32 protein-coding genes (2 of these 32 cut by a window edge) are annotated in these 57,671 nt (G+C 33.4%); 5 read left to right on the top strand and 27 right to left on the bottom strand.

All coding sequences use genetic code 11. The features are described from left to right. The 27 genes from ACH5TW_RS14385 to ACH5TW_RS14255 all read right to left on the bottom strand — a co-directional run. A protein-coding gene (locus ACH5TW_RS14385) for an MGH1-like glycoside hydrolase domain-containing protein (RefSeq protein ID WP_439337201.1) crosses the window boundary here: on the bottom strand, positions 1-1,198 show its 5' portion. Its footprint begins 347 nt before the window's first position; the window shows 1,198 of its 1,545 coding nt (coding positions 1-1,198); the start codon lies at positions 1,196-1,198; its stop codon lies beyond the left edge, outside the window. A gap of 19 nt (positions 1,199-1,217) precedes the next feature. Beyond that, the gene (locus ACH5TW_RS14380) at positions 1,218-3,680 is read right to left on the bottom strand and encodes a glycoside hydrolase family 95 protein (protein ID WP_439337200.1); all 2,463 of its coding nucleotides are present in this window, start codon (positions 3,678-3,680) and stop codon (positions 1,218-1,220) included. Then, positions 3,667-5,082, bottom strand: coding sequence for an acetylxylan esterase (locus ACH5TW_RS14375; protein WP_439337199.1), 1,416 nt, complete (start codon positions 5,080-5,082; stop codon positions 3,667-3,669). The genes ACH5TW_RS14380 and ACH5TW_RS14375 overlap by 14 nt, the downstream gene beginning before the upstream one ends. Position 5,083: 1 nt before the next feature. Continuing rightward, positions 5,084-6,946 carry an exo-alpha-sialidase gene (locus ACH5TW_RS14370; protein WP_439337198.1) on the bottom strand — a complete coding sequence of 621 codons (1,863 nt, stop codon included), beginning with the start codon at positions 6,944-6,946 and terminating at the stop codon, positions 5,084-5,086. Then, positions 6,946-7,866, bottom strand: coding sequence for a glycoside hydrolase family 43 protein (locus ACH5TW_RS14365; RefSeq protein WP_439337197.1), 921 nt, complete (start codon positions 7,864-7,866; stop codon positions 6,946-6,948). The genes ACH5TW_RS14370 and ACH5TW_RS14365 overlap by 1 nt, the downstream gene beginning before the upstream one ends. Before the next feature lie 14 nt (positions 7,867-7,880). Beyond that, a complete protein-coding gene (locus ACH5TW_RS14360; RefSeq protein ID WP_439337196.1) occupies positions 7,881-9,455 on the bottom strand; it encodes a glycoside hydrolase family 28 protein in 1,575 nt (524 codons plus the stop codon). A 7-nt stretch (positions 9,456-9,462) separates the two neighbouring features. Next, positions 9,463-10,878: a glycoside hydrolase family 140 protein gene (locus ACH5TW_RS14355; protein WP_439337195.1), complete on the bottom strand. Its 1,416-nt coding sequence runs from the start codon at positions 10,876-10,878 to the stop codon at positions 9,463-9,465. An 8-nt stretch (positions 10,879-10,886) separates the two neighbouring features. Next, positions 10,887-14,051, bottom strand: a complete 3,165-nt coding sequence (locus ACH5TW_RS14350; RefSeq protein WP_439337194.1) for a DUF6298 domain-containing protein — start codon at positions 14,049-14,051, stop codon at positions 10,887-10,889. Positions 14,052-14,081: 30 nt separating this feature from the next. Then, positions 14,082-15,767 carry a polysaccharide lyase gene (locus ACH5TW_RS14345; protein ID WP_439337193.1) on the bottom strand — a complete coding sequence of 562 codons (1,686 nt, stop codon included), beginning with the start codon at positions 15,765-15,767 and terminating at the stop codon, positions 14,082-14,084. A gap of 32 nt (positions 15,768-15,799) precedes the next feature. Next, complete coding sequence (locus ACH5TW_RS14340; RefSeq protein ID WP_439337192.1) at positions 15,800-16,462, bottom strand: DUF3826 domain-containing protein; 663 nt, start codon at positions 16,460-16,462, stop codon at positions 15,800-15,802. A 23-nt stretch (positions 16,463-16,485) separates the two neighbouring features. Next, the gene (locus ACH5TW_RS14335; RefSeq protein ID WP_439337191.1) at positions 16,486-18,189 is read right to left on the bottom strand and encodes a polysaccharide lyase; all 1,704 of its coding nucleotides are present in this window, start codon (positions 18,187-18,189) and stop codon (positions 16,486-16,488) included. A 190-nt stretch (positions 18,190-18,379) separates the two neighbouring features. Then, positions 18,380-20,341 carry a RagB/SusD family nutrient uptake outer membrane protein gene (locus ACH5TW_RS14330; protein ID WP_439337190.1) on the bottom strand — a complete coding sequence of 654 codons (1,962 nt, stop codon included), beginning with the start codon at positions 20,339-20,341 and terminating at the stop codon, positions 18,380-18,382. A gap of 24 nt (positions 20,342-20,365) precedes the next feature. Beyond that, positions 20,366-23,734: a SusC/RagA family TonB-linked outer membrane protein gene (locus ACH5TW_RS14325; RefSeq protein WP_439337189.1), complete on the bottom strand. Its 3,369-nt coding sequence runs from the start codon at positions 23,732-23,734 to the stop codon at positions 20,366-20,368. A 143-nt stretch (positions 23,735-23,877) separates the two neighbouring features. After that, positions 23,878-25,896, bottom strand: coding sequence for an aceric acid hydrolase (locus ACH5TW_RS14320; protein ID WP_439337188.1), 2,019 nt, complete (start codon positions 25,894-25,896; stop codon positions 23,878-23,880). A 4-nt stretch (positions 25,897-25,900) separates the two neighbouring features. After that, entirely contained in the window at positions 25,901-28,372 is a 2,472-nt protein-coding gene (locus ACH5TW_RS14315) for a pectate lyase family protein (protein WP_439337187.1), read from the bottom strand. After that, on the bottom strand, positions 28,373-30,706 hold the full coding sequence (locus ACH5TW_RS14310) for a DUF5703 domain-containing protein (protein WP_439337186.1): 2,334 nt from the start codon (positions 30,704-30,706) through the stop codon (positions 28,373-28,375). An 11-nt stretch (positions 30,707-30,717) separates the two neighbouring features. Continuing rightward, positions 30,718-32,163: a sialate O-acetylesterase gene (locus ACH5TW_RS14305; protein ID WP_439337185.1), complete on the bottom strand. Its 1,446-nt coding sequence runs from the start codon at positions 32,161-32,163 to the stop codon at positions 30,718-30,720. A gap of 16 nt (positions 32,164-32,179) precedes the next feature. After that, the gene (locus ACH5TW_RS14300) at positions 32,180-35,473 is read right to left on the bottom strand and encodes a glycoside hydrolase family 2 TIM barrel-domain containing protein (RefSeq protein ID WP_439337184.1); all 3,294 of its coding nucleotides are present in this window, start codon (positions 35,471-35,473) and stop codon (positions 32,180-32,182) included. A 29-nt stretch (positions 35,474-35,502) separates the two neighbouring features. Further along, on the bottom strand, positions 35,503-37,137 hold the full coding sequence (locus ACH5TW_RS14295) for a hypothetical protein (protein ID WP_439337183.1): 1,635 nt from the start codon (positions 37,135-37,137) through the stop codon (positions 35,503-35,505). Positions 37,138-37,142: 5 nt separating this feature from the next. Beyond that, positions 37,143-39,272 (bottom strand): alpha-L-rhamnosidase-related protein, encoded by a 2,130-nt coding sequence (locus tag ACH5TW_RS14290; protein WP_439337182.1) that lies wholly within the window; start codon positions 39,270-39,272, stop codon positions 37,143-37,145. Positions 39,273-39,306: 34 nt separating this feature from the next. Beyond that, positions 39,307-40,680 (bottom strand): MFS transporter, encoded by a 1,374-nt coding sequence (locus ACH5TW_RS14285; RefSeq protein WP_439337181.1) that lies wholly within the window; start codon positions 40,678-40,680, stop codon positions 39,307-39,309. A gap of 175 nt (positions 40,681-40,855) precedes the next feature. Beyond that, positions 40,856-41,731, bottom strand: coding sequence for a hypothetical protein (locus ACH5TW_RS14280; RefSeq protein ID WP_439337180.1), 876 nt, complete (start codon positions 41,729-41,731; stop codon positions 40,856-40,858). Positions 41,732-41,744: 13 nt separating this feature from the next. Further along, positions 41,745-43,337 carry a sodium:solute symporter gene (locus ACH5TW_RS14275; protein ID WP_439337179.1) on the bottom strand — a complete coding sequence of 531 codons (1,593 nt, stop codon included), beginning with the start codon at positions 43,335-43,337 and terminating at the stop codon, positions 41,745-41,747. Between the two features lie 88 nt (positions 43,338-43,425). Further along, positions 43,426-44,175 (bottom strand): phytanoyl-CoA dioxygenase family protein, encoded by a 750-nt coding sequence (locus ACH5TW_RS14270; protein ID WP_439337178.1) that lies wholly within the window; start codon positions 44,173-44,175, stop codon positions 43,426-43,428. A gap of 39 nt (positions 44,176-44,214) precedes the next feature. Beyond that, on the bottom strand, positions 44,215-46,479 hold the full coding sequence (locus ACH5TW_RS14265) for a glycoside hydrolase family 31 protein (RefSeq protein WP_439337177.1): 2,265 nt from the start codon (positions 46,477-46,479) through the stop codon (positions 44,215-44,217). Between the two features lie 90 nt (positions 46,480-46,569). Beyond that, entirely contained in the window at positions 46,570-49,074 is a 2,505-nt protein-coding gene (locus ACH5TW_RS14260) for an L-rhamnose mutarotase (protein ID WP_439337176.1), read from the bottom strand. A 293-nt stretch (positions 49,075-49,367) separates the two neighbouring features. Beyond that, a complete protein-coding gene (locus tag ACH5TW_RS14255; protein ID WP_439337175.1) occupies positions 49,368-50,432 on the bottom strand; it encodes a Gfo/Idh/MocA family protein in 1,065 nt (354 codons plus the stop codon). Between the two features lie 249 nt (positions 50,433-50,681). On the opposite strand from ACH5TW_RS14255, the gene ACH5TW_RS14250 reads away from it, so the two are divergent. The 5 genes from ACH5TW_RS14250 to ACH5TW_RS14230 all read left to right on the top strand — a co-directional run. Continuing rightward, on the top strand, positions 50,682-51,611 hold the full coding sequence (locus ACH5TW_RS14250; RefSeq protein WP_439337174.1) for a helix-turn-helix domain-containing protein: 930 nt from the start codon (positions 50,682-50,684) through the stop codon (positions 51,609-51,611). Between the two features lie 375 nt (positions 51,612-51,986). Continuing rightward, the gene (locus tag ACH5TW_RS14245; protein WP_439337173.1) at positions 51,987-54,800 is read left to right on the top strand and encodes a M16 family metallopeptidase; all 2,814 of its coding nucleotides are present in this window, start codon (positions 51,987-51,989) and stop codon (positions 54,798-54,800) included. Positions 54,801-54,806: 6 nt separating this feature from the next. Next, complete coding sequence (locus ACH5TW_RS14240; RefSeq protein WP_439337172.1) at positions 54,807-55,253, top strand: protein-disulfide reductase DsbD domain-containing protein; 447 nt, start codon at positions 54,807-54,809, stop codon at positions 55,251-55,253. 17 nt (positions 55,254-55,270) lie between these two features. Continuing rightward, the gene (locus ACH5TW_RS14235; protein WP_439337171.1) at positions 55,271-57,292 is read left to right on the top strand and encodes a protein-disulfide reductase DsbD family protein; all 2,022 of its coding nucleotides are present in this window, start codon (positions 55,271-55,273) and stop codon (positions 57,290-57,292) included. Positions 57,293-57,298: 6 nt separating this feature from the next. Further along, a protein-coding gene (locus ACH5TW_RS14230; protein WP_439337170.1) for an aminotransferase class V-fold PLP-dependent enzyme crosses the window boundary here: on the top strand, positions 57,299-57,671 show its 5' end (the start). 1,142 nt of this gene lie beyond the right edge of the window; only the first 373 of its 1,515 coding nucleotides appear in the window; it begins with the start codon at positions 57,299-57,301; its stop codon lies off the right edge, out of view.

The raw sequence follows: 57,671 nt of genomic DNA, 5'->3' as shown, positions 1-57,671 counted from the left end.
CGCGATAATATTGAGACTCTACATACAAATTCATTTGTTTAAAATAATCAGCTTCGGAAACGACATCCTGATTATAATTATTTAACACATTTGCCATTGCTGTTAAGGTTTGTGATGTAGCAAAAGGCCAAACGGCTCCATCCCATTCACAAGTTCCTGTACCGTGACTTCTAAAACGCGGACTTCTACGTTCGGCAGTTGTTAAACCAAAAGGCGCAGCGAATCCTTTTTCATCTTTTACTTGTCCCCAAGCTTTTTCAAAACCTTTATTTTTTGTTGGTAAATTGAAATACCATGGAATAAAACCTATCGCTTCCCTAACATTAGACGAAGTATCTTTTTCGGTTAAGGTTTCAAAAAACTCAGCATTTTTATTCCATAACCTTGTTTCAACCAAACGTTTAAGCGTATCGGCTTTGGCTTCAAAATAGGTTGATCTATCAGTATCATTTTGCATATTAGCCATAGTTGCTAGGGCTTTTGCATTAGCATACATATAACTATTAATGGTTGGTCGCACGTTTTGCACATGACGCCCGCCACTTAAGGATTCTTCCATACCATCTTTAACATCAATTTGCCAAAACAATCCATCAGGTCTTTGTCTTTCATCTTCCCAAAGCGCATAATCGCTTACTAAATCTGGATACATGTCTAACAAATAAGAAGCGTCTTTATTTACTAAATAACGATTGTATAAAGCATCGGCTGTCCAACTACTAAACTTATGCAACCGTTCCATTGGTTTTGCATCATTTCCTCGATACCATAAATGTACGTTTTGCTCAATATATTCTGGATTATGCACCCATCTAAATTCATTTATATGGTGTCCTAAAGCACAGGCTATTAAATTGTATTTATCGGCATACGAACGATCTACCAAAAACTCAGTTATTGCAAATCCTTGTGGTGTATTGGTAATATGTTTGCGTAAACTCCACCATCTGAAATAATACATTTCTTCAAAGTTTTGTTGCGGGCAATCAAACAACGGGATGTTCGTTTTTATCCAAGACCAAGCACTATCATTAGGTACAGCCTTAGCAATATTCTCATCTTCCATCGTGTTGAAATAATCAACATAATGCTTATAATTTTCAACATCTAAAACATAACCTGCTTTTTCTGATGATGATTTTTCACAACCTGTAAAACTTGCTATAATAATTGCAACTAATACTATTCTAAATTTCATTTAGTCTACTTTTATATATTTAACACCCGTAAAAAACATATGTTTTTCCAGCTTTCATTTCCACATCGTATTCATAATACTTTGGAAGTTTTAGTTTTTCAATTTTTGCTTTATCAGAAATAATTGGTGCTTTTACTTCAACATCAAAAAACAAAGCATTTGAATTTTCACCTTTCGCTTTTTTAATATTACTTCCTTTTATTTTGCTTGCTAAACGCAATCTGCAATTACCATCTCTTTTTGCTGTTATTTTAAGCTCAGACACTTTATTGTTTTTCCACGTCATATCAATCTGAAAACCACCTCTTGCAACCAAACCTTTAATAGTTCCCGCTTTCCAAAAACTTGGTAAGGCTGGTAATAAATGAATGGCGCCTTCCTGACTTTGCATTAACATTTCTGCAATTCCCGCAGTACAACCAAAATTGCCATCTATTTGAAATGGTTGATGCGCATCTAACATATTTGGGTAAGTTCCGCCAACTTTTCGCTGTTTTGCTGTTACTAAATGTAATTGATCTTGCAATAATTTATAAGCATGATTGCCATCTAACAATCTAGCCCATAAATTAACTTTCCAACCCATAGACCAACCTGTAGATTCGTCGCCTCTGAATTTTAAAGAGTTTTTTGCTGCTTCAAATAACTTAGGTGTTTTAAATGGGGATATTTGGTTACTCGGAAACAAGCCATATAAATGCGATACATGTCTGTGATGATCTTCAGGATCGTCCCAATCTTTCATCCACTCTTGAAGCTGACCGTGTTTACCAATACGCATGGGCGACATTTTAGAAAGTGCCGTATTTAATTCTTCCGCGAAAGCGTTGTCTGTATTTAATAGTTTTGAAGCGTTCATGACATTGGTAAACAAATCGAAAACCAATTGATTATCCATGGTCGTACCTGCTGTAATAGTTGATTTCCCATCTTCACCAGCATGTGTGTTTTCTGGTGAATTTGAAGGCACTACGACTAAATACCCTGTTTCTGGTTCTGGAATCATGAAATCTAAAAAGAAGGTCGCAGCTCCTTTCATGATAGGGTAAATTTCTTTTAAATATGTTTCATCACCTGTATACAAATAACGTTCCCATAAATCTTGACATACCCATGCACCTCCTGTTGGCCACATTCCTGATGCAGCCATATCTATTGGGCCAGTAATACGCCAAATATCGGTATTATGATGCAATACCCAACCTCTAGCATTGTACATAATTTTAGCCGTTTCTTTTCCTGTTTCAGCCACCTCTTTTGCTAATTGAATAAAAGGCTCATGCATTTCAGAAAGATTGGTTAACTCTGCTGGCCAATAATTCATTTCGGCATTAATATTCATCGTGTATTTACTTTCCCATGGTGGAAATAACATATCGTTCCATATACCTTGAAGATTTGCTGGCTGCCCTCCTGGTTGCGAACAAGAAATAAGTAAATAACGTCCAAATTGAAAATACAAAGCCGCTAACTGTGGATCGAATTGCTGTGAATATTTTAAAATTCGTTGATCTGTCGTTTCTTTTGAAGCTTCTGTTGTACCTAAATCTAAAGACATACGCTTAAAGAAATTCTGATAATACACCACGTGATTTTTCTTTATCGTTTCAAAATCCTTCGGCATTGCCTTATCTAAAAAAGCTTTACTTTTCGCTACGTAATCTTCGGTAATGTCTTTATAATTTTTGAAGTTTGTTGCTATTGAAATATAAAGCGTGACTTCATCTGCTTTATTTATGCTTAAAATACCGTTACGTACTGAAAGATTTCCTCCTTGGTTTTTAGCAGCTAAACGTCCTTGAAACTTCACGCGTCCTTTTTGTCCTTCAATAGTACTTGTAACTCCAGAAAGCGTTACTTGGTTTTCTTCCGTAGTCGTCTTTGTTTTATCGAAAGGGCTATTCATAAACACATTACAAGTAATGCTTCCCGGTTTACTTGCTGTTAATTTTACGGCAATAACTTGATCTGAAAATGCGGTTAAAATTTCTCGAGTATATTCAACACCATCAACTGTATATTTTACTTTTGCTGTAGCATTTTCAATATTTAAGTCTCTGTAATAGTTACTGTAATTTTGATGCCCTGGAAATGACAGGTACACACTTCCAAAGGTTTGATACGGCATGCCATTATTAGTTTGCGAACGAATATCGGACGTTGCCAAATCTTGAGCTTCTTTATATTTTCCATCAAAAATAAGCTGACGCACCTTAGGCAATGCCTTTAAAGCTTTTCCATGTGCATTACTATTAGGCGAACCTGCCCAAATAGTTTCCTCATTTAATTGTAAACGCTCCACTGCAGGATCTCCAAAAACCATAGCGCCTAAACGCCCGTTTCCTATTGGCAATGCTTCATTCCAAATTTCTGCTGGTTCATCGTACCACAATTTTAATTCTGGTGAAGACTGTGCTACAACACTTTGTATTCCAAAGAATAAAAAAATAAAACTATAATATATGTTATTACCTAACTTCATATTCTTTATAGTTTTGTTCTCCAAATAATTCATATAACTTATCAATATCTTTTAATGCGTTTTTAGGTAAATTCTTTTCATCATTACCAAAAACATATAATTTCTCATAAGGCTCAATAGTACATGTAGATTCGTCTATGTCTCCTTTTATATTTTTCACTTTGCTTAAATCTAAGCTTAAATATTTCGCCATAAATGGATACATCGCCATACGTTTTGACACACCATAATTATGACCTTCTTCTGCAAAATGCTTATTTTCAGCCAAACTCTTTTCATCATAAAACCCATAGGTTCTTTGAATAAAAGGGAATTCTAATTCTGGTACTTCGTGTGTCCAATCTTTACCATCGGAAATAACTAACTGTGGCTTTGGTGCTGCCATTGCTGCGACCTCTGCATTATTAGTTCCGTTTCCACACAAATGAATACCTCGACCACTTTCGCATGGACAACCACCAGAATGATTAGCCGATACCATAACAACAGGCACAGATACTTTAACTCTATCGTCTAATGCTGCTAAAAACATAGTATGCGAACCGCCACCTGAGCCACCAGTAACACCTACTCTCGTGGCATCTGCATGTTTAAGTGTTAGTACATAATCTAGCAAACGCATACCGCTTAAAAGTTGCATGGTTGATGCTATACTATTTCTATGTGTGGTTGATGGAAATTGAAGTCGAGATTCTCCCCATGCAAATAAATCATAATTCACCACAATAGCGCCCATTTTAGCTAACATAGCACAGCGTATTTGTTCATTTTCGCGATAACGTCCGTCACCAAAATGCCCATTAGGCGACACAATTACAGCTGCTTTTTTTCTTAATGGATACGGTTTATAAATAGAACCTGTAGTATAAACACCCGGTAAAATTTCTAACGCAATATTTTCAACACTATAGCCTTTATACTTTCTTTTTTTTGTTAGAATAGGTTTAGAATTTGGTGATTTGGGTGCTTTATCAATTCCAAAAGCAGCAATCATGCAGGACTTCAATTCGGCTTTTCTAGCCTCCCATGTTGCTTTATCTTGATATAAATCTGATAAATAAGCTAATCGTTTTTCAGCCTTAGCTTCAGAAACTTTATGATATTTAAACTTTCTAATTTTATACGATCCGTCTTCTTGTTTAAAGGTTCTTAAGTTAAAAGGCGCCAATACATTTGCTAGCGATACTTCTAAATTCCCTTGTTCTATTCTCCAATCTGCATAATCTAAAACCTTCTCTTTTAATAGCCCTCTATCATCGTTTATTCGAACATTAAAAATAGTTTCTATTTTTTTTATTGTTTCAGATATAGGTGATTTAAAATTAGTATCAGATGTTTGAGCACTAACCATTATGGCTAGACAAAAACTAATACTTAGTAATATGGATTTTAAAAATTTCAACTTACAACTTTTTTGTAATGAGTGATTTAATATTAAAAACAGCTTCAGGAACAGATGCTCCTGTAAAAGGCACATCGTCATAATCTGGTGTATCAACTGGCGTGTCTACAGTTGGGTAATGACGTTGTTCTCCTGTACGGAACATAACGCGAGATATGCCTTCAACAGGTTGAAAAAGAATACCTCTAATGTCTTCACCTCCATTTACACTAAAGGTATAAGAACGCGATTTAGCATTTAATGACACCTTAATAGTATAAGTTTTTCCAGCTTCGTAACTCGTAATATTTCTTAATCGGTACCCAGCTTTATGTTTTAAATTCCCTTCCGAATCAAATATAAATCGAATAGCAGGCATGCCTTTTTGATTTTGAAATTCTACTTGTAGCATACCATGATTATTTTGTTCTGGAATCACTGTAAAACTGGCTTCCATTTTTTCTGCAAAAGGAATGATACGTTCTACTCGAGGATAATCAAACGGATCTTCATCACGAAGTGTTAAATATTTCTCACCAGATTTAGTTTCAATTTTAGCTGAAGCCCATGATAAATCATAGGTATTCCAAAGCTTTAATTCTTCTCCATTTGGAAGTGTATTAAAAACATCATTAACATCGTCATCAACCGTACTTGTTACAGGAACAGGAATTGAAGCCACCCACATGTCTTCTTTATTCATACTGTAAGTCACCCAAAGTTTTCCATCTGGAGGCGTACCATTACCTTCTACAATACCACGTACATATTGTGGACCGTGCGATTTATAAGCACCACCATAGCGTATTCTAGATATTTCGCCATGTACTAAAAATAAGTTGTTATAATTTAAACCATCTTCACTTGTAGAAACCGCCAAAGGCCAACGGAATTCTGAAGGATTATAAACGGTTGCAAAACGACCATCAGACGTTTTTTGTCCCCAAATTTTAGCATTATTATTTACAAAACCTGGTGCTCGTAACGGCTTATAATCCCATGTTAAGCCATTATCCTTACTTATTGATGTTAAAGCATATTTCCATAAACCAACAACATTGCCATTTGGTAAATGGTAATAACTAAAGGCTTTGAATTGTTTTTTAAGCGGAATTAAAGGATCGTCTCTATCGGCTTCTTCAACCCATTGTTGCATCATTAAAGGTTTAGCTAGTAGTTCTTTACATGCTTTTTTGAAACCTTTATCTTTAGATTTAGTATAAAACGGATATGCAGATTTTGAAGTATCCCATGTTTTATTATAACGAATAAAATAAATAGGTCCGAAACTACCATCTTTATAGATCTCTCTAATTACACGACCAACACCCATTCCATCATTTGGATGGTCTTTTAATTTCATAACAATACCATAGTATGCTAAAGCAAAAAACCTATTATCGGAAGATGTGAAGAAACTCATACGTTGATGCATAACTGCTGTTAAATTTTTGGCAACAGCATCAACACCTTCTTTTACATAACCATCTGGAATGTTATAAATAGGAAAAACAACTTCTGGAAACGTCCAGTTGTCTCCATTTGGTGATGTTTGTAAAAACGATTGACTTGGTGGAATATGCTCTCCCACAGGGTCGCTTAAATATTGAACAAAAAAGGTGTTATTCCAATATGCTATGTTTGGTGCATGGTTATATGTCCAACCGAAACCATCAGCTTTTTCAGGATGTTCTCTACTTGCTCGCATAATTTGAGTGGCATGAACACCTACTGCTGGACTTAATTGTCCGTGATGATAATCTATATTAGAGAGTGTTTTTCCAACATACTTTAGAGTATCTTGTTGTGCGTTTATTGTAAAAAAAACAAAACATATTAAAACCCCTGATACTAAACACTTCTTTATACTTTGAAAATGATTCATTATTTCTCTTTACTTTTTTCTATTAATCCTTTTAAAATATCTTCTGAAATAGTTGATATTGTACCATGCTTATGCCCTTCTGGAAGTTTTATGTCGACAGATATGTCTTCAAATGTTTTAAAATCTAATGTACTTAACGCTTTATAATTCTTCTCACCATAATTATCGTAATAAATGATGTATTTTCCATCCTGTTCTAACACGGTTGGTCCTTCTGAAAGAAAACCAGAATAAGGTTCTGAAATATTTTCAAAGGGTCCTAAAGGTGTTTTACCGAAGGCGACTTTTAAATTTCTATTTGGCCTTGTATTATCTTTTATAATTAATGCATAATCGTCTTTAGCACGTTTAACAATAACACAATCTATAACACTAAAGCCTGGATCTAAAAATAATTTTGTGTCTGAAAAGGTTTTAAAATCTTTGGTTGTAACATAGTACATTCGATGATTATTCTTTTCGTCTTCAATACCTTTTTCAAATCGGAATGGAATGGTTGAAGCCCAAATAATAATATAACGATCGTCTTCATCATCATAAAAAATTTCGGGTGCCCAAATATTAACAACATCGGGTTCGTGAGCCATTACAGGAATATATTGTTGTTCAGACCAGTTAATTAAATCTTTAGAACTGGCATACCCAAAACCATTACCGCCTTTCCAGTCGGTTGTCCAAACCATATGATAGGTATCATCTTTCCCTCTAACAATAGAAGGATCTCTCATAATTTTACTAGCGCCAGCTTCAGGTTTTAAATAAGGCCCTTTAAGGTCTTCCCAATGGTAACCATCTTCACTATATGCTAAATACAACCCATCAGTTGCGGGCTCTCTAAAAGACGTAAAAATGTAAGCCTCTTTTGGGGACGCACAATTAAAAATAAAAGGGAATAGTATTAGTAACAGTAATTTCTTCATCTATACTGAGTAATTTAATCTATTTTAATTTCAGAATTCAAATCTTTACCTTTTTCCAATACTGTTTTTACGTTTTCAAACACGTTATTTTTTAAGAAAACTGATTCTGTTTCAGAACCATTTACTTCTAAGAAAACATCGGTTTCTTGCATTGGAAAATTATTATTAATCATCACATTAGACACATTACTTAGTTTTATAACAGGTGTTTTTTCTAAAGGTGATTTAGTAGCTGTATTATCTAAAACAATATTTTTAGAATTTTCAATTTCAAATGAAGCGCCTAAAGTTGTTGTAATATTAACATCATGAAACTCAATATCTTTTGCTGTACTTATTGAAAAGCCTTTTTTAGCTTCAATATTAATATCATTAAATGATATATTTTGAATAGGCATTTCTGGAATCCCTAAAATACGTCCCGCTACATTAACATTGCTTCCTGTGATATTACTCATATGAATATTTCTAAAAATAGGCGTACGCTCTGAAACAGGTTCTACTTTTGTGTTTTTATCATAAAAAAGATTCATCATAAAAGCTTCTAATTTGATATTATTCATAACAATATTAGACACACGAATATCTTCTACAACTCCACCTCTACCACGTGCTGCTTTAATACGAATACCTCTATCGGTACCATCGAAAACACAGTTTGAAATTACTATTTTTTTAATACCTCCAGACATTTCACTACCAATAACCACTCCGCCATGACCATCTAACATGGTACAATTTGTAATGGTAACATTTTCAGTTGGTGTTGCCCATTTTCTACCATCGGCATCTCTACCAGATTTTATAGTAATACAATCATCACCAACACTAATATGGCAATTTGAAATATGCACATTTTTACATGATGTTGGATTAATACCATCGGTATTTGGTGAATACGGGTTAAAAATAGTCACCCCATCAATTGTTACATTATCGCAAAACGCTGGATTAATGGTCCAGAATGGAGAATTTTGAATAGTAACACCTTCAATTCTAACATTCTTACAATTATATGTTTGGAATAACGGAGGTCGATGAAATAAGTAACTTCTTGTTCTTTTATAGTAGTCTGATGTTACTAAACCAGCATTGGCTTCCTGAGCCATTTTTTGATACTTAGTAAGCTCCAACTTTTCTTTAGAAGATTCTATTCTCCAAATTTCTTTCCACCAAGCTTCTCCTTGTCCGTCAATAGTTCCGCGACCTGTAATAGTCACATTCTCTAAATCTTTACCATAAATTAGAGGTGAAAAACTTTTCATGACTGTACCTTCCCAACGTAATTCTACAAATGGCAAATAATGATCGAAATTGGTAGAAAACTTTAAAACAGCTCCAGATTCTATATGAATTGTGATGTTGTTTTTTAATTTTATAGGTCCTGTTAAATAATTACCTGCCGGAAAATAAATAGTCCCACCACCATTCTTTGAAGCTTTTTCAATAGCACCTTGAATCGCTTCGGTGCATAATTCGCCTTTATTATTTCCGCCTTCTTCTAAAATATTCAACCATCCATTAGTTGCATAAACAGATGAAAACGACACTATAAAAATTAATATTAAACTTGCTTTTTTTAAATTCAAAATACGCTTATTTAGATGTTAGTATTAATACCCAATCGTTGCCTTCTTCTTGTTCTCCAGAAGGGTCGAACGCTTGAGTACCTTCATTTTTAAAAGTTCCTATCTTGCTAACCTCACCATTTTTAGGATTAAACCAAGAAGCAGCTACTTCTTCTCCAGAAATTTTGCCCATATTAACCGATATGGTTCTACCATTATAAGTATAAATTAAAGCATAATTGCCACCTTGTGTAGCAGCTAAATAATCGTATTTAACGCCTTGATTAGCGATTAAACTTTCATCTGGAATACGCTCGAAATAAGGATACTCTAAAATTAAATTTTTAAGATGTTCCATTTGTCCTGCTCCAGGATCATTCAATGCTTCACCCCATAGTTTTTTGTTTCCGTATGCCGGATTATCACCAGTTCTAAACATTTGCATTACTGCACTATGCCCATAAGTAAATCCTGCGCCTCCTGCAAAAACAGACCAGTATGCATAACGACGTAAATCGTTATCATTCCATAAGGGTTGTAACGTATCGTGTAAACCTTGAGGAATACCTTCATAAGACGGTTCGCCATCTAATGTTGGTTTCGCTGGCTTTAATTTAAAATCAGGTTGTACGTACTTATAATTATCTTGTCCGTATGCACGTTCTGTATCATCCTGATCGTAACGTCTGTGTCCCGATTGAAACATATTAAAATCTAACCAGCTTGCATTATGAAAATTATCAGAAGAATCTGTGCGACCAAAAGGATGAAAAGTTACTAAACACTCAGGGTTTTTAGCTTTCAAAATTTCACCAATAGCATTCCATATTTCAACATTCTCATCACCTGGTGTATCACCTCCGTTTAACCAGATAATATTTTTTCTACCTTTAAAACGATCTCCTAAAAACGTTGCATAGGCTTTTGCTTGCTCTAAACTCACTTTGCCTCCTTTAACAGATGTTCCCCAAATAGGCACCATTCCTACATACAAATCCTTTTCTTCTGCAACATCTAAAGCATAATCTACATGATCCCAGAAATCATATTCTTCAGGATTTTCAAAACTATTTCCTTCTGTTATTAAAGGTTTTGAGACATCTTTATTTACTACAGCCGAATCGCCATAAACATTAGACATTTCTTCAGAATGCATGGTCATGATTTGAATAACATTATACCCTTTTTCTTTTCTATCTTGAAAGTAGCTTACAATTTCTTCACGTTTTAGCTTTTTAAACGTTAACCATCCTGTATCACCTAACCAAAAAAATGGTTTTCCGTCCTCTGTTTGAAAATAATGTCCGTTTTCTGATACTTGAAGTTTAGACATTCCTAATTCTTCTGGTTCTATATTTTCTTTTTTAGATTCTTTACAAGAAATCACTGTAGACATTATTAATAAGGCAGTGAAAACTTTAAAAAAATTAATATTCTTATTCATAACTAAATTTATTTTCTTTTGATATAAACTACTGTTTTGTTGTTTGTTGGTGATGTTAATGTTTGCTTTTCTGAGCATTTAAAAACGGTTTTAGACACTATATTTCCGTTTTCAGGATCCATCCAAAACACTTCATATTTCCCTTTATAATCAGATAAATCAATAGTGATTTCTTTTGTATTTTTCAGATAAAAAAGATAAGACTCCCCTTTGTTTTCTAACGACCAAGTATCGCTATTAAAAGCATCGTTAGCATGGACTGTCATTTGCGATAATGACTTATAAAAACCATCAATATTTACTTGAGGAATATTAGCCATCGAGCCGCCTGCCATTAAAACGGCCCAACCAAATTTTGAAGCTCTATTTGTTGAATACAACACAGATTTCTCTGGATATTTATCTCGATATTCTCTAACCGCTCTATAAACCTGTGCTTCGGTTTCTTTGCCAACTTTTATTTTACGAGCATGTTGTCGTGGCGCTAAGTTTTTACCTCCTTCGGGCGCATAAACACTTCCATCTTCGCGGTAATGCCAATAACGAATATCAATTAAGTCAACTGTTTTATTTCGTTTTGCATCATTTAAAATAGCATCTTGAACATCTTTTGTGGCACTCAAACCAATAATAGCAGACTTTCCTGTTTCCTCTTTCCACGCTTCAACTTCATCTATCCAAAATTGCATAAAATGAAGAGGCCCTGTATATTCGGCACTTGTAAGCTGAATAACATTCGAATTGTTTTGAAAATTATTTAACGATTTCCTTATAAATTGTTGGTGTATTTTTTTTCTAGTAGGATCTGAAACATCATAAAATTGTTCCGCCATAAAAATACGCTTATCACCAGCATATGGCACTGGCTCTGGAAACCCTGTATTGTTTATATTATTAGCAGAACGCCAAGGCGAACTAGACCAATGCGCACCAGCTTCTAAAATATTATGCTGAAAATATTGTTGATGTATTAATAACTGCCCTTCAGATTCTGCTAAACTAGCAAAACGCTGTAAACGGTTCCAATACCAATCGTTGTATTTTGTTAAATCGTATTTACTTAATTGATCCCATGCTACTCCTTGTCCGCTTCTAGCAAATGGCTGTTCGTAAAAAGGCGCCCAAACATCTGCATCAATTCTACGTGTACGCTCATGGTCGTCCATTCTGCGTTCGTACCATAAACCATAATTATGATCTACAGCTATTATATTTTCAGCTTTATTATATGCAACAACTTCTTTTAAATTATCGGTAAACCCTGTCCCGCTTTTACCTGGAACAAATCGGGTAATATGTGGCGATGATTTTTTAACATCATAATCTCTAAGACTTCCACGCCACCACATAACATTGGCTTTTTTACCAGTAAGAAGTGTTTCGTTAAAAGTTAGCTTCCCGTTTTTTGTTTCTACTTTAGAAATAGTATTCTTTTCGCTTTCGCGGAAAACTTTAAACTTTAAATCATCAATAGATTTAAGCTTTGATGTATTTACAGGAATACTATTTAATGCTGAAACTTGCTTAATCCATTCTGGTAATGTTAGCAATTTGTTTTCTGCTTGTTTCGTCAACATTTCTGCTTGTTCTATAGTAGGACTTGATGTTTGTTCTGAACCTAAATCTTTAATATAAGGTTCTACAGGAAGCGTTGATAATCGATTACCTAATTGTGCATAAAATAAACTTCTTGGTTTGATATGATTATTTACATCTTTCCAATGTCCATTTCCTGCCATAATTCCTCCCCAAACACCGAATGCCCAATTATGAGCTGTTGGCGGACTGTAACAATCTATTTTTGATGCAGATGATTCCCAAATTACACTATTAGCAGCAGTCCATCCTGCACCTCTACCGTTTTGCTCTCTGTTATTAAAACTTAATGCATTACCATCAACATAAACGACATCAAATAAAACACCTGTTGCCCAACTACCAATCGCGCCATTATTACTATATGGCATAAACGATTCGCATTGTACAAACGCATTAGGGCCTGTAGTACCATAACCGCCTACTGCAAAATCATGATACCCATATTCTGAATAACAACGTTGAAAAAGTGTTTGCTGACCTTCAGTATAAAACGTATGTCTTCTAAATCCTGCTATTTCAGAAATAGACTCGGTAGCCATACAATCTTCAACTGTTATTTGTTGTGCTGATTTTAATACTGAAACGGCTCCTCCTGCAAAATGTTTAAAATTGACTTGACGTACCCATGCATTTTTTATGTTTTCAAAACTAATGCCTAACCATCGGTGTAATTCATCTTTAGAATTAGAAGCATCGAAGGTAGACTGCATAGTTAAATTCTCAATACCAACATACTCTATTCTGCCTTCCCAAGTATATCGAATGGCTTTGGCTTTACCATACCCATCATCTAGAGTCATGGTTAAAGGTGCATTCAACGTAATCTCATCACCTTCAATATTGGTAACAACACGATTCCATGTAATATCCCAATCTCTAGTTTTCCATCCTATCCAACCTGTTTCACCTCCAAAGTCAGACATATTCAACGCATCAATCCAATGATTGGTTAATAATTTTTGAATCACTACATCATCTGAAACCTTTAATTTAGAACTATTTTTAAGTTGTATTTTTCTAGCTCCAAGTGGTGAATAAGTGGTTTTAAAAGCTAAAGTATCTAGATATTTTCTATCATCAACGCCTAAAACACGAATTAAAGCTTCTCGTTTTAACCCAGTACCTAAAAGCTGTGTTTCGTTTTTATTATTTCCGCTTCCGCGCAACACAACACCTGATTTTTCAATATATAAAGTGCCGTTAATTTTAAAAACACCTTTATCTAAAAGAATGGCGCCTCTAAACCCATTTGTGTTAGGTTTTAAATTACCAACGTAATCAATGGCTGCTTGTATTTTTTGAGTCGCATCTTCGGTTTGATTAGGTACAAAAATTTTAGTCTCAACATTAGGAATTGGCTTTTCGGAAGCCATATAACCTGCATATGAAAAATCAGGAATTTCGTTTCCTAAAGAATCCGAAACCATTTCAATACCCTCTTTTTTATTTTTCTTTATATCAGGAAAAGTTGTTTGAGCTACACTGCTTAAAACATTAAAAAACAGAACGAAACATGACAAAATAAGTTTACCTTGTTTATAAAAATTTCTCTTTTTTAAATTAATATCATTCATCTTTAAGCACGACTACAATTTAATTTATAATTATTGCAATAATCCCTTTGATAATTTAGCTAAAGTATCGGTGTTATTCTCTGGATTTGTCCAATCTACTCTTTGAGTGGGATCAATTCCATTAATATATTTCTCAATATTCGTATAACCATCACCATTCATATCTTTATTAGCATCTGAGGCATCATTTGGGTTTAACCCATATTTTTTCTCCCATTTATCAGATATACCATCACCATCAGAATCTTTATACGATTTTCCTTTATAATCTGGATAACCGCCTACTTGACTAGGATGTGTAATAATCCCTTTTTTATAAGAGTCAATAGGCAATCGTCTTTTTATAAACTCGTTTCCTATAGTGTTTTCCTGTCCATCTTCATATTCTATTTTACCAGTTCTTACTTGCTTTATAATACGTGCGTCTACGGCGTCTCTTTTAGGTAAAGTTGCACCCACATTATTTAACACAAACTCATAGGCTTCTTCCGCTTTCATAATAGGAAAAACAGGCATGCTAAAGGGTTTGTTTTGCTTTATATAAGCCAATTCTTTTTTGTCTACTTGTACACCACCATCCCAATTATTAGCAGTAATCTTTGGAGATCCAAACATAAAATTTCCAGAAACATATGCACGTCCGTATGTTTTTGGTTTGTAATATCCTGATTCTGGTTTTAATATTCTATATCGAATGGGTTTATCGGTTGGCGTAATAGGTCCTGGTTTAAAATAATTATTAATAATATTAAACATAGAACTTTGATCGCCACCATCAATGGTACGATGCCACCAATTAAACACGACGTTATTGACAAAATTAAAATCGCCACTCATACCGTTTGAACAATTTCTCCCCGTATTATCTGCCCATAAGTTTCTCATAAAAGTACTATTATGTCCGCCTATGGTACTTCCAAAAGAATGGTTGTATGTATCTAAAGCTTCAGAAGAAATACTATTTTGAATGGTAACATTAGAAGCTGGTAATTTTTGACGTTTCGATTTTTCATTAGCTTTATACATGTGTCTGTACATCGACATGTTTTCATCTAATCCCCAACTTGTTGAACAATGATCTATAATAAGGTTTCCTATTAAATTACCACCCAAAGCATCGTCTCTTCTAGTAACATCGGTTTCACCTCTACGAAAACGCATGTGTCTAATAATAACATCATGAGTATCTATACTTAAAGTTTCTCCAGCAATACAAACGCCATCACCAGGCGCTGTTTGACCAGCAATAGTAACATACGGCGCTCGCATATTAAGCGGTTTTTTAAGTCGAATAATTCCTGAAATATTAAATACAATGGTTCTTGCTCCTACAGCTTCAATAGCTTCTCTAAAAGTTCCTTTTCCGCTATCCTCTAAACTTGTTACTACAAATATTTTTCCACCTCTACCGCCTTGGGTATATGCACCGCCTCCTTCTGCTCCTGGAAACGCAGGAATATCTGCACTAGAAAGTTCTTTTGGGTAAGAAGCCCAAGGTGTATATGGTCTCCCTAATAAAGCTTCTTCTTTTATAATATGATAATTTTTTGTCCAGATTTCTTGTAACCTAGCTTCTTCTAACATTAAAAGCGAATCTGTTTTAGCTTGAAGTTCGTGTGGAATTTCAGGATACTGAGCAAACATAGGTTGTACTAATCCAAAAAACAGCACAACTACCAATACTTTTTTTATTAATTTGAATATTAAAATTTCCATATTAAGACTTTTAAGAAAATTAAATAATGCTTTTATTTATTGCCTTTGGCATTTTTACGTTCCTCAATACGTTTATACCAGCCCTCTCGCTCTTTTTCTAAATCATAGCCTTGTGCTGACAAATAGTTATTGATTCTTCCTTTATATTTACCAAACCAAGCATGCTTTTCTTTAGAAGAGCCTCCATCAATAGCCTTTTCTCTAGCTTCTTTTAAATTACTATAAATATAGTCTTTCTGCTCTTGATTTAAACTTGGAATCATATCTAAAAAAGCAGCATAGGTTTTAGGCAATACGCCATAAGTCATACCATCTTTTACAGCATCAATTTTATCGTTAGTTAATTCTTTCGATAATTGTTTTAAATATGATTTATGAAGCCTCGATATACTCTTTTCTGCCTTCTTTTTTAACTTCTCAATTTTATCTTTCTGTTTTGTTTTAGAAGTTGCTTTTTTTAACGCATCTATTTTAGCGTCTCTTGCTTCTTGAATTTTACTTATATTTCTATATTGCTGACCAATAATACCAGCAACTGCTTGTTCTTTTTTAGTATCTGATAATTCTAATTTTGAAACAATTTTAGCAGCTCTTTCATTGGTTACTTTTACATATTCTGGATCTATATGCTGTTGTGCACTTAAAGTACAAAATGTGACTACTAAGAATAGTATATTTATGCTATATTTTTTCATGGACATGACTAACTTTTAACAATTTATTTCAATAAAGGCTTAACTAAAGTCTCTTTATTGTTTTTTAAATCTGACCAATCTTTACATTTATTTTTAGGATTTACACCGTTGATATACTCTTCGATATTTGTATAACCATCCTTATTTAAATCGGTTTTTGCATCTGAAGCGTCATTAGGATTTAAACCATATTTTTCCTCCCAAAAATCTGGCATACCATCGTTGTCAGTATCAACATAAGGTGTTCCTTTATATTCTGGATAGCCTCCAACTTGAGCAATATCTGTAATGATACCTTTCTTATAAGAATCGGCAGGTAAACGTCTGTGTTTAAATTGGTAAAAAGAATCCATATCTAGTCCTTTAACATATTCTGGAATTCCTGTTTTAACTGTTCGTGCTATTCTTGTATCTACAGCATCTCTAATAGGTAATGTTGCCCCTGCGTTATTAATTACAAAATCATACGCATCATCTGCATCCATTATATTTCTAAACCAAGGCATAGGCATTGGCTTATCTGCTTTCATTTTTGGAAAGTAGGTTTTAGCTTCTTCTAAACTCATTTCTATTCCTTTCTTGCTTTCCATTTGCACACCACCATCCCAGTTGTTTTTAGAAACACGTTCGTTGTTTTCAACAATATTTCCGTCAATGTAAGCACGACCAAATTCTAAATAATCAAGTTTACTTCGTCCTGATTCTGGTTTTAAAATTCTATAACCTATTTGTTCATCTACCTTAGTTAAAGGCCCTGGTTTAAAATAATTATTTATGATGTTATATTTTGCTGTATAATCGCCACCATCAATAGAACGGTGCACCCAATTGAACATAACATTATTAACAAAATTAAAAATACCATTCCACCCTATTGAAGGGTTTCTACCAGCATTATTTGCCCACATATTTCTTATGAAAGCACAATTTTCACCTCCTAGCGTACTTCCAAAAGCATGGTTATAAGTGTCTAAAGCTTCACCAAACAAACTGTTTTGAATGGTAATATTTACTGTTGGAAATTTTTTATCTTTATAAGTAGCTCCAGGACTGTACATATGGCGGTAAATAGACATGTTTTCATCTAAGCCCCAAGTTGCCGAAATATGATCTAACATAATATTCCCAACAGGGTTTCCTCCAATTGCATCATCTCTACGACCAACAAAGGTTTCTCCTCTACGAAAACGCATATGACGAATTATAACATCGTGTGTATCTATCCAAACAGACTCTCCAGCTATACAAACACCATCACCAGGTGCCGTTTGACCAGCGATAGTAATATATGGCGCTCTAATAATTAACGGCGTTTTAAGTTTAATGATTCCTGCTACATTAAAAACAATAATTCTTGCTCCTCCCTTTTCACAGGCTTCTCTAAAACTTCCTGGACCATCATCCTCTAAACTTGTAACGGTATAAACATTACCACCACGACCACCGAAAGTGTACATACCACCACCCTCTGCTCCAGGGAATGCAGGAATTTCTGCTTGCGGTAAATCGGTTGGTCTACCTGCCCAAGGAATATAGGGTTTACCATCTCTGGCTTCTTTTTCTACTATTATTTTCGCTTTCTCCCAAGCTTCATCTGAATGCTTGTAAGCTTCTGTTTTTATAGCTTCTTCTTGTGCTCTATCTTCACTTGTTAACTTTGGATATTGCGCATAAACATTTGTAATTCCTAGACAAAGGATTACTAAAATAAAATTAAACTTAGTCATTTTTTGTATTAATTGTTTCGATGTAGTGGCTTACATCTATTATAAATTTTATAAATTTATTTTAGTTGGTAGTAATAGTTATTTTATTAATGTAAATAAACAACCTGAATCTGAAAACAAGTTGGAATTATTTAAAAAAAATACCTGTATTTAAAACAAATACAGGTATTTTTTTAATATCCACTAGGTATTAATTTAGAGGATTAAAAGAGCCACCCCATCCTTGAGTTTGTTCTAGATAAGAAGCGTTGTTTATTAAATTTTGAGGAATTCCAAAGAAATAATACTCACTATACCATTTAAAAGTAAAATCATCACTATTTTCAATATCAAAATCTTTAACGCTAACATCAAAATGATTATCATATAAATAATCTACATATTCTTCATACGAATTAACTCCAGAAGGATAGGTTGTTGCATCTCTATTAATAATAGGTGCACTACCACCTTTCAAAGGGTCAACACCTAAACCATTTTCATAAATTGTAGAAGCATCTAATTTCACAAAGGTTATATACCCTTGTCTTCTAGATCCTTCTATTGGCATTTGATTTAACCTTGTACAAGTACCAAAATCATCATTATAAAGTAACCAACGTCTTAAATCGTGAAAACGTTTATTCTCATATGCAAATTCCACTTTTCTTTCATTAATAACAGCAGCAAAATGTTGGTCTCTTGAACTAACACTGGATAAACCATACTGACCATCTAAATTCTGAACACCTACTCTTTCTCTAATATCCTCAATAAAACCTTTACCTTCAGCCAAGTTATTTATGCCAATAGCTGATTCGGCCAAATTTAATACAACCTCAGCGAAACGAATCTCCATATAATCAGCTCCACTATTTCTAAAAGAATTTGTGTTAGAAGCATTATCATCAGTAAACTTTCTTAAATATATACCTGTATCATTTTGCGGCGTTGTTGGTATTCTAGGAGTACCTGGTCCAGCTGCTAGCGGATACCAATAATAAGACCAATTTTTATATTGGGGATTTTCTTTATACGGCCAAACACTTCCATTATAAGCAAAAGTATAATAAAATCGAGGGTCTCTATTTCTATAAAATTCATTCAAGTTACCATTAGGATTATATGGTGTACCATCTGCCATTGGAAAAGCGTCCATAATGTTTTTTGTTGGAGAAACCGCTCCATTTCCACCTTGATCTAAAGAACGAGATTGACGCTCTGTGTCATTATTTTTATTTCCAGAATTATTTGATTCTAAATTATTAAATCCAAAAGCAAAAACAGACTCCATTCCATTATCTTGAAACCACATATTTTTCCAATCTAGATCAAGTCCTTTTCCTGAAGATAAACAAAAATTATAAGCAGCCAAATTAGCATCATAAGCACGTTGCCATCTTGCTTGATCATCTGTTCTATTAAAAAGCGGGCTTGCCCAAGTTAATAAAACACGCCCTTTTAAAGCTATTGCTGCTGCTGCTGTTATCCTACCTTCTTCCTCTTCTGTGTACGGTCTCGAATTTTCAAGTAAATTTTGCGACATTTCTAAATCAGCTACAATTTGATCAATGACATCACTAGAAGAACTTCTAGGAGTTTGCACATCTTTATCATTTACATTTGCTGGTTGAGGTTCTAAAATTAATGGTACACCTCCATACAGTCTTACTAGTTCAAAATATTGCCATGCTCTCCAAAAATAAAATTGTCCTTTTACTTGATTTTTAAAATCTTCATCAAGCCCTGTATAATTATCAACATTGGCTAAGTATAAATTACAATACCTTATTCTTGTCCAAACATTATTACTCGCACTGGACTGTAATCTTTGCCCTAATGATTGTAATGCATGGTCATTTTCAGGAGAAACCTCAGTATATTCCCTATTTATAGAAGTTCGTCCTGCAAATTCATCTGAACTTTTAGCAAATAAACCTGCATCAGAATGTTCGACAGCAGCTTTAGACCATCCAGTCATATTTCGATTATCATCTGGTAACATAGAATAGTATAAAAAATCTAAATATGCTGTTGCTAAAAATTCTTCTTGATAAATTCCAATAGTAACACTACTAAAATTTTTCTTTTCTTCTATAAAATCGTCGCTACAACTATTTAAAAAGGCTATAGCTAAAATTATTAATAAACTTTTTATTTTTATATGTTTCATGGTGTAATGCTTTTATATTATAAATTAAAACCCAATATTAACTCCTAAAGAATAAGTACGGAGTACTGGATAATTATTATATGACCCATAAGGTGTTAAACCGTAATCTTTATATGGATTAAATAGAATAAATGGGTTTATACCTACCAAATTAAGTTTAAAACGACTTAAACCTAACTTATTTGCTAAGTTTTTTGGCAAATTATAACTCAAATTTATATTTCGCATAACCATACTAAAACTACTTACTTGCCAAAATTTTGAACTTACCGTATTTATTCCCCCTTCACTACCACTAACTCCTGATGTTCGCACACTATTATTTATATTATTTGAAAGGTTTGGTATGGTTCCATTTGGATTTAGAACAGGGTCATACATATTAGCCCAAAAAGCAGGTCTGTTTTCATAATTATTACCTATACCATTTGTTCCTAAAGTAGACTTAGCGGAACCAACTTCTCTGTAACCACCCCAATTCACACTTAAAACGGTATTCAAACTAAAACCTTTATAAGCAAGTCTAAAAGTAGAGGCAAAGCCTTGTGGGCCTTTTGCTCGTTTTTTAAGTTGAATTTTGTCAAATTCATCTATAACACCATCTTTTTCTGCAAATGTTCGAGTTTCTGGATCCCAAGCTCCTCTAATATCTCTATAATATAGCATCCCTGGCCTAAGGTCAGCTGCATCAATATCAATTATCTTAGTGACACCAGTTTCTGCAAGGTAATTATCAATATCGTCCTGCGTTCTAAACATACCTAAATAATCATATCCCCATGTACCTCTATCAGAAGGTCCTGGTTGTTTTTCTGTCCATGGTAACCAATTCTGTGGCTTATCAAAATTTCCCTCTATAAAATTATTATTATACCAACCTATGTTAACATTAACACCATAACTAAAATCTTTACCTACGGTATCACTCCAACCTAAGGAAATCTCTGTTCCCCATGTATCAGCTAAACCAGAATTTGATGCTGCTGTTGCACCTCCTACTGTAAAAGGCACGCCTTCATTTAAATTGATGAGCAACTCCGTCCCTATATTATAAAAAGTTTCAGCAGACACAGATAACCTATTATCCAAAAACCTAGCTTCAATACCAAAATTTGTCTTTAACTCTTCACCCCACCTAACATCTCTATTAGCTTGCCCGCTATCTTTTAAACCATCTGTTATTGTTCCATTTCCTCCAAAGACTGCTCCTTCACCTGTTCTAAAACTAAAATTCTGAAGCCATTGCCAAGGCTTAATATCATCTTTACCCAAAAAACCGACAGAACCTCTAAACTTTAAAAAATCAAAAACATTTGATTTGAAAAAATCTTCATTAGAAATAATCCAACCTCCAGAAATGGAATAAAAATTACCCCAATAGTTTTCGGGTGCAAATTTTGCTGAGGCATCTGCTCTATATAAAAACTCCCCATAATACTTACCATCATAGTCATAATTTATCCTACCGATGTAACCTAAATCTCCTGCCTCAGTTTTCCAATTATAAGCAGCTTGTTTAGCATCAAAATCATCAGTAGCCTGCCATAGTAAATCACCAAAAGACCAATCTGGCACACCTCCTCTAATTATACGATCTTTGTCAGAATATCTTTCTGATTTTTCTATAGCAAATAATCCAGATATTTTATGCTTTCCAAAAGCTTTTTCGTAAGTTGTTTGAAAACGTGTTTGCTCTGTACCTCCTCTAGTATTATCAATAAGAAGCCTATCTCCATTATCAACTTCTAGAAATTGAGGATCACCTTGTGCATTAGGCTTAATATCATTTGTACCTAAAGGACCTGAACCACTTTCGTACATAATATATGTTTGTCCTAAAGTAGAAAGTTGATCCGCTCCAAAAAACTGATAAAGATTATATACACTACCCTTTTGGTTACTTCTCCCATTAGATTCTTGACGTCCATAATTTGCTTTAAATTTTAAACCTTTTACAAATGGTACCTCATATTCAACATTAATATTTACTGAAAGAGTGTTAGATTCATTATTGGATAAATTATTTAGTCTTTGTAACTCACCATAGTGAAATCCTATTCGCTGATCAGCTGCACTCGCACCATTAAGCACAGTAGGAAGTCCATTAACGTACATAGGAACAAAAGGTGTTCTATTTTGTAATTGCCTAAAATCATCTTCTGGATTTTGACTTCCAATATTACTTACTGTTTCACTTTGATCTGTAAAATTTCCAGACACTTGAAAATCGGCCTTAAACCCTTTAGCTAATTTCACATTTGAACCAGCTCTAAACGACCACCTATCATAATTAAGTGTTCCCAAATTACCGTCCTGTGTATAATATGATATTCCTCCAAAATACGTAGCATCATCAGTTCCTCCAGTTAAATTTAAATTATGCCTTTGTGTTCCTGAAGATGTCCAATACTCATCTAAAGCATCATAATCTATAGTTTTAAAATGCTCTAACTCTGCTGGCGAAAAGAAATATAAATTGTTTGGAGCAGGGTCCGCAGGATCGTAAGCCAGATCCGCTCCATTAGGACCATTCATTATGTTAAATACTTTAGCATAATCATAAGCATTCAGCATTTTTGTTCTATAAGTTTCGTCTGCTACTGAAAAATTTCCACTATATGAAAACTTAGCAGGCCCTTTTTTTCCTCTTTTTGTAGTTACTAAAACCACACCCTGAGCCGCTCTAGACCCATAAATTGCAGCTGATGCATCTTTTAAGAAAGAGATACTTTCAACTTCTGATGCATCTAAGTTATTAAATAAAGTTGGATCGCTAAATCCTGTATTAGGATCTAATTGAATAATACCATCAATTACATATAAAGGGTCTAAACCGTAAGCATCCTTTGCTCTAATTTGGTTACCAGCTAAAGGATTACGAATTGTAATTTGAGCTGGCTCTCCTGGTCTAGACTCTCCACCAGAGACACTAACACCTAAAACACGTCCAACTAGTGCGGAAGCTAAATTCCCTACTGGAAGATCTTCTATCTCAGCAACCTTAACTGTTGCTACAGATCCAGTTACAGCTTCACGTTTTTGAGAACCATACCCTACAACTACGACCTCATCTAATGATTCTGTATCTTCTTGTAAAGTTACATTAATTAAAGTCTTTTCTTCAACTGGTATTTCTCTAGTTTTCATACCAATAAAAGAGAATACTATTATCCCTTTTGAATTTACAGCAAGAGTGAAATTTCCATCAAAATCTGTAACAACACCATTATTAGTGCCTTTTTCAATAACATTAACACCAGGTAAAGGTACTCCTGCATTATCTACAACCGCACCTGAAACCTTTATTCTACTGCTTGTATCTTGTCCAAAACTCGATAGAGTTACTAGACTGAAAAGCAACAAAATACACGCATTAGCAATTACGTTTTTCATACTTATTTGTTTAGTTTATTGTTTAGTTTAATTTTTATATAAAGTATATTAGACTGCAATATTGTTAATATAATAATAATTCTATGTTATTTTCGAACGGCGACCAATTTTGTAAATCCCCAATTTAATAATTATTTTTTTTACTAATACGGCATCCAAACTGTCATTTCTCTTTTGGAACGGTTGCCCCATGAAAAGTAAGGTACTAAATTTATCTCAACTGTTTCTTTTTCTTTAGATATTGGCTTATATAATGTTTTATTCCAATCACCTTTTTCAACAAAAGCTTTTCCTTTTATTGCATGTACTTCTCTGTTAGCAATCTTAATTTTATTCGTTGTAAACTGAGAATCAATATCTAATACAATATTATTAATATCTGTTGTTTTTGAAATATCTTCAGACTCTAAACAATACACAATAGGACCGCGTTTTATTGCTACTTGATTTTTTATTTCTTCAACCAACGGATTTCCTTGCATTAACTCTACTGGCATTGGGATATTAAGTTCTATAACATCTCCTTTTTTCCATTTCTTTGAAATTCTTGAATAACTACCAGAAACAACGTCTTCATGAACCATATTACCATTAATAGTAATTGTAGATTTTTGACTCCATCCTGGAATTCTTAAAAACAAGGTAAAATCTTTTTTAGGTGCTTTTATTACTTTTAATTGTATGTTTCCATCCCAAGGATAATTTGTTATTTGTTCTAATTCAATTTTATCACCTTCTATACTTTTAGTAATTAAATGGTTACTTCCGTAAAGATTAACATAAAGCCCTTCTTTTGAAACATTATAAGCATAATTACTAACCTGTGCCAACGTACGTGTTACATTAGGCGCACAACAGTTTGACCATGCGATATAACCTTCTCTCTCACTTCCCCATCGTTGTTTGAAAGGCATATTACTTGATACACTTAAAGGGTTGTTATAACAAAACTTAGTACCCTCAAGACTTATACCTGATAGCACACTATTATAAAGTGCTAACTCCATAACATCTGTATATTTTGCATCTCCTGTTAATTGTAACATGCGCCAGTTCCATAATACATTACCAATATTAGCGCAGGTTTCTGTATGCGCCGTTGCATTTGGTAATTGATATGGGCGACCATAAGCTTGATGTATTTTTTGTACCTCTGTAGGATCATAAGACGTTCCATCTGGTGACACACCATCGTACAAAGAACCACAACCTCCTGTAATATACATTTTTCTATAAACCACATCATCCCAAATAGATTCTAAGTTTTCTAATAATTTAGCTTCGCCTGTTTCGGCATATAAATCTGCAATACCTGCATATAAATAATTTGCTCTTACGGCATGCCCCATAGCATTTGTTTGCTCTCTAAACGGAATTCTATCTTGATTATCGTCTGTACCATCATTCGTGGTTCCTCTAATATCTATTAAATTATTTGCTAACTCTAAATAGCGAGGATCTTTTACAGTACGATACATTTCGATAATACCCATATAATGCGACGGGCAAATAGCATTTCTCGCTAGTTCTGGTGACGCTTTTTTATAAAAATCATATAAAAATTCGGCAACACCTTTTGCTACTTCTAAAAAGTTAGTTTTTCCTGTTGCTCTGTAATGTACACATGCCGATGTCATTAAATGCCCCATGTTGTATTTTTCGAAACCTAATTGTTTTTTTAATTCTTCTGGTCCTAAAGTCCCCCAACGTTCTTCAATTAAAACAGGTGTGTTTATATAACCATCTGCTCTTTGAACTTTAGCAAACATGGTAATAGCCTCATCCATTTGAGCATCTAACTCAGGATTTTTATTAATAGCATACGCCGATGCCATACCTTCCATGATTTTATAAAAATCACCATCATGAAAAGAAGGGCCTGCATGCTTTCCTTTTATTAATCCTGAAGCTATTTTAAAATTAGCATAAGCATGACTAACGGAATCATTATGATACAAGTCCCACATAAAAGGAATTGTATTTTTAGTTTCTACATCAAATTGTTCTTTCCAAAAACCATCTGTCCATTTCACATCTTGCAATGCAATACTTTGTAATTTTGTATGCGGACTATTTTCATTTGCTACTAAACCTTTTCCTTGCGAAAACACAAGTGTACTTAAACTAAGTAGACAGATTAATATAAATTTACTTTTCATCATGATTTTATTTAACAAATAAATTAATAATTCGACTCATAGAATCCCCATCGGCATCCTTAACTGTTATTTTAAAAGAAGCCAACCCTTTTTCAATTGCTTTAAATTGAATTGTTCTGTCTTCTATAGAAACATTACAATTCTTCTCATCTAAAAAACTATAAACAGGATTTTTTTCATAGCCTTTAAAATAATTGTTTAAAGAAACGTCCTTAGCTTCATCTAAAGTGATAAAATAATGTGGTTGAGCCATCCAATGTAAATATTCTTCCAATTCAGTATACCCATTTTTATCGTCATCTGCATTTGAATCAGAAAAGTCATTTGATGGCGACTGCGTATTTAAACCATGAATTTCTTCCCACCAATTTGGTAATCCATCATGATCTGTATCCCAATCATCAGATCGTATTTTACTAACAAATTCTGGCCATCCGCCAGTATCTTCTTGGGTATCAATCATACCAGGAAATCCACTTTTACTTCCTTTAAAAGTATAACTTCCTTTAAGGGTTTCATCTACAATACGTGTATCATGATTATCAAAAAATGGTTGATTTGCCCCAACATCAGACAACACATTTTTATACGCTGCACTGGCTGATTGTGTTTTTACAAAAGATTCGAAAAATGGCTTTTCTACAAAAGTTTCAAAATCTACAATAGCCCCTTTACTTAAGCGTATAGTTGCACCATTTTCTTGTGAGTTTTCATCAAAATGCCCAGGCATAACATTTCCTCTAAAAAAATACTGCTGCATGCCTTTACCAAGTCCTTCATGCTGTACTTTTAAAGCATAAAAGAATTTAGTACTAGCACCTGGTTTGTAATAATTATTTACAAAATTCACCTCACTAGCACCTCCATCAGTCGCTCTTTTCCCCCAATTATAAACTACATTATTTCTTATATCTAATTTACCTGCATAGTAGCCATCTCCATTTAAGCCTCCACCTAAGCTCCAATTTCTTCCATAATTATGCGCTAATAAATTATGATGAAAACTTCCAATATCACCACCAATAGTTGCTGCATAACCGTGCATGGCTCCATTACCATACTTATGATGATCGGCTAAATTTAAAGCTTCAGAAATTAGGGTGCGCTGTAATGTAATATTATGTGCACTTCTTGAACTAAACGATTCATCAATTGTCCAACTTATAGAACAATGGTCGATAATACTGTTATTAGCACCTGTAAGCCCCATGCCATCAAAGGTTTTTCCTGCTCCTATTCTCACTTTTAAAAATCGAACAATACCATCATTTCCTGTAAGACCAATGGGAGCTCTAGTTATAGTAATACCTTCTCCTGGTGCAGTTTGACCTGCAATAGTTGTATAAGGCTGATTGACAACTAGTCTTGATTTTAATTCTATATTACCAGATACATTAAAGACAATAGTTCTTGGACCAATATCTTGATTTACAGCATCACGTAAACTTCCTGGACCGTCATCATTTAAATTAGTGACTTCAACAACTTTTCCACCTCGTCCACCAATAGCAAAACGTCCATACCCTTCAGCTTCTGGAAATGCTAATTGTGCGGGTTTAAACGACCAAACGTTTCCTTGAGTTTCATTACCTTCTGCATCTACCTCATCAACACGCCAATAATAGGTGTCCATGCTATATAAATTATTGACATTAAATTTATTTTCGGTTAATACACCTTTAAATTCTGAAGTGTTTTCATTAGCTTCTAATATTGCTTTTTCATCTTCACCAAAATATAATTTATGAGACACTGTGCCTTTTGGCGATTGCCATTGTAACTGTAAATCATCTTCAAAAACAACATGTTCATCTTTTGATTCTGGCAATGGCGTATGCGCTTGTTTTTTTAAATCTGGTGTATCAATTTCAAAGCCATTCATTATCATTTGCCATATATAAAATCTAGGACGCACCACTTCACCACCTAAATCCATTACAAATTTGATTAAAACGTCTTCATTTGTTTTAGCATTAAAAGTAACATAACCTGTTCCGCATCCTATTTTCGAAAAAGCTCTATTTGATGGTTGTACTGTTTCAGAAAGCTTATCGTTTACATAAATTTTAATATCAGGAAAAATTTTAGCTTCAATTTTATCGAATGTATTATGAAAAGTAAGCAGTGAGTGTTTACCTGTTTTTAATCCACTAATCGACATTTCTAAAGTATCACCAGTTGCTAACCCATCACTTCCTAGTCTATTATAATGAGGCGCTTGAATACCAACCTTAAACCACTTAGAGCTAAAATCCCCTTTTAGTTTTACCGAAACGTCTCCAAAGGTTTTTTCAGCTTCTTTTTGTTCTTCAATAACCCATGACTCATAATTAGGATCGGACACTTCTTTTAATTTTCTACCTGAAAAATCAAAATCTACTTTTACAATTTGTTTTTCTGTTTTTTCTTGGCATTGTACATTTAAAATTAGCACAATAACTAATACAAAATAACCTAACAGGCTTTTAAGTGTTTTCATTTAATTCAGATTCTTTTTTTCGTTTAAATTTAATTCTATCAGATTTATTATATCTTTTTCTCTTGATGCTGGTAAAACTTCTATAATATTTACCTCGCCATTTTTAAGCGCTACTTCTACTGTTGTATTGTTGGTAGCATGCAACTTAAAATGTACATTCCATTTTTTTGGCCATGCAGGAAACAAATAGATTTTACCACTTGCTTCTTGCAAAAGCATGTCTTGCATACCAATCATTCCTGAACCTCCCCAGTTATGATCTGGAACCCAATCGAATCCTGGTCCCCAAAATGCAGGAAACCTTCTTCCTGAATCGGCCATTTTTAAAAGACTATATTTTGCTGCTTCATCAGTTAACCCTAAATGTGCTGCAAAAATATTATCCTGTTTCCAACCTACATGACTTCTAAATTTTATGGCATCTTTATCGTACTTCCATGTGTTTTGCGCTACTTCTAAATCGGGTAACCCAATGCCATAAACACCCCAAGGGAACACAGGATATAATGCTGCAGGTTCGGTGTTATTTATACGTTCCCAAGCTATTGCTGGCGCTAATACTTTATGATGATTTATTTCTCGAAAATTTAAAGGCGGAATTCTGGTTTGAAAGGCTTTTATATAATCAATGTTTTCTTTACTTAAATCTTTAGCTGAAACGTTTAATAATTTTTCTGAAATAACTTTTAAAGCTGAAATAGTACTATTTGCATTGTATGCCATTTTATAAGTCTCGACTGCAGAACCTGGATATAAAATTAAATGCCCATCGGCATCCAACGCTTTTCGCCCTCTTTTTTTAGCTAAATACTGATAGTGTTCATCAAAAAACCGCAGGCAACTTAAAATGAAATCATTGTATTTTTCAACATCAAGGTTAGCATATTCGTTTTGCTCTAACATCATTTTACAAAACTCGAAAACCGTATCCCATTGATATTCTAACCACGCATTGTATTGCATTCCTGGATCGTAATCTGCTGGTCGCTTCCAGCTGTATTCAGCAGGGTTTGGCAATCCAAAATTCTCTAATTGTTCGGTAAATGAAGCACCATCATGATTCCAATACACTTGCGTTCGCAACTCAGCATTCTTCTGCAAGGTTAAATAATAATCTAATTGTGATGTCATCATATCAAAATCGCCGCTTTTCAACATCGGAAAATATACTAAACGCTGATTTTGTTGTGTCATCGTACCGCCTCCCCAGTTTCTGAAATCTGGTGTAAAGTTTAAATCAGATTTTACATAAACAGGATCATAAGTAAATAATCCGCCGTTAAACTTTGTTGGATATTTTCCGTAGGCATTACAACCTAACATGTATCGGAATAACTGATAATTTTGACCTATTTGATAGACTGAATCTTTTTCTGTAGCATTACTTTTTTGTGTGTAAATAAAACTTCTATTCCAAAATTGATTCCACCATGCTATTGTCTTTTTTTCTGCTCGCTTTTCTTTTAATTTGTATGATGCTATTAAATCATACAATCCATCATTCCAAATAGCAATGTTTTTATCTTGATTGGTATGTAAATACAGTTTTAACTGATGCTTTTTTGATGGTTTTACACTTTCTAAACTAAAACCTTTAAAATCGGTATCTTGATAAACATCTGTATACGTTCCAACTGGTTTCATGTTTTTACCAATCATAACACCACCAAATGTTCTATTTTTTAAAGGATTCATCATTTGATCCTTAACTGATTCCATTTTTTGCTGCTTAACAGCTACATCAAAAACAGTCTGGTCACGGTTTTGGTGATAAAACTTAACCCCATTTTTTTCAAAATTAATAGAATCTTTATACGTTATAATCTCGCCTTGCGGTGCCCATTTATAAGAATTCGCATTATTTGCCTTCCCTTTTACTTGTCGGTTTTTATAACGCCATGTTTCATAAGACGCTACCATTTTCAGAGGTGTTTTACTCTCTAAATCGAAATGAATAACAGGATTAAAAACATCGACCCAAAGTTTTATTTTAGTATTCTTTTTACTAATTGAAATACAACCTTCTTTTAAATTTAATTCTTGCTTGAAACCATCGTTATCTTTAAACGGATTGGGTTCTAACTGAACTTTAACACGCCCTAACTTCAACAAGGTATTATGCTCATCGAATGTGCCACTTCTTGACACATAAAAGTATACATCGCCTTTTTCAACCCACACATTTAAGCCTATATCGCCACCTCCTAAAGGCATGGATTCTGAGGAGTTCTCACTTTGGGTAGTCCAAATTTGGTTGTAATTTTCAAGTACAGGAATTTGCGCTTCAACATAAAGCGTAAAAAGTAAAAACAAACCTAATACCTGATATTTCATGTCTTTAAATTTTATTCTTCATACCAATTATCGGTTCTAAAAGAAGACATTGGTAATCCACCTGCGCTAAAAATTTCAGCTTTAGTAAAATCTTTAAACAAATAGCGAATGGCTACTGGTTTTTCTACTCTAGGAGAAGATAATAAAACCGATTTTCTTCTAACCACAGCTTGTGCTGGATAAAAGACTTTATTTTCGCCTGCTATCTCAAAACCTATAGATTCTTCACCAAACGTTGTAATACCATTAGGTATATTTTTAAATGATACTGTTACCGTACTTCCTTTAATTTCCATGGCATTAAACTCTGGGCTTTCATATTCAAAACCTTCCATTCCGTAGGTTTTAGCCAATGCTAAATAGGCCAATCGTTGTCCGCCCTTTTCTTTATTTACGGGGTGAATATTTTGTTTTTCGCCTACATCCATTAAAACAGCCATAGCTGAATTTGGAATTTCTTTTGAAGCTTGTAATTGCGCCTCTCTTAAATAAGCTGAATTGTATTTTTCTTTATTATCATTTGGGTGGTAAACACTATAATCAAACGGTGCAATTTGTGCAAAATAAAACGGAAACTCCCCTTGATTCCATAAGTCTCTCCAACTGCTAACCATTTTTTTAAATAAGTCTTTATATTCAAAGGGTCTATCGCGATTCGACTCGCCTTGATACCAGATAGCGCCTTTAATACCGTAACCAATTACTGGTGATAGCATCCCATTAAATAAAGTTGTTGGCTTTCTGTTTGGCGCCCCTTTTAACTCAGTTTCATTTCTAGGAATGGGCAGTGTGTTTTCAAAATCTTTTAGCATTTCTTCGTTCATCCAAGCTTCTACATTAGAGCCTCCGTAAGACACTTCAACCATGCCAACAGGGATATTTAACACCTCTTGAAGTAAAGATCCAAAATACCATGCCGTAGCACTAAAATTACCAGTAGTTAGTGGTGATGCTTCTTGCCAATGCCCTTCAAAATCATTTTTAGGCTCTAAAACTGTTGCTCTAGGAACAGTAATAAAACGAATTTGATTATTTCTAGAATGCACAATAGCTTCATTGCCGCCTCTTACAGATTGCCCTGTAAATCCTTTTAAAGGCATTTCCATGTTTGATTGCCCTGAACACAACCAAACTTCGCCAATTAATACATTTTTAATCGTAATAGCTTCTGAAGCTTGTTGGATTTTAATGGTATAAGGCCCTCCAAAAGCAGGTGTTTTTATTTTTGTTTTCCACGCACCATGTTTATCAACTTTAACCTCATAGGTTTTAGAATCCCAAGATGTTGTTATAAAAAGCGTTTCGCCTTTAGTTGCCCATCCCCAAATTGGCGCTTCCATTTTCTGTTGAAGCATCATATTATCTGAAAACAAAGCAGGTAATTTTATCTGTGCATTCACATTTAAAACGCTTAATACACCTAACAATAGAAACAGTAACGGCTTATATTTTATCATTTTCTAAAATTTGTTTTTAATACTGAAATTTTTCAAGACTTTTATTTAATCCTTCATGAGATAAATTAAATGGCACTAAATAAAAACTGTATTCATAATCCTTTGCAGGAATTTGATAGTTATCTATAGGTGCTGAAACTGGCGACCAACTATCATTCCCGCCAATACCCATTTGAATTAAATCGATATTTACAGTTAAATACTCTGCGTCAATTAAATCGAATGTATGCTTCGCTTCATTTAAATTTTCTTGGGTATATGGCCAAACGCTCATACTTAATGGTTGTTTTTCTTTAACCACCAAAAGACCTTCGTTCCTGTTTTGTTCTGTAAACGCCATCCATCTTACATCCGTACGATTACCATTTTCTTGAGGCATTACGTAAGGTTCTGTGAATTTATCTAATGGCAATGAGTAGCGTTCAATTGGGAATCCGAAATTACGATCGATATAGTTTTCCAACTCGCCTTTTCCGTACCAAGATACTTGTTTAAACTCCTTTTTAACCCCCATTTGCATACCAATTTTCGGTATGTTTGGCAAATCGTTGGTAGCCTTTAATTTGTAATCTACTTTAATAGTGCCATCAGATTTAATATGATACGAAACAGATACTTGAGCACTATCTTTAATCACTTCATAATTAGAAATCACCAAAACATCATTTCCAGACTTTTCAGTTTTTACTGAAGTTAATTTTGGTATCGCTTCATACCACTGCTTTAAAAGCTTATGTGGTTTCCAACCTTTTTGATCGTTATCAGTTAAAGGCCGTTTGAAATTTGGTAATAAGGGTGCGAATACTTGTTCTTTTCCTTTAAAAACATACGAACTTAAAGCGCCTTTTTCTTTACTAAATTTAATATCGAAATTGAAGCCTTTTATATTGAAATCTTGTTCTGTTTCAGATAATGAAATATCATTTGCATTTTTTAAAACCTTATAATCAACTGCATCTTTTGCTTTTAAAAGGAATTGATCTTCTGCAACTACAAATCCTTTTTTAGCCCAAACTTCATCTTGAGTTAATTGAAACTGCAACTTCACAAAATATTCACGCTCTGTTTTCAATTTAGGTAAATACTTTTCTATATTGAAAACCATTTTATCTCCTGCTTCTATATCAAAAACCTTTAAAGTTTCTTCCTTTATAAGCTTACCATTTTCAAAAAATTGTAAAACAGGACTATACGCCGCTAAAGATTGTGTTGCTTGTCTATTTTTAATAGTTAGCTGATTATTTTCTAAACTACAAGTCGCTGGCTGATAAATCCATTTATTTTCAAACATGGCGGCTTTTGGTCGCCCATTGGAAGCTACAATGCCGTTTATATTAAAATTACCATGATGTCTTTCTTCTCCAAAATCGCCACCATAAGCATAAAATTCTTGTCCTGTTTTTTCGTCTACTTTTAATAAACCTTGGTCTTTAAAATCCCAAATACAACCACCTATCATTCTTGGTAATGTTCGAAACTCATCCCATAATTCTTTTAAATTCCCTGTTGAATTTCCCATAGAATGCGAATACTCCACAAATATAATAGGACGAATATCTGCTTTTAAATCGACTAAAAATTTAGGTGTAAAAAGCCCTGGATAAAAACGACTCACCATGTCCACATAAGGTTCGTCTTGCGGATTTTCAAAGCGATGTGCATGATCTACCGTTTTTGGGTATTTAGGATCTCGCGGATCGATATAACCATCTAAACGCGGGTTGCCTTGTGCTGGCTCATAATGTAGCGGTCTGGTAATATCAAAATCATGAACCCAACCTGCCATAGCTGCATGGTTTGGTCCTTTACCAGATTCGTTTCCTAAACTCCAAAACACAACACTTGGATGGTTTTTATCACGCTCTACCATACGACTCATACGTTCTACATAGGCATTAGTCCATTGCGGATTATTACTTAACAATCCACCTAAACCATGGGTTTCTAAATTAGCTTCATCCATAACCATAATACCATATTCATCACATAAATCGTAGAAATAAGGATCGTTAGGGTAATGACTCGTTCTTATAGTATTAAAATTGAATTGTTTTATGGTTTTTACATCGTCTTCAAGGTCTTTGCGTGTTAATGCTTTTCCGCGAATATGATGGTGATCATGACGATTTACACCGTACACATAGGTTTCTTTTCCGTTAATTAAAAGCTTCCCATTATCTTTAGAAAATTCAATAGACCGAAAACCAACTTTACACGATTTAACTTCTGAAATGTTGCCGTCTTCATCTTTTAAAGTTAATAGTAATGTGTATAAATTCGGAACTTCAGAACTCCATTTTAAAGGATTCTTTATAGTTTCTTCAAAAAAGCCAAAACGCACATTATCCAATCTTGGATAGCTTTCATTTATAATATCGGCAGCTGATGTAGATATTGGTTTTTCGAACAAAGGTTCTTTCTTATTGTTATATAGTTGAAACTCGAAGGTTTGTTTTCGAATGGTATCGCCTGTAAGATTCTCTAATTTGGGTCTTAATTGAAAAACGGCATCTTCATAAGATTTATCTAGTTTTGTTTGATAAAAGAAATCTTGAATACGCAACTTAGGTTCTGCCATGATAAAGACTTCGCGCTGAATTCCACTCATTCGCCAATGGTCTTGATCTTCTAAATATGAAGCATCACTATGACGTATTACTTGAACCGAAATAGTATTTTCTCCTGATTTTAAATAAGGCGTAATATTAAATTCTGAAGGCAAAAAACTATCTTCTCCATACCCTAAAAAATCGCCGTTAAGCCACACTTGAAACGCAGAACTTACTGCTCCAAAATGAAGCGTAACTGTCATATCCTTTTGCCACTCTTTAGGTACTTTAAATTTTCGTTGATAAGACGCGATGCCATTAGTATCTTTAGGAACATATGGAGGATTTATAGGGCGGAATGGATACATGGAACTCATATAAATAGGAATACCATAACCTTTTAATTCTATATTAGAAGGCACTTCTATTTTATCCCAACCTTGAACGTCTTTTTTATAAAAATCTGTAGGGGCTTCTTTTAAATTTACACTGTATTTAAAATCCCATTCGCCATTTAACATTTTAAGACGACTCTTCGCTCTATTGCCTTCTAATGCATCTTCAATAGTTGCATACGAATATGCTGTAACTCGCGCAGGTTGCCTATTAATACTTGTAACCGTTGGGTCTTCCCAAGGTGCATAACTATATTTTTGAGGTTGTTCTGGAATACCTGCAGGGTCACCAGAAACTGTTTGTGCTTGACCGCTCCAAAAGCTACTTATTGCTAAAACAAATAATAAAATATTACTTTTTTTCATCTTCAAGTATTACAATTTAATGCATTAAGCTACTTCATTCTTTCTTTTAAAGCCTCTCTGTTTAGCTTCACTTTAACCATGCCCATTGGGTGGAATCTTTTCTTTAAATCGATAGCAGCGTACACAATAGTATACACATCATTTCCTTCTGGAATTAAGCATAATGGCGTGCGCATAATATCCCACCATTTGTCAACTTTTGTTTCAATTGGTAAATACCTTGCTTCTTCCCAATTATACCCATCTTTGGACAATGAATACGCCATCATATTTGGTAAATGATGCCCCCAACCATCTGGTCCGCCATCAAAAACAGCGATATAAGTTCCATCTGGTAACTGACTAACAATAGGGTTTTCAACAAAAAAAGGATGCATAGATGTTATAGGATTTACGCTTTTATCCATACGTTTCCAAGGCCCTTCTAAACTATTCGATTCTACTAAAGCTACAAACCAACCTTTTCCTGTTTTCTTTGGATAATCGTCCCATGATTTAAACGGATAAGCACCACTATAAAATCCTAACCATTTATCGTCGCCAACCTTATATGGAAAAAAAGAAGCCACACCTTGACGTCCTTCCCAAGGTTGAGAATTTAAACCTGGTTCAATAATAACGCCTATATCTTTGTATGGACCTCCAATGCCTTCAATACCATCAACAACCGATTCGCAACGCCAAATTCTACCAAATGAATGATTAGGTTCAATTTCTTTATGAACGGTATAAGCTAAATAATAACCATACCATTTATTTGCTTCTTTATTAAATACAGGCATATAAGACCAAATAGCGCCACGCCTGTCGTTTAAAGGGTTATCATCTTCGGTTACTGCATAATTGCCACTCGCTTGATAAATAGTAGATTGACGCGTCCAATGGATAGCATCTTTACTGGTCCAATGTCCAATTTTAGTTTTAACACGATCAAAATAAGCTTCTACACCTATTTCGCCAGCTCGTTCTGTTGGAAACATATGATAGGTATCGCCTATTTTCACACACCTACCACCTTCAAAACCACCTTGTATGCCTTCGGTTCCAGACATGCCTTCATCTATAGTTGGTGCATTTTCACCACCTAGTATTTCAAAAATAGGCGCTTCATCTGAAAAACCTTCAACGATATAGGTTGGATTCCATAAATTTCCATCAGGAAATTCTGCATCACGAAATACGAATTCTTGATTGCTTTTTACCACACCTAAAACAGTATACAAATCGGTGTAATTAGAATTAATGTTATGAGTGCCTTTACTATACGGAATTGCATATACATCAACTGGTGGTAAACCTGTTATAGTCAGTGCGTTTTTTAAAACAAGATTTGCATTTTCTATTGGGGTATTTCCTTGAAATACACCTACAAGTACTTTTACAGATTCTCTAAATTTTAATCTTAATGGCTTCGCGTTCTGAAGTGGTAATTTAATCCCTGTTAAACCTTCTAATTCTGGAGCTATTCGTACTATATTATGCTTACTTTCAGAAAACACATGTCCGTATTCCGTTGTTTCAAAGGTTTCATAAGTACAACCTACCAATTTAAAAGATGCTGCTTCCCAAGCAACTTGTTTTAAATCCTCTTGATTTTGAGCAACAGAAACTAAACTCCCAAAAATTAAAAAGAAAACTACTATATATTTGAATTTATTCATCATCTAAATTATAATGCGTTGTATGCTATTTGATATGATACATTAGGCGCTATTATTAATTGATATTTATTTTCGCCTAATACTGTTATTTCTCCCGAATTGGTTTCTGGCTTACTTGTACTATTAATGATTAATGTACCTGTACCTTCTGAAGCTTTTACTTTAATTTCGTTTGTACTACAATATAAATCTACAGAACCATTAGGTGTTGGTACTTTGCCTTCTATCCATTTTAAACCACCTAAATTAGGTTGCACTTCGTATGTTTTATATCCAGGTGAAGTTGGTTTTACACCAAAATAGTATTTTCCAAAAAGATAAATAGGGCTTGCTCCCCAAGCATGACAAAGGCTTTTTCCATAAGGCCTGCCATACATTGCTAAATGCTCTTCTCCTTTATCATTAGGGTTATATAATTCCCAAAAAGAGGTAGCGCCAAGTTTTAACATGCCGCCCCAGTAATCACGAATTTCATTTAAAACAAATTCTTGTTCACCCATGGCACAAAGCGCTTCCAACTCGTAAAAACGCATATAAGGTGTCGTGATTTTCTGAATATCGTCATTTAATAACACCTTGTTTTTTACACTTTGCTTTTGTGCTTCATCAAAATAATCAAAAAAGATGCCGAACATATTAGCATATTTAGTAACTGTGTCTTGCACCTCACCATCTATATACTGATGTTTCATGACTTGCGCTTCTTTATCCCAGAAGACATCAAACAATTTCTCGTTTAAATCATCTGCTAATTTTTGATATTCTTTTTGGTCTTCATATTCTCCTGCTATGTCTGCACTAACTGCTATAGCTTCTAAACTTCTTACCAATAGCATTTGCTCAAAACTAACTTCGCCTGTTTTTGCTAATCCATCAGCCCAATCAATAAACACCCAATCACCTTCTAAAGGCTCTAAGAAACCGTTTTTATTTCTTCTGCCTAAGCAAAATTCCATAAGTGTTTTTATGCGCGGATAAAATGTCTTTATAAAACTGGTATCGCCCGTATATAAGTAATAATCATATAAGCCCATAAACCAATAGAGCGAATAATCCATAATGGTATTTACATGAGCAGTTACAGGCTCTTTTCCGCGAAGCGCTAAGAATGTACGTTCTACAGACGGCGAATCAAAGAACAAATAATAATTCATTAAATAACTTTGATAAGCGTCACCAGACCAAACCCAACGATCTCGCTTAATACCATCTATAAAAAATTCGCGAGATGTTAAATGCATCGTGTATGCTGATACATCCCAAATATCATTCAATAAGTTATCAGATGATTTAAATTCGCCACGATATTCTAATGGCAAATATTCATAAAGCATCGAAATAGAATCATATTCTACTGTAGCGTCTGCTTGTACTTGAACATACCTGAATGCTTTAGATTTATCATGTGTATATATTTCAGGCTGATTACCATCAAAATGGATATAATCTAATGTTTCACATTTTTCAGAATCTAGCGCTTCCTCACGAGATTCTCCATAATACAAGGCTAATTTACCTTCTCCTTTTAAACCATGAATGCGGATATAACCAAAAGTTTCTTTTCCAAAATCAATCAACTCACCAGTTCCTACTTTCTCTGTTTTTTTTGCATTCCAAGGTTCTGTTGTTAAGCTAAATTTGGAAGGCTTATTTTTAGGTGAATTAAAATTCCAAGAACCAACAGGCACCCAAGGTGTTCCAGATTGTTGTGCTTTTCCTGTCTCATCAATCCATAGTTTATCTTCGTTGGTTACTTTCCAACTGGCATTGGATTTAACGTACTTGCCTTCAATATAAATAGCTGGCAATACTTCTTGATTATATACTTTAAAGGAAATTTTATGTTTTCCTGCCGGAATTATAATTGATTTGGGTACACCATAAATTTGAACATCGTCTACCAGTAATTGAAAAGAACCCTCTGAAAATATTTTTACTTCATCTTGTTCCGGAATATCAACTTCTGCTTGAAAAGTAACCAAAGGGTCTGGGCTATAATATTTCCAAAGTGGAGGAAATACAGCTTCGCGTTCGGTACGTCTTACTTGCATTTTATTGCTCAACCAAACTTCAAAATCACCTGGATACCATATCCAAGTTGCATTAGAATCACTATTTGGCAAAAAATTTTCACCCATCTATTTTATTTTTTATAATCCTATAAATTCTGTGTTAGATATTGTCTCCGTATCTTTCTTTTGTTATTTCTTGTAATGTTTTACCACGCGTTTTTGGCGTCCAAATAGTTCCTATTATTAATGCGACAACAAGTAATCCCATCATAATTTTAGCCGCCATGTAAAAGCCTTCGCCGTTTTCGCCATATATGTAAACAAATCCAAAGCCCCATAATGCCGCTATACCTCTTACAACAAAAAACATAATACCCTGAGCTGCTGCACGGTATTGAGCTGGAAAGAGCTCTGAAGCCCAAAGCGCATAAAATGCTTGCACACTAATTCCTGCGTGAACTCCCCAAAGAATAGTAAACGTCCATAATGCAACATAGTTTTTAATTCCAATAAAAATAAGGATACCCCAAGCAACAATACCTATACCCGTTCCTATAAAATACAGCCAACGTTGATTTACTTTATCGACAAACATAGAGAACCCAAAATAAGTAACAGCAATAATTACGATCCATTGTACAGCTGAAATCATATTAGCATGTTCGTTTGAAAGACCACCTGCCGTTTCATAAATATGTTGTTGAAAAAAGCCCATTACAGAAGCCACCATATTCCATGTTACATAAATTCCTGCAAGGAAAAGCATGGTACGAATATTTACTTTTTTAGTAAAAAGGGATCCAAATGAAGCAAAAACACTTGGTTGCTTCTCCTTACTTTCCATTTGCTTTTGTTTAGCTTCTTCCCAGTCTTTTGACTCATTAAGTTTTCGTTGCAGATTCCATGCAAAAAATGCTACAATAAACAACGAACCAAAAATAATACGACTACTGAATACATTAACGGCTTCAACGCTCGCATCACTACCAATAAATAGTTCTGCTACTTTTTGTACATAACCAAACAAAACACCATCTGAAGCATTATCATTACCTGGAGCAAGCAACATTCCTAAAATTAAAATAATCATTGGACCTACTCCCCAAGCAACCTGAGAAATACCCATATTACGTCCTCGATTATTAACTTCAGAATTTTCAGAAATATAAGTCCAAGAAGCAGGAACACCAACGCCTACAGATATACCTGTAACCATAAAACCTGTTAATAACATTGGGAAATTTACCGTAAACATAATAATTGCAACCCCTAACATATACACAAGCATATTGTAGGTGTAAATTGTTTTTCTTCCGTATTTGTCGGCAAGAAAACCACCTATAATGGCTCCAATAGCAGCTCCAAAAGCATTTGCACTAAGCGCATTAAGCCAACCTAGGTCCCCTTCTGCTAGTCCGAGATAATTTTGCCAAAGCGTTAATCCACTTGCTCCAGCTACAATTGCACCTGCATCAAGATAATTAGTAAGCGATACAGCTATCGTGCTTTTTAAGCTTCCTTTTTTATGTTCCATGTTTTATGTTTTTAAAATTTAGTTGTAGGTGCTAATAATGACCTTATTTAAACTTTTCTATTTATAATTTTAGTAAATATGTGAATACTTTTTGCTATTTCCATCCTGTTCTTTCATGTTAAAAATAAACAAAAGAAAATAAAAGAAAATAAAAGAAAGTTTTGTTTTAAATATTCTACTTGGTATAAAATTCTTTATTGGCATTATCCCAACATTCCTGAACGATTTCTTTGTACAATAATGCTTGTTGCCAACGATCTCCTTCTTCTTGCTCACCTTCGCCTGTAAGAATTGTTCTTGCATAAAAAATATCAGCTTTTAACAATTCTACTGTAAAACAAATATAATCTCCAGGTTTAGCTGAATTTAAAAACCCAAGAAAAGAACGCTTCCACATCTCTTTAAAATGATTCACATACTCTAAATTTTTATCGTCTTTAACATCAACTTGAATACATCCAGGATTCCCTATACGACCATGCATAAAGCGAACACGATCGAAAACGGGTTGAATAAAATCCCATTTATTTTCAATACCTCCATAAACCATTTCTTGTCCTGTGTACCAATGTGAAAAATCACCATTAAAACGAACTTCAGGAAAACGCTTTGTTAATTCTACAGTTCTGAATAAATCTTGTGTTATAGTTGCCCGATGTGTTTCAATATAAATAGGAATATCGTAAGCAATAGAACTCTCATTAATGTAGCTTACTAAAGCATCCATCTCATCATCTGACTCCATTCCCCACCCTAAATGTACCGTAGCACAGTTATAATTTAAGGTTTTCCAAACAGGCAATAAATCTTTTAAATCTCCTACTTCATTAACTCTTGCATGCGCTGTTAATTGCAAGCCTAATTCGTTACACAACTCAGGGTTTCCATCTTGAACACCTCCAAAACCTGCATTTGCAATGACTTCGTGTTTTTCTCTATCATTTCCTTTTGGCCCTATAGAAAAAGCAGGTAAATCTTCGCAGGTACCATAATTTATATCAATACGTAATGATGGTTTATTATTACTCCCATCGTTCGTGTTTTTTATCATCTTAAACTAATTATTAATGTCCGTTAAAATAGATATATAAGCCTATCATTGTAATAATAAGAGCTGCCCAAAGTATTTTTACTTTCGGAGTTACTTTTCCTAGTTTACTATAATCTAAAGTACTTATGTATGGGTTCTTTTCTTTATCTAAATAAGAAATAATGACAATCATAACCGATAAGAACACAAAAATATAAAATGATAGTAATAAGAAATGAGGCCATATTTTAACACCTGAAGCTGGGTCGTTTGGAATTACCCAAAGGTATAATACGCCTACTGTTAAACTAAGAAGTGTTCCGAAAATTAAAATACTATTCGCTGCTTTTGTAGTTGTTTTTTTCCATAAAACACCAAACAAAAACACAACTGACATAGGAGGTGCAATAAAGCCTAAAACCGATTGAAAAACATCGAATAAATTAAGACCTTTAATACTATCTATTGCCATCGTAACAAAGATGGAAATGACAGCTCCAGAAATGGTAACTAAATGGCCTACTTTAACTATTTTTTTCTGACTTGCATCTGGCTGAATTTTTTTAACATAGATATCCATAGTAAAAACCGTACTCAAAGCATTTAAAGCCGAATCGATTGTACTTACCAAAGCTGCTATAAGAACCGCCATAACTAAGCCTTTCATGCCTGTTGGAAACAACTCGGTTACCATAGTCATGTACGCTTCATCTGGATTACTTAAATCAGGAAACAAAATAAAACACATGATACCTGGCAATATAAAAAGCGGTACATCAATAATTTTTAACCAACCTGTAAAATTAGCTCCTAACTGACCATGCTTAACACTTTTAGCTCCTAAGACTGACTGTACCATAGATTGATCGGTACACCAAAACCAAACCCCCATAATAGGATATCCTAACAATATAGCTACCCATGGGTAACTAGCATCATTGGCAGGTAAAAACAGATTCCAATAATTGGACGGTGTTTTTTCAACTAAAGCACTAATACCTCCTACTTTTTCTAATCCTACCCACATTAAAGCAAAAGACACCACAATAAGCAATACCATTTGAATAACGTTTGTGTATGCTATGGTTTTAAGTCCGCCTGCCATGGTAAAAAACCCAGCAATAAGGAGTAATAAAACAACCGATAACCACATAGGTAAATTAAGAATTTGCTGAATTAAAACACCTCCAGCAAACAAGGTTAATGACAACCAGCTCAATAAAACAGTTACAATAGTATACCACGCCAAAATGTTTTGAGTAGAATTACCAAAACGTTTACCCATAAATTCAGGTAAAGTTTGTACTCTAGCTCCTAAGTACCTAGGTGCAAAAACAACTGCTAATAGAAAAATAAAAATGAATGCATACCAAGAAAAATTTCCTGCTACAATACCTGTTGAATAACCGATACTCGCAGAAGCAATTAACATAGAAGGCCCAACATTGGTTCCCCACATATTAAATCCAATACTTGTCCAATTAAGCGAATTACCTGCTAAAAAATAATTTTCATCTGCAGGACGTTTTTGTCTAAAGCTAATCCAAGCGCCAATACCTATTAATGCTAAAAGATAAATGCCTACAACAGCAAAATCTAGCGTTGCTAATTGATCATATATGTTCATGTACTATGTCTCTTATTATTTTATCGATTAAAGTTAATCAATAAATTAGTTTAGTTGGTAATTGGTTTTAGGTTTAATATAATTACAGCTAGTATTCACTAACGTTTTCACCTGCTTTAACAAATGGTTCTGCCCAATACAGAGGCTCTTTTTCATTCTTCATAATAGGTTCTGCAGAATACTGAATTAACAATACACGTCTTGATTTATCAGTTTTATTAGACCCACTTCTATGAAAACATGTACTAGAAAACAAAGCCACATCTCCTGCATTTAAAACAGCAGGAACACCTGGATTATTACCAAAATACCCAATTTTATCATTTGTTCCTTCTTGCAATACATGATCTATTCTATCTTTTACACCAGCATCTTTATAAGGTAATAGGTAAACGGTTCCGTTTTCTTCGGTTACATCATCTAAAGGACACCAGATAGACAAATATGGTTTATGCTCAAAATCTAAATAACCAGAATCTTGATGCCATGAAAAGGTCATTCCTTTATCGGCTGCCTTTACTACGTATTGTTCTAAAAACAAAAAGACATCTTCACCCAATACTTTTCTGGTAATTTCTTCCATTTCTTTACCAAAAATTAGGTCTTGCATCGTTTCACTGTCTTTATACCTTAAAGCAATAAAATAGCGCTTTCCTTTATGATTAATCTCATCGACCTCAACGCCTTTAGCATCCATCTCATCATCCTTCTCTTTTATAAATCTTTGGCATTCACTTTGTAAACGTGCTATAAGTTCTTGTGGAATTACATTTTTCACAATACAAAAACCATCTTCTTTAAACTGACTTAATTGGTCATCTGATAAAATCGCACTCATTAATTCTAATTTTTAAATTATTATTTGGTTTAATTGGTTTTATATAAAATTTAAAGACTTCCAAATACCTTTAAAATTGGCATCTATCTTAATATTTTCTATCTTATTCATATCCATATCGTCTGTACAGCTTACAGCTTCTGGATATATTGGAATTATAGCACCTTCTTTAACCCAAACTGGCATGTCATCCATTGAAACTTCAAAATCTTTTAACCAACCATTCGCTTCAAACTTTTCTCCTGTAAAGAAATTGATCCAATTACCTTCTGGCAAATACACATCTCTTTTGTTTTCTGAATTCATCATAGGAGCTACTAAAAAATCGTCTCCAAAATAATATTGATCGTCTATATGCCAACACATTTTATCTTCTTGATGATGCATTAACAAAGCTCTAATAACAGGAAATCCTGAAGACGTTGTTTTTTCACTTTCTTGTAAAATATAAGGCAGTAATGCATAACGTAATTTCCACCATTTTTTTACTATTGAAGCTATGTTTGGATAATAATAAGGCTCTCGTTTTGAGGTACCATGATAACGCATATGTGAAGTAAAGACACCAAACTGTGTCCAACGCACATACAAATCGTCTGGAATTACCGAATTCATAAAATTAGGCACACCATGAAAGCCTGGAATATCGTGACTCCAAAAGCCGAAACCAGATAACCCTAAATGAAGACCACCTTTTAAGGATCCAGCCATACCATCCCAAGAAGCTGCGGCATCTCCTCCCCAATGGATAGGATAACGCTGGCAACCACTCCAACCGGCTCTTGCCCAAACTACACCGTCACCTGCAACTTCTTTTGTTACCTCAAATGCTGCTTTTTGATATAATAAGGCATATAAATTATTTAATTTTTCAGGTGCCATATTATGATAATTGGCATCTAAATGAATCTCTTCTCCAAAATCAGTTTTTATACAAGTTACTCCCATATTTAAAAGCTCTCGTAATAAATCTTTATACCACTCTACAGCTTTTGGATATGTAAAATCTATGGTACCTGCATAATCTAGATTACTAAAATTAGATCCACCTCTCATTACTCCAGCATCTAATTGCCCCATGTAATTATTAGCTTTCGCCTCTTCATACTGTTCTGCATCTTCAGATATATATGGCATTTGCCAAAGACTTAATCGGTATCCTTTACTCTTTAAATTTGAAACAAATTGTTTCGGATTTGGAAATCGTTCTGCATTAAATTTCCACTCACATAACCAATCGGTTTTAAACCAACCAGTATCTAAATGAATTACATCACACGGAAAATCTTCATCTCTTAGTCTATCGCATATTGTAGTGACTTCTTCTTCTGAGAAGTATGTCATTTTACTCATCCAAATACCATAACTCCATAACGGTGGTACTGTTGGAAAGCCTGTAATTTTTTTATATTGATAAATAATTTTATCAGGAGTATCCGCTCCTATTAAAAAGATATCTAAAACGGGTTCTTCTACTAATAACTGAACAGATCTTGTAGAAAAATCTGCTATTGAAAATTTACAATACGTAGATGTATGTAGAAACATCCCATACATTTCACTAGATAAATAAAAAGGAATATTTTTATATGTTCTTTTATTATTTACGCCTTGTCCGTCTTGATTTTTTAGTTGAAACGTGTTTCCAGACAAATCCATTTTACTAAAACGCTCGCCTGTACCAACAAACTTTTCGTCTGGTTTTGCATGAAAAGAAATAGAAGCTTTACTTGGCTCTCCATATTTTTCTATAAAAGATAGACACATCGCGTCCATTCTATTTGGAAAAAACTGATCGTAAGCACTCACCGTTATTGCTTTTTTTCCGTCTGGATAAAAAACAGCTTGCATAGATTCTTCTGGTTCTGGTAATAAATCACTCCAATAATCAATCTCTGGATTAGATAAATCAAAAACCGCTCTTAATACGCCCTTAGCATCTTTAACACTCCATGTTTCATTAGATTTTTCAATATTCAATTTCACTTCTTGAATATCATCAGTCATTTCTAACATAGGAGATGTTTGAGCAACCTCCTTTTCAAAACCAACACTAACTCTTAATATTTTTTCTCCAAAAGCTCTTAAAAAAACTTGATAGTTCTTTTTGGGAATAGATGTATCTGGTGCAATTTCATTAGATAATAATTGACACTGGAAAGGAACGGTAAGCATCACACCTAATCCTATATTTTGAATATCAATTGGTTTACAGGCTTTCCAAAGTCTAGAAACACCTTCTTCTAAAGATAAATCGGTATTAAAATCTAGAAAGTCAAAAAATTGATGGTTGGTTTGTTTCATCTACTTATATCTATTATTTTTTAATGATCAGATGTAACATCCAAATAATAATTCCTTTATTCATTTTCAATTTAATCAAGAATGTTTCATTTAGTCTAGTTTGTCAAAAAACACCCAGGTTTCGTTAGATTTTGTTCCTTCAATTCCTGTTTGATATTTACTCATTAAAGCATTCCACTCGTTTACACGCGGATTACCTTCGGTTGTTTTAGGATTTAATTCATCCAAGCTTTCACCTTTTGGAATACTTATTACTAGCATTAACTGTCTGCCATTTTTAAATACTTGCAATTGCTGAAAATCGGCATTACAAAATCCTTGTGCTACTTCTGGCCATTCTTCAAATTGCGTTTTATGGTAATCTAAATACTCTTGTTGAAGCTTTTCTTCTTCAACTAAATTGGCTGTTAATACAATATGTTCCCATTCTGATTCTGGTTTTGAATCTTCACATCTTTCAATCTTTTTAAAATCGTAAACCGGATGTTCATAAATTTTAATTTTAAGAGATGGGAATTTCAAAGACAACTTTCTTTTTACGCGTTCTGGTTGATTCATTTTTCCATAAATAACCAAATGATTTTTCCATTGATATAATTGTTGGTCAACAATCCTAAACCCTTTTAATTTTGATTTAATTGTAGAAATATCAAAATCCGAACCTACTAATTCAATAGCTACAGGGTCTGGTAATTTTTGCATACCCCACGTTTTATCAATAACAACTTCGCTCTCTAATAAACTTTTATAAGGCGCTCTTATTCCTGCATTTTCTTTAATGCTTTCGCTTACATAAGCATTATTATCTTTCCAAATATTACCCGCAGGCCCATTGTTATTTCTTAAGTTTTTTTCTGTTGGAATCCAGTTATTCTTTATGGTAAAATAAGACGAGCCTTCATCAGTATATAAATACAGCCATAAAAATGGATCGTGCGCATACGGACTGTGATATACTTTATCAATATAATTCTCTTCTATTCTGCTATCTGGTTGAGAAGACAATGTATAAACACCTGCTACATCATGTAAATGTTTTGCATAATGATGAATTTTATTGGCTATAATTTTATTATTACGCATAACACTTAAAGTTGGTGTCCAGCCCCAACCTAAACTGATGCCTGAATATGACACATCAGATATTTCATTATGAGCAATAGTAATATTTTTAACGAATCCTGCAGCAATTCCTATAGTTCCCCAATCTTCGTTAGTCACATTAGTAATTAAATTATCGGTAATAATTTCATCTGAACATACTACGCGTTCATCTTTAGGATTATAAGGTAAATGCGCTTCAAAACCTTCTTCAGAAAACACACCAACATTAATAGCACTTCCTCCAATATCTTTAAATAAATTACCTTTTATAGCATTATGATTAGTGCCTTTATTTAAATCTAACCCTGTAGAAGATAAATGTTCAAAAGCACAACCTTCAAATTGAATATTATTAGCATAATTAACTTCTACACTTGCTCTTGGTCTACCAACCCAAGCTTGGTTTTCTAAACTGGCTTTATCTGGAGTTCCTGGAGTTTTTAATTTATAAGCATCTAACAAATACATACCTGCTTGTAATGGTACATGTCCTTGTTTTGAAGGTCTTAACCAATTACTATACTGAAAAGAAATACCTTTAAAAGTTATATGATGAACAGGAAAATCAAGAGTTCCTTTAATCTCGACTAGATTTTCTAAAACTGGCACAGTTACCTTTACGTCATCAATAGTTTCTCCAGCTCTAGGATAATAATAAATTTTTGCATTGTTTTTATCTAAATACCATTCTCCAGGTTCATTTAACATGGATATACCATTGTTTAAATAAAAGGCAGAATTACCATTATTTTTTGAAATCCACGGAGCTGGCCAAGGATGCTCACTTTGAATTCTACTTTCTGGTTGTTCAAAAGACACTCTAGCACTATCTTGATGCACTTCTATATCTTTAACACGAAGATTTGCAATGGCCCACCATTGAATAATGAACATTTCAACACCAGGTTCAAACTTAATTGACTTGTCTTTATAAGGAATCCAACAGGTTTCAGTTGCTTTATCCCAAGATAAAATGCGTTCCATTTTATTTCCAGGCGTGCTTTTAGCTCTTACAGCCTTTTTATCATTTACCCATAACTGTCTATAATTAATTAAATCACCAGCTTTTTTTGGTGCATTGGCAACCCAAACAACTCCTGGTTTTAATCCGTTTATTGAAACTTTAGATTTTTGCCATCCAGTTACTTCTAATCCACCACTCAAAATAGGTTTAGCGCCATTTTGTGCTTCAATAATTGTTGGACTTGACTCGGTCCCTGAATCTTCAGACCTAATAAAGACAGGCTCATCAAGAAAATAAGTAGCGTCCATTAAAATAATACGAATACCATCTTTTATTGAAGGATCATTTAGACGCCTCATATTTCTTGCTTTTCTTAAAGCCATATTTAAGGTTGCAAGTGGACTTTCTTTAGTTCCTACATTAGTGTCTTTTCCTGAATTACTTACCCATATTTCGGTAGCATGACATGAAAAGGCAATAAATAAAACTAATAGTAACGTTATATATTTAGAGTATTTTAGTATCATAATTTATTTAACTTTAAACTGATTTCTCTTTATTTTTTTACTTAAAAAACGAAATCGCGTTTTCTAACAATATAAAAATAAGCTCTTTAATTATCTATTTCTAAAAATAAAGACAATATAAATCTGATTTAACAGCAAAGTGCTGCTAATATTAACATTAAAACAATAAAATAATGTTATTTTTAAACGATGGTCAATTTTATAAACCAAATTTCAATAGAAGCAAAAAAAGTATTTATTAAATATTTTATTATAAATCTGTCGTCTTGTAAAATAAAATTTTACTAAACAAACTAGATACCGAACTCCAACCTAATATCTGCTATTTTAATAGGCTTCCCTGTTTCTAAAGCCCTATCCATAGCTTGCAACAAAGCTACTGTTCCTATACCCTCTTCCATATTTGGGCAGGCCGTAAAACCTTGCTCTATACTATCAACAAAATATTCTAAATAATTTTGATATTCTCCAGCATGGTGTGTTTGACCTTCAAAACGATAATAATATTTAAGCTTATCATCTCCCCAATGAATAATTTTCTCCTCTCCATCTTTAGATTTAACGGAATAACGCAACTCATGATAATCGGCTTGATTTGATCCATGTGTACCCCTTAATATACAACTTAAAGGACTATCTCTTTTTGTAGGTTGAGCAGGTGAAGAATATACGCCACTAATTCTAGCAATTCTTCCATCAGTAGCTTTAAAAATAAAATGCATAACATCTTCATTTTTCAAACCTGCAAGCTCACCATTACTACTTATCATACCATATCCCATTACCTCCTCTATATCGGGCAAATACCATCTTACAAAATCTACTGGATGACTAAGACCTCCATACAACCATTTAAAAGATTGCAATAAAGACCATTCTTTTGCTAAAAACCAACGATTATCAGCATGATAATGCGCCTCAACAGTAATTAAATCACCAATTAGCCCTTCTTCAAAATCTTTTCGCTGTCTTTTCATTGGCTCAGAAAACCTTGAACTCTGACCAATAAAAACCTTTTTACGAGATTGTTTACTTAATTTCAATAATTCTTTTGCTTGTGATAAATCATCTATAAATGGTTTAGTGCAAACCACATGTTTACCATGAATTAAAGCTTGTTTAACATGTTCTGCATGTAAATGATCTGGTGTATATATGGCTATAATATCAATAGACTCATCTTTTAACAAATCGTCATAATTTGTTGTATAAAATGGAAAGTCAAATTCTTTAACTCTTTGTTTACAGAGTGCTTCGTTTGTATCACAAATTTTTACCAACTCTAATTTAGAACTTTGCAAAACTGCAGACATAGTACTACGACCTTCTCCTAGACCTAGAATAGAAATCTTTAACATTTAATATTTTATTTATTCAACTTAATAAAAAATTAAAACTATAGAAAATCTAAATAAAAAGGTTTAGTGCCTTTTTCTGCTATTAAACAGATTATCTTACATTATTAATTTATAGCTAATATTAATGTTTTTATAATAAAATAATGTTATTTTTAAACGATGGTCAATTTTATAAAACCCTAAAAAATATTATAAATAACATCTAATAATTATAAATTAATACAGAACTTTGATTTTCAATAATTTGCTATGGAAAATTTAGACGAAACTAATATACCTATTACTAAAACTAAGACAGGCAATCAGGGTGTTTGGTGGCACAAAGATAACATGGGGCCACTAGGAAGCCTTCCCTATATCGTACAATTTGGTAGTATGAAATTTTCTAAAGTTAGAATGGACGAAACTATGCGTCCTCATTTAAACGATGGGATTGAAATACATTTTGTAAATAGTGGTAAATACAAATGGGTAGTTGATGAAAATGAAATAGAACTCTTACCTGGTAATTTATCAATAACAGCACCATGGCAGTTAAATGGTAGTCCAACAGGAAAAATGGATATTGGTCAAATAAATTGGATGGTAATCAAACCGAAACAATACACTTTAAACACCCCCCTTAACTTAGGCAATTGGACTAAATTACCAGCCAGATTGCAAGAAAACATAGGTGATATGATTGCTAACAAAAACAATTTAGTAATTGAAAAAGCAAAAACATTTAAAAAATACTTTATAGAGTTAGAAAAAGAATTATCTAGTCAAGAAGAAGGTTTTGAAATAATGGTTGGCAATATTATTGAAAATTTATTTATTGATTTACACAGACACTTATCACTTAGAGAACAAAAAAATTATGAAGAAGATAATTTCATCGAAAAGCTTACTCAAATAGTTACTAACGATTTAAGTAAAAAATGGATTATTGATGATTTAGCTTATATGTTTGGAATGGGTAAAACTAAATTTACTTACGAAGTAAAAAAGCTTACAGGATATCCACCTAATAGTTTTATCATCAATTTAAAAATTGAAAAAGCTATTGATTTAATTAAGAACAACAAATCAATGAATATGTCTGATATTGCTTTTACTTGTGGTTTCTCTTCTTTACAACATTTTACCGCTACTTTTTCGCAACGTATAGGAGTTAGTCCAAGTAGGTATGAGAAATAAATATTAACATTTTGTTTTTCCTTAACAGTATTTATAACTATTATTTATTTTCCACTTCATCAAATTTCGATATACAATATAAAAAGAATCCACTATTATTCATTTAAAAGTATTACTAAACTTCTCTCTTAATCATCTACATTCTTAGCTATATAAAATTTAACATAATTTTAATAAGGGAGACAGCTCTTTTTTTCGTCTTACTTATAAGAAGAGCGTATTTTATGTGAATTTCACATTATTAAGAATAATATGTTTTACTAAATTTTTTTAAAATAGTTGAATTAGTCACTTAATTATTAAAAAGACCAGGGCTGTAAAAGCAGCCCTTTTTATTATTTATTAATACCCAATAATACATTTAAAATATAATATATGAAACGCATTTTAATTTTTAGTCTAACTTTTTTTATTGCCTTTAGCGCAAAAACTTTTGCTCAATCCATTAATTTAAACGATCCACTACCAGTCGATAACACTATAAAAAAAGGAGTGTTACCTAATGGCATGACGTATTATATAAAAAGTACAGATGTTGTTAAAGATGCAGCGACATATTATATTATTCAAAATGTAGGTAGTATTTTAGAAAACGAAGAGCAAAGAGGTTTAGCGCATTTCTTAGAGCATATGGCTTTTAATGGTACTAAAAACTTTCCTGGAAAGGGACTTTTAAATACACTACAAAAACATGGTGCAGTTTTTGGTAAAGATATTAATGCTTATACTTCTTTTGACGAAACTGTTTATAATTTAAATAACATTCCAACAAAAGATGGTTTAGTAGATACCTGTTTAACCATTTTAAATGATTGGTCTAACTATTTATTATTAACCGATGAAGAAATAGATTCAGAACGTGGTGTTATAAAAGAAGAATGGCGTACACGTCAAAATGGACAAATGCGTTTATTAGAAACATCGTTACCTATTATGTTTAACAATGCCAAATATGCCGATAGAATGCCTATTGGTTTAATGTCTGTTGTAAAAGGATTCGAATACAAAGCGCTTCGCGATTTTTATCATGACTGGTACAGAACAGATTTACAAGCTATAGCGGTAATAGGTGATGTTAATGTTGATGAAATTGAACAAAAAATTATAGAAAAATTCTCTAAAATACCTGCAGTTAAAAACCCTAAAGAGCGTTTTACAGTAAGTATACCAGAATACAAAGGCATGCTATACCTTTTAGGTACAGATCCTGAAATTTCTACTGCTTCAATTAATTTTGGTATTCACCATAAAAAATCTTTAAAATCAGAAACGGTAGCCGATTTAAAACGTTCGCTATTAGAATCTATGGCTGTTGGCATGCTATCGGCTAGAATTTCAGAACTTTCACAAAAACCAGATGCTACATTTTTAAGAGCTGGTGTAAGCTACAGAGGTGGTTGGGCGAGAACATCTAATGATTTTAGTATTTCAATCTCCCCAAAAGAAAACCAACAACAAGCAGCATTCAAATCTGTTTTAACAGAAGTTGAACGTGCTGTTAAATTTGGTTACATCCCATCTGAAATAAATAGAATGACAGCTAATTTTAAAAGTTCTTATGAAAATCAAATCGCGCAAAAAGACGATATGAGTCATGGTGCTATTGAAAGCGTTATTCAAAGTAATTATTTACAAAACAAAACCATTGTAGATGTTGAAAAAGAATATGCTATTGTAAAAGAGTTACTAAAAACGATTACAGAAGATGATATTCATCAAACTATAAAAAGACTATTTACGGAAGACAACCGTTATTTAAATGTTACAGGTGTTGAAGGTCAAAACAATTTAACAGAAGCACAAGCAAAACAAGTTATTGTAAACGTGAAAAATGATGCTTCAATAAAACCTTATTCAGAAGATTTAGCCGGAAAAACGCTAGTATCAGATTTAAATATAAAAGCAGGAACGATTGCAAACACAGAAGAAAACAAAGATTTAGGTGCAATAACTTATACGCTTAGTAACGGTATAAAAGTACACTATAAGTTTGTTGATAAAGAAAAAGACAATGTAAGCCTAAATGCTATTAGTTATGGTGGCACATCGCTTTTAAGTGATAACGATTTACCATCTGCTTCATTATTAGGTAACTTAGTGGCGATGTCTGGGTTAGGAGATTTTACCGCAGTCGATTTACAAAAAGTTTTAGCAGGTAAAACAGCAGGAGCAAAAGTAAGTTTAAGCGGTATTACAGAAAATGTATCTGGAGGTTCTAATACTAGAGATGTGGAAACTATGTTACAAATGGTATACTTACGTTTTGTAAAACCACGTTTTGACAAAGATGCTTTTAAAGTTTTAGAAAGTAATATTAAAAATTATATCGTTAGAAGAGGCGCAGATATTGGTGAGAAAATGCGAGATAGTTTAACAACATCTATCTATGGAAAAAATAATCTTAAAAAACCAATTTTTAATGAAGCCTATGCCTCTAAAATCTCTTTTGATAAAATAGAAGCTATCTATAAAGATCGTTTTGCTGATGCTTCAGACTTTGAATTCTTTATAGTAGGTGATGTAAAAGAAACACAATTAAAACCGCTTTTAGAAAAATATATTGCTTCTTTACCAACTAAAAACATAAAAGAGACTTATAAAGACAATGGCGCTAAATGGATTTCAAATAAAATTGATAAAGATATTTATCTAGCTATGGAAGATCCAAAAGCTTCTGTAAATGTTGTTTACAAAAAAGAGATGCCTTTTTCTTTAAAGAATTCTATTTACACTAGTGCATTTGGAGATATTTTACAATTACGCACTACAGAAACCGTAAGAGAATCTGAAGGTGGTGCTTATAGCCCAAGTGCATTTGCAAGACTTAGTAGAGAGCCAAAATCACAAGGGTATATATCATTTCGTTTTGATTGCAACCCAGATTTAGCCGATAAATTAGTTAATATTGTAAACGCTGAAATAGAAAAAATAGCTAGTGGTAATATTAATGAAGACGATTTAAACAAAACAAGAACAAACTTTTTAAAAGATAGAGAACAATCTAAAGATAAAAATAGTTATGACATGTCATTGTTAACAAATTTCTTTAGATTTGATTACAATATGAACAATCCTAAAAACTTTGAAGATATTGTTACTAAAATGAGTAAAAAGGATATTCAACACATGGCAGAACAAATACTTGATGGGGCAAAATCTTATGAAGTTATCTTTAAGCCAAAACAATAATTAAATATGAAAAAAATAATTTTAGTATTTGCTCTTATAGCAGCAACCATTTTACAGGCTCAAATATTAGAGCCTGTAAAATGGTCTACATCAACCAAAAAAATATCAGAAACTGAATACGAATTAATTGCAATTGCAACCATAGAAACGCATTGGCATTTATATTCTCAAACGGTTCCAGAAGGCGGACCAATTGCAACAACTTTTTCTTTTACTGGTAACGGTAATTATTTAAAAAAGGGTAATACCTCTGAAGAAGAGGGGCACACAATTGATGACCCAGTTTTTGGAATGAAAATTAAGTTTTTTGAAACTAAAGCATTATTTAAACAACGTATAAAACTTAAAACAAAAGAAGCTTTTAAGGTAAATGCTACTGTAGAATTCATGGTTTGTGATGACAGCAGATGTTTACCCCCTACAGAAGCCGATTTAGTTTTTAGTATACAGTAGTATAAATCATAATTAATATGAAAAAAATCATTTTAATAGCGCTAATTACAATATCATTTTTTGGTAATGCACAAATGTATGATCCTGTAAAATGGTCAACATCTGTAGAAAAACTATCAGACACAGAATATGAATTAATTTCTATAGCAACTATTGAGTCAGGTTCTCATTTATATTCACAAACTGTACCAGAAGGAGGCCCAATTGCAACAACATTTATGTTTGATGATGCAAATGGTAGTATAAAAATAATAGGCAATACTTCCGAAGAAGAAGGACATACAGTGGATGACCCAGTTTTTGAAATGAAAATTAAATACTTTGAAAACAAAGCTATTTTTAAACAAAAAGTAAGCCTTATTAAAGCCATAAGCGAAGTAAGAGGGTCTGTGGAGTTTATGGCTTGTGATGATAAAAGGTGTTCTCCTCCAACAGAAATAGATTTAGTATTTAAAATCGCCTCTAATAAAACAAATGGAGCGTTAATAAATTCAGAAAACTTAAATGATTTAAAAGTAGATGACAATTTTACAAATGCGTTACTCTATGGAATGTCTTCTGATGATTTAAAAAGAATAAGCATTGCAACAGATAAAGCGTCAGAAAAACAAACAAGTAATAGTTCTGTAAGTTCAACTCTTATAAAGATTTTTGGCTTAGGATTTTTAGGCGGTTTATTAGCATTATTAACCCCTTGTGTATTTCCAATGATTCCTTTAACGGTTAGTTTCTTTACAAAAAAGAGTGGCCAAACAAAAGGAGCAGGAATTTCAAAAGCATTGCTTTATGGGTTCTTTATTTTTGCCGTTTATATACTATTAAGTGTGCCATTTCACCTATTAGACTCTGTAAACCCTGATATTTTAAATGAAATTTCAACTAATATTTGGTTAAATATTATCTTTTTTGTCATTTTCATCTTTTTTGCTTTTTCATTTTTTGGATATTATGAATTAACGCTACCATCTAAATGGACAAATAAAACAACACAAGGCGAAAATATTGGAGGTATAGTAGGTGTATTTTTTATGGCCTTAACATTAGCCCTCGTATCATTTTCATGTACGGGCCCTATTTTAGGCTCTTTATTAGCAGGCTCTTTAACAGCCGATGGTGGCGCATGGCAACTTACTGCAGGTATGGCTGGATTTGGTGTGGCATTGGGGCTCCCTTTTGCGTTATTTGCAATGTTTCCAAATATGATGAATGCATTGCCTAAATCGGGTGGATGGCTTAATACTACAAAAGTTGTTTTAGGTTTTCTAGAGTTAGCATTGGCTTTTAAATTTTTATCAAATGCCGATTTAGTAGCGCATTGGGGGATTTTAAAAATTGAGCCTTTTTTAATTATTTGGATTATTGTATTTGCTGGTTTAGCATTATACCTATTAGGTAAAATAAAATTCCCTCATGATTCACCAATAAAAAAATTATCTTTTTTAAGAATAGCTGGAGGGATATTAGTTGCAGCATTTACAATTTACTTGGCATCTGGATTCAGAATTAATAAAGAAACTAATACCTTTTCTTCTTTAACACTTTTAAGTGGATTAGCACCACCTGTTGGTTATAGTTTTATATACCCTAATGACTGTCCTAATAATTTAAATTGTTTTAAAAATTTAAAAGAAGGATTAGCATATGCTAAAAAAGTAAACAAACCAATTATGATCGATTTTACAGGATTGGCTTGTGTTAATTGCAGAAAAATGGAAGAACACGTATGGTCTGTAGATAAAATTGATAACTACTTAAGAAATGAATATGTTTTAATCTCTCTGTATGTTGATGATAAAAAAGAACTTCCAAAAGAAGAGCAAATTAAAGTAAGTAGAATAAATGGAGGCACAAGAGAACTTAAAAACTATGGACATAAATGGGCGCATTTTCAAACGCAATTTTTTCAAACGAATTCTCAGCCTTATTATGTTTTGTTAAGCCCAGATGGAAAACAAATTTTAAATACTCCTGTGGGATACACACCAGATGTAAATGAATATCATAACTGGTTGAAAGAAGGTGTAACAAATTTTGAATAATTTAATATGGGTAAGCTAAGTAGTTTCTTCAAAGGAAATAATACAGCAAAAGAAACACCTTCAAACCTAGAAACATATTTTGCGCCTTTTAGACAAAATATAGTAGGTATTAATACTGAATTTGATTCACCTTACGGAAAGAAGAAAATTATTTATGCCGATTGGACAGCAAGCGGACGCTTATACAGACCTATAGAAGAAAAGCTTATAAATGAGATAGGTCCTTATGTTGCCAATACTCATACCGAAACATCTATAACTGGTAGTGTTATGACGCATGCTTATCATGATGCTAGAGCCATTATAAAAACGCATGTAAACGCTTCAAAAGATGATGTATTAATTACTGTAGGAACAGGAATGACGGGAGCTATAAATA

It is taken from the genome of Thalassobellus sediminis, assembly GCF_044386045.1.
Lineage (GTDB): Bacteria > Bacteroidota > Bacteroidia > Flavobacteriales > Flavobacteriaceae > Thalassobellus > Thalassobellus sediminis.
Note: the sequence above shows the minus strand (reverse complement) of the source record. Positions and strands in the feature narration are given on the sequence as shown.

Bases quoted from the DNA above. Each gene is read 5' to 3' on its own strand.
- ACH5TW_RS14295 (WP_439337183.1), bottom strand. From the start codon at position 37,137: ATGATGAATAAATTCAAATATATAGTAGTTTTCTTTTTAATTTTTGGG.
- ACH5TW_RS14285 (WP_439337181.1), bottom strand. From the start codon at position 40,680: ATGGAACATAAAAAAGGAAGCTTAAAAAGCACGATAGCTGTATCGCTT.
- ACH5TW_RS14315 (WP_439337187.1), bottom strand. From the start codon at position 28,372: ATGAAAACACTTAAAAGCCTGTTAGGTTATTTTGTATTAGTTATTGTG.
- ACH5TW_RS14310 (WP_439337186.1), bottom strand. From the start codon at position 30,706: ATGAAATATCAGGTATTAGGTTTGTTTTTACTTTTTACGCTTTATGTT.
- ACH5TW_RS14300 (WP_439337184.1), bottom strand. From the start codon at position 35,473: ATGAAAAAAAGTAATATTTTATTATTTGTTTTAGCAATAAGTAGCTTT.
- ACH5TW_RS14265 (WP_439337177.1), bottom strand. From the start codon at position 46,479: ATGAAACAAACCAACCATCAATTTTTTGACTTTCTAGATTTTAATACC.
- ACH5TW_RS14370 (WP_439337198.1), bottom strand. From the start codon at position 6,946: ATGAATCATTTTCAAAGTATAAAGAAGTGTTTAGTATCAGGGGTTTTA.
- ACH5TW_RS14320 (WP_439337188.1), bottom strand. From the start codon at position 25,896: ATGATGAAAAGTAAATTTATATTAATCTGTCTACTTAGTTTAAGTACA.
- ACH5TW_RS14380 (WP_439337200.1), bottom strand. From the start codon at position 3,680: ATGAAGTTAGGTAATAACATATATTATAGTTTTATTTTTTTATTCTTT.
- ACH5TW_RS14305 (WP_439337185.1), bottom strand. From the start codon at position 32,163: ATGATAAAATATAAGCCGTTACTGTTTCTATTGTTAGGTGTATTAAGC.
- ACH5TW_RS14335 (WP_439337191.1), bottom strand. From the start codon at position 18,189: ATGACTAAGTTTAATTTTATTTTAGTAATCCTTTGTCTAGGAATTACA.
- ACH5TW_RS14345 (WP_439337193.1), bottom strand. From the start codon at position 15,767: ATGGAAATTTTAATATTCAAATTAATAAAAAAAGTATTGGTAGTTGTG.
- ACH5TW_RS14290 (WP_439337182.1), bottom strand. From the start codon at position 39,272: ATGGGTGAAAATTTTTTGCCAAATAGTGATTCTAATGCAACTTGGATA.
- ACH5TW_RS14235 (WP_439337171.1), top strand. From the start codon at position 55,271: ATGAAAAAAATCATTTTAATAGCGCTAATTACAATATCATTTTTTGGT.
- ACH5TW_RS14330 (WP_439337190.1), bottom strand. From the start codon at position 20,341: ATGAAACATATAAAAATAAAAAGTTTATTAATAATTTTAGCTATAGCC.
- ACH5TW_RS14255 (WP_439337175.1), bottom strand. From the start codon at position 50,432: ATGTTAAAGATTTCTATTCTAGGTCTAGGAGAAGGTCGTAGTACTATG.
- ACH5TW_RS14355 (WP_439337195.1), bottom strand. From the start codon at position 10,878: ATGAATAAGAATATTAATTTTTTTAAAGTTTTCACTGCCTTATTAATA.
- ACH5TW_RS14260 (WP_439337176.1), bottom strand. From the start codon at position 49,074: ATGATACTAAAATACTCTAAATATATAACGTTACTATTAGTTTTATTT.
- ACH5TW_RS14365 (WP_439337197.1), bottom strand. From the start codon at position 7,866: ATGAAGAAATTACTGTTACTAATACTATTCCCTTTTATTTTTAATTGT.
- ACH5TW_RS14270 (WP_439337178.1), bottom strand. From the start codon at position 44,175: ATGAGTGCGATTTTATCAGATGACCAATTAAGTCAGTTTAAAGAAGAT.
- ACH5TW_RS14275 (WP_439337179.1), bottom strand. From the start codon at position 43,337: ATGAACATATATGATCAATTAGCAACGCTAGATTTTGCTGTTGTAGGC.
- ACH5TW_RS14250 (WP_439337174.1), top strand. From the start codon at position 50,682: ATGGAAAATTTAGACGAAACTAATATACCTATTACTAAAACTAAGACA.
- ACH5TW_RS14325 (WP_439337189.1), bottom strand. From the start codon at position 23,734: ATGAAAAACGTAATTGCTAATGCGTGTATTTTGTTGCTTTTCAGTCTA.
- ACH5TW_RS14340 (WP_439337192.1), bottom strand. From the start codon at position 16,462: ATGAAAAAATATAGCATAAATATACTATTCTTAGTAGTCACATTTTGT.
- ACH5TW_RS14245 (WP_439337173.1), top strand. From the start codon at position 51,987: ATGAAACGCATTTTAATTTTTAGTCTAACTTTTTTTATTGCCTTTAGC.
- ACH5TW_RS14240 (WP_439337172.1), top strand. From the start codon at position 54,807: ATGAAAAAAATAATTTTAGTATTTGCTCTTATAGCAGCAACCATTTTA.
- ACH5TW_RS14350 (WP_439337194.1), bottom strand. From the start codon at position 14,051: ATGAATGATATTAATTTAAAAAAGAGAAATTTTTATAAACAAGGTAAA.
- ACH5TW_RS14280 (WP_439337180.1), bottom strand. From the start codon at position 41,731: ATGATAAAAAACACGAACGATGGGAGTAATAATAAACCATCATTACGT.